This window comes from Phaeodactylibacter luteus, from assembly GCF_007993045.1.
Lineage (GTDB): Bacteria > Bacteroidota > Bacteroidia > Chitinophagales > Saprospiraceae > Phaeodactylibacter > Phaeodactylibacter luteus.
On the sequence record NZ_VOOR01000037.1, the window covers coordinates 1 to 52,076 of the forward strand.

Sequence of the window (52,076 nt, forward strand, 5' to 3'; positions counted from 1 at the left end):
TTTTTTCTTAAAACACAAATTTTTTTAAAATCTAAAGGTTATTTTTGTGATATGGATGTTTTGACTAAAGAGCAGCGGCGGAAGAATATGCAGGCTATAAAAAGCAAGAATACTGAAATTGAGTTAATTCTTGGCAAAGCTCTTTGGGCAAGAGGGCATCGGTATCGAAAGAATAATGATAAAATTTTTGGAAAACCTGATTTTACGATACGGAAATTTAAAATCGCAATATTCTGCGATGGCGACTTTTTTCATGGAAAAGACTGGGTTACTTCTAAGGAGCGGATAAAATCTAACGTGGACTTCTGGCATAAAAAAATTGAGTCAAACATTGAGAGAGATAAAGTTGTTTCGGCGACTTTGAGGAAAGAAGGCTGGACTGTCATCCGGTTTTGGGGAAGTGATATAAAAAAGAATTTGAACGATTGTCTTATGAAGGTAGACAGAGCTATTATGGAGGCTAAAAGTGTCAAATACTCAAGCCTAAAGCGCCATTTCAACTTAGATCCAAGAAAGCTAGACGGTGGTGAGGGGCTAGCCTATTTGACTCATTATTTACAGAATAAAGAGAATACTACAGGAGCGATTTTTGAGGAAGAGGCTGAACAATATTTGCTTGAGCTTGGGTTAGCTGAAGACTCGGAATTTCAGTACGAATTACCAATTAAGTATGATGTCCCCTTCCCTCCGCCTTTGCAGCCTAAGTTCAAATTTATTGATTTGTTTGCTGGAATTGGGGGCTTTAGGTTAGCATTTCAAAATCTTGGTGGCAAGTGTGTATTTACATCCGAGTGGAACAAATTTTCAAAGAAGACTTATGAAGCGAATTTCGGAGAGGTCCCTTTCGGAGATATTACAAAAATAGACGAAGATATAATTCCTGATCATGATGTACTATTAGCGGGTTTTCCTTGTCAACCATTTTCAATAGCGGGGGTGAGTAAGAAAAAAAGTTTAGGAAAGGAACATGGATTTAAAGATGAGACTCAAGGCACACTTTTTTTTGATATAGTCCGTATTCTTGATAAGAAGAGACCTAAAGCGTTTTTATTAGAAAATGTAAAGAATCTTGTATCTCACGATAAGGGTAAAACTTTTAAAGTAATAAAAGGTGCTCTTGAGGAGCTAGGGTATTCAATTCATTATAAGGTTTTGGATGGGAAGCATTTTGTTCCTCAGCATAGAGAGCGAATCTTTATCGCAGGCTTTGACAAAGCAATATATAATGGTGAAGAGGAATTTGGCTTTCCGGAACTGCCAGATCCAAGTTGCATAGTAGAAGAAATACTGGAACAAAGGGTTGACCCGAAATATACACTTTCTGATAAGTTGTGGAATTACCTTCAAAATTATGCAAAGAAGCATAAAGAGAAAGGAAATGGCTTTGGTTTCGGTTTAGTAGATTTTGAAGGTATTACTCGTACAATTAGTGCTAGGTATTATAAGGATGGATCAGAGATACTGATTCCTCAAGAGGGCAAGAACCCACGAAAGTTGACCCCAAGAGAGTGTGCAAGATTACAAGGTTACCCCGAGTCTTTCGTGATCCCTGTTTCTGATACACAAGCATATCGTCAGTTCGGGAATTCAGTTGTAATGCCCTTAGTTCGTGCCATAGGGAATAAACTAACAGAAGTCATACTTAATGAGCGAAATTCTACAAAGTGTAATTGATGTTGTAAGTAAAGCGGAATACGCTTTCTGCAAGTTTATATCTGCAAATGATGCAGGTAAAACAGGTGCTCACCAGGCAGGATTTTATATGCCTAAAAGTACTATCCCATTAATGTTTGACTCTCCTCAAAAGAGGGGTACTGTTGTTAAAAGGGAAATTGAGATTATATGGCAGGATGACTTTAAAACAGAGAGTGCTTTTACTTACTATGGAGCTAAAACAAGAAATGAATATAGATTAACTCGTTTTGGAAAAGGTTTTCCTTTCTTTGAAGATGAAAACGTTGGAGATTTATTGATTCTAGCTAAAGTTGGAGGCGATTTTTATAGAGGTTATGTCCTTTCAACAGACGATGAGATAGAAGATTTTTTCTCAGCTTTTAACATCTCCCCGACAGATACAAATAAGCTAATCAATACAAATAAACAAATAAGCGAAAGAGATTGGGTCCTATCTTGTTTCCAAAGCTATATATCAGGAATTACTTCAGGTGAGTTCCCTCCAACTAGGGAAATTGCTGATATGGCACGTATTTGCCTATCGAAGGGTAAATCTAGAGTCACAGGAGAAGTGATCACTAAACCTGATAAGATAATCTTAAAATGGTTAGAATATGAGTTCGAACTCTTTAAAGCCATAGAAAACAAGTTTTACTCTAAAATAATTGAGCGTCCTTTTTTATCAGTAGAGGAACTCGTTAAAACAGCTAATTCTATCCTAAATCGTAGGAAAAGTAGGGCTGGTAAGTCTTTAGAACACCACCTTGAGAAAATTTTTGTGGCTAGTAGTTTAGTTTTCGATGCTCAGGCAAGAATTGATGGAAATAAAAAACCAGACTTTTTATTTCCAAGCAAAGAAAAGTACGAAATGTCAGTGAAAGGAGATGATAGTTTAACTTTTCTGGCAGCAAAGACAACTTGCAAGGATAGGTGGCGACAAATTTTAAATGAAGCTGAAAAAATACCTTTAAAGCATTTGTTTACCATTCAGCAAGGAATATCAAAAAATCAATTAGCAGAAATGAAGAAGGCAAATGTTAAACTTGTCGTTCCTAAGCAGTATATCTCCTTTTTTCCAAAAGAGTACCAAAATGAGCTACTTAATCTAAAGCATTTTATTGGGCTTGTTAAGGGCAAGCAAGAATTATAAATACCCTAAGTAGATGAGATTTAGCAGGCATTTCCCCACCTTCCTTTCCCGTTTGCGGCAGGAGCAGGCAGCCCAACAGCGGTTGTTCAACCAAAATCGGCCATGATTTTGCTGGCGATGACTTGGGCGAGGCGCACAGGCACGGCATTGCCGATCATCTTATAGGCAGCGGCCAGGTTTTTGTAGTAGAATATGAAGTCATCGGGGAAGGTTTGGATGCGGGCGACTTCGCGCACGCTGAGGCGGCGGTAGAGGTGCTCGCTGCCCTTGGCGAAGCGGCGCGTCTCTTTGTCCACTGCTTCCATTTTTGGGGCCTGTGGGTGGAGAGGGGCATGCCTGCCGCTGGCCTGAATGGTGAAAGAGACCTCATCCCAGCTGCGCACGCGGTTGCGGGACATATAGAGGCTGGAGAAGCCGCCGGTGAAATATTCGTGGTTGGGCACCCGGCAAGCTCTGCCGTTGGTGTAGTTGCCATCCCGTGCGGGGATGGCAAGGTCCTGTAGGTCGCCTATGGCCGACTTTAGGCTCAGCTTCATATCGATAGGCTCCGGAAACTCGAACCGCTGCCCGAGGTCACGGCGGTAGCCAATGAAGAAGACCCGCTTGCGGTCTTGGGGCACGAGGTAGTCCCGGGCGTTGATGAGCTGAAAGGAGAGGTCGTATCCTGCCCCGGCATTTTTGAATAGCTTTTTGATGCTGTTGAGGGCTTCCGAGTTGCGGGGCAGCAGCATGCCGGCTACATTTTCTGCCAGGAAGAACTTCGGCTGCTTTTCTTCGAGTATGCGGATGAAATCGTAGAAGAGTTTGCCCCGGTTGTCGTTGATGCCCCGTAGTTTGCCGGCAGTGCTCCAGCTTTGGCAGGGCGGCCCGCCTATCATGCCGTCGCAGTCGGGGATCTCGGTGGGGTCAATGGCCGTGATGCTGCGTTTTTCCAGATGGGTGTGCGGGTGGTTTTTGGCATAAGTCTCCCAGATATCCCGGTCGTACTCATTGGCCCAGATAACATCGAAGCCAGCCCTTTGGAAGCCCAGGTCGAGCCCGCCTGCACCTGCGAAAAACGAAGCGATTCTCATGGTTGAAGTTGAAATGGAAGCCTGCCTGGCCAGAGCCAGCCTTTATTCAGCAAAGCAAGGTAAGGATTTTTCCGGTAAAGGGGGCGGTAAGGTAAGCGGTGCAGGCTTGTGCCCCCTGATCTGGGCGTAGGGCGGCACATGAGGGAGCGTACCTGCAAGGGGGGCAATAAAAAAGCCGGGCAGCCCGAACTGCCCGGCAGAACACACATATGCACAAAATTTGTTGTCAGGAATTTGGAGGTGCTAGTAGGCTTCGCCATTAAATTAATAGCGAAGCCTGCTAGGCTATTGGGCATACATTCGATTAGCAAATTTATGGGGCTGTGTACGTAGGCGCAAGAAAATAAAGCTGATATTTTTTTAACTTAAATATCTGGTTGCCATTTATTTACGAACTTTTGTGGTACTTGTGTTGAACAGCTGGGAGCTGCCCAATTGCCTGGATGGCTGCTTTTTTTCCTCCATATCTTTTATAGCCTGGCCTGCTCAGGCGGCTTGGGGGGCGTTTTCTGATGATCGGGCGAGGGGGCGGCCAACGGGCTAAAACGGCGGTGCCTTGAGCAAATTGTGCTGCAAGATAACATTTTATTAAAAATTTCATATAGGATTATTTTTAGTTTATATTTTTGACAATATGTATAAAACCCCTTAGCTTTGTCTCACTCAATGAAAACAACAGGAGGGGAGTACAGCTTGGGGAGAGCGTATCCTTTTCTGTGCCAATAATAATCAAGACGACGACAAAGGCAGTCTCTGCCTGCACCTTGAATTCCATTCACCACCGGGCCGCCGGTGCCCCATACGATGAGAATACGAAACGGCTGCTGTGGTTTTCTGCCCCAGCGAGCAAGCCCCGGGGCATCTTATTTATGCCAATAGCAAATCACAATCTTTACTCAGTTAGACTTGATGCGTCGGGTCAGTGTAGTGGGGGAAATGAGCATTTTTCAACCATACGCCGGCTTTTTCGGGAGCTTCGCCTGAGCTAAGTGACTGGAAAAGGCATAGGGGGTGAAGGGAAGCGCCACTATAACCCTGCACTGATCCTTGGCGCATCAAATCTATTCATAAGTCAGGGCGCATAATTAGCGCACAGCATGACCATAGCAGCCTGAGCTGTTTCGGTGGCAATGCTGTATGTGTCTTTTTTGCAGGGCTGGAGTTTTCTGCACCTTACAGCAGGTGTTGTATGCTTAATCAAAGCCGGCTGATGGTGCGGAGGGTTACCTGTTGCCCATCAGTAGGATATTGACCAAAAACCGTAAAAACAAACCAATGCGATTTATTATGATTGCAGCTGCCTTATTGGCAGCCTTGGGCTGCTATGCCCAATCCCCATTGAAGCCTGCCGATTTGGTGGCTCAGGCCTCAGTATCTACATCATTTATCCGGTACGAGCCTTTCCGGGCAGTCCGCACAAAAAGAGCGGAGGGCAGCGCAGCCGGGCTCAGGCCGGCTGATGTTCAATGGCTCGAAGCTGATATGGAGCGATTGTCTCAGCTGCAGATGGAGAAGCCGAGTGCCATCAGGCTGGCCCTCCCCGGGATAGCAGGCCGGTCAGGCATTGCGCTGCTGCTTGTCGAGGTGGCCCCCGCCTTGCCAGGGTTTGTGCCCCGCCGTGCCTCAGACGGCAGGCCGTTGCCCCGCAGCGCATCAGGTGCCCACTATCAGGGTACCGTGGAAGGTGTTCCGGGGTCATTGGCAGCGGTGAGTGTTGTCGAAGGCGAAATTATGGGGCTGATCAGCTGGCCGGGAGGTGGCAATTGGGTCTTAGGCCGCCGGCCAAATGCCCGGCAGGCTGCCGGTGGGGGCGGGCATGTGCTTTACAAGGATACAGGCCTGCTGCGGGAAATACCATTCTTGTGCGCCACCTCAGACGAAGGCGATGATTATGTGGCAGAACAGCTCGCGCCACAGTTAGAGGGCCGCACCGAAGCACCTTGTGTCGGGGTTTACTTAGAGGTCGACTACGATATTGTACAGGAGAAAGGAGGGGCTGAGCCCGCATTGGATTTCGTAACGGCGCTGTTCAATCAGGTAGCGGTCTTGTATGCCAATGAAGGGGTGCAGCTAAGGCTTTCCGAGGTGCTGCTCTGGGATGGCATCAGCCCTTACGGAGGCACCAATAGTTTTCATTTGCTTTCCCAATTTGTAGCGGAGCGCAGCAGTTTTAACGGCGACCTTGCCCACCTGCTGAGCTATCAGGCAAGCGGGGGCGTGGCCTATTTGTCGGGGCTTTGCCGGGCTACGGGCCCACAGCATGGTTTTTCCAGCATCAGCACTGGATTTGCTGAAGTGCCTGCTTATTCCTACTCTGTTATGGTCATAGCGCACGAGCTTGGGCATCAGCTGGGGTCAAGGCATACGCATGCCTGTGTATGGAATGGCGATAACACCGCCATAGACGATTGCGCAGGGGTGACAGAAGGCAGCTGCCCTTCTCCTGGCATCCCACAGGATGGGGGCACGATTATGAGCTATTGCCATATCCGTGAGGTGGGCATTGATTTCACCAAAGGCTTTGGGCCTCAGCCCGGAAATGTCATCCGTTATGAAATAGCAGAAGCAGCTTGTCTGCAAGCCTGTGCAGATACGGTTTTAGCCGGGCAGGATACTTGCGCGGGCTTGCCGTTGAGGCTGGAGCTGATGACCGACCAATATGCCTTGGAGACGCAGTGGGCTATACGGGATACGGCAGGCGAAGCCTTGTATCAGGGCGGCCCCTATGCGGGACAGCCTAACGAGCTGATTGTGGCGTCATTTTGCCTGCCGCAAGGCTGTTATACCTTCGAGGTGAGCGACAGCTACGGAGATGGCATCTGTTGTGATTTTGGGGAGGGCTACTACCTTTTGCAGGATACTTCGGGGGCTGTCCTGGCTACCGGCGGAGCTTTTGGGCAGGGGGATACTACCTTGTTCTGCCTGCCTCCGGCAGATACCGTTTCAACAGATACTTTGCGCTGTACAGCAGTTGATTTTTCAGCAGAAGGCTTGTTCTCTTTTGGCGGCCCTCAGGATCAAGGCCAGGCGGGGTTCTTTGCAGATGGGGAAGTCCTTTACCTTCATGGCAATGCCTGGAAAGCGATCCGCCTCCCTTACACGGTCACTCCGCAGACTGTGCTTGAGTTTGATTTTGGCTCTACCCAGGAAGGGGAGATCCACGGCATCGGCTTTGATGAGAACGAAACGATAACGGCTTCGCGCACCTTCCGCCTTTTCGGCGTGCAAAGCTGGGGCATTAGCGATTTTGCCAACTATGAAGGCGGGGCAACGTGGCAGCACTATACCATTCCGGTAGGGGCGTATTATACAGGCGGTTTCCAATATCTTTTCTTCACGGCAGACCATGACCGCTTTCCGCAAAACGGCAACAGCTACTTCCGCAATATCCGCATACATGAGGGCGGAGGCTGCGGCCAAAGCCTCGCAACGGGGGGGAGGCTGCCAACGGGGCCAAAGCAGGCAGAAGCCTCGAGGAAGGGCATTAGGGTGTTCCCAAACCCTGCTCAGGGGTGGGTTACTGTTGCGCTTGAAGGGGCAGCGGAAGGGGAGCGGCCTCAGGTATCCCTCTTCAGCGCATCCGGGCAGTTCTTGTACGGGGTACGCCCTCGGTGGTCTGAAGGGCAGTGGGAGGCAAGGGTAGATGCCGGGCCATTGCCGGGCGGGCTGTACTACATCCGGGCGCACACGGCTACCGGAAGCTGGGCAGCGCCCTTTGCCAAGGCCCCATAGCAAAGGGGCGCAAACCAAAATGTCGCAGGCGTCTATGCTTTTTGGGCTTTAGCCTGGCTGGCCTAGCGCTGCGAAGGGGTATGTAAGCCCGACAGGGCCGAGCGGATAGCGAGCCCCGGAGCATAGCGGCACCTGCCTATTGGCAGGGGCAGGCCCCAAAACCTGACGGTAGGGGCAGGGCAAAAAGCGGCAATCGGGTTTGCCCCATAGCAAAGTATTAGTTAATTGTGTGAAATGTGTGAGGCACTGCAGCTGGGAACGGCTGCAGTGTTTTTTATTGTAATTGTTACACTATCCCCAATAGAAAGTATGTTTAGGTGGGTTTTTATCAAAAAACATATCTTTATTTTGCTCTTTTTTGAATTATTGTTACTTTTGAGTGTCCTTCTGACGAAGGGTCAATACAAACTTCCCAAGTTATAAACAAGGGCGCCCAAAGCGCCTCTTTTTCGCCCGACAGCTTCCAGGTTTCCCGTCAAATTGCCCTTCCGGGCTATGCTGTTAAGTTCTAACTACGTACGTATTGCGCTAATTGCGAGTCCTCTTTAAATTATTTTTTCACTCTAGAACGACTGCCTTGTGCAGCCGCCTATTGTATTTGACTGGACGTTTTGCTTTCAACAGATGCATAGCGAACGGGAAAGCTTTGCACGGTTTGTAGCATGCGGGAGCAATCGGGGATGCTTGTTTATAACTTTATTCTTCCACCTAGAAATTCTTAGGATTAGTATGAAAAATCTGTTCACATCAATCTGTCTACTGCTAGCGGTAGGCCTGTTCGGCCAAGGGGCCGTACTCAAGCCGGCGGAGCTGGTTTCGGCAAGCAAAGCTAAGGGTGCGCCCTTTGCCACGGCTGCTGTTTTTGAGGTTTCAAATGCCAGGGTCAGCTTGGGCGATGAGGCCCCGAGCACCTATGAATTGTTACAGCTCAAAGAAGCTGACTACCAAGCGCTATTGCAGGAATCTCCGGACGAAATGACTTTCGCCCTTCCATCCTTTGGGCGTCAGGCGCTAGCGCTCGAACTGGTAAAAGTGGACCTGTTTGCTGAGGGGTTTCAGGTAACAGAAAGCCACACGGAGCAAGCTGCCGACGTAGATCTGGGCGTGCACTACCGCGGGGTCATCAAAGGCCTGCCCGGTTCAGTAGCTGCCATCAGTATTTTCCCGGATGCGGTTATGGGGCTGATGAGCTCTGCGGAAACTGGCAACCTTGTACTGGGGCAGCTTGAGGGCAGCCGGAACCAAGAGGCCTACATCCTCTACAACGACCAAGATATCCTGCAGCGGCAGTCCTATGATTGCGCTACGCCTGACGATGGCGAAACTTACACGCGGGAAGACCTTATGCCGCAGGTTACCACCCGTGCGCTCAGCGATTGTGTCCGCCTGTATTTTGAAGTCGACTACGATATCTTCCAGAACAAAGGGGGCACGCAGGGGGCTACCAATTACACGACCGGCATTTTCAATGAGATGGCTACGCTGTACGCCAATGAGAACATCAATACGGTGATCTCTGAAATTTTTGTCTGGACCTCCACCAGCCCTTACAGCAGCACTTCCAGCTCAGGTATGCTGTCTGATTTCCAGAACTACCGCAACAGCTGGAATGGCGACTTGGCACAGTTGCTGTCTTACCAGGCTAGCGGGGGCGTCGCAGCGGGCTTCTCGGGCCTGTGCAATTCCAACCGAGACAACAGCATGAGCTTCTCCTCCATTGGGTCTTCCTACGCTCAAGTGCCTACTTACTCCTTTACCGTAATGGTCGTTACGCATGAGTTTGGCCACTTGTTCGGTTCCCGCCATACCCATGCCTGCGTCTGGAATGGCAATAATACGGCCATTGACGGATGTGCAGGGTATGTAGAGGGGAACTGTTCCCGGCCGGGCAATCCTAGCAATGGTGGCACCATTATGAGCTACTGCCATGTGCAGAGCGTGGGCATCAATTTCAACCTTGGCTTTGGCCCTCAGCCTGGCAATGTCATCCGCAACCGCGTCAGCAATGCATCATGCCTGCAGGCGTGCGACGGCGGTGGCGGTGGCAATGGGTGTGAAGACAACGAGATTAACCTCACGATCAATCTCGATAACTATCCCGGTGAAACGACTTGGCAGATTACCAACAGCGGAGGCAGCACCGTGGCTTCTGGCGGGAGCTACAGCGGTGCAGGCTCTACGGTTTCAGAGAGCATTTGCCTACCTGATGGCTGCTATGATTTCACCATTTTCGACAGCTACGGAGATGGCATCTGCTGCGGCTATGGCAACGGCTCTTACAGCCTTACCGATGGCAGCACGGTTTTGGCCTCCGGTGGCAGTTTCGCTAGTAGCGAAACAACGAACTTTTGCATAGGGGGCACCCCTCCACCGCCGCCGGTCAATTACTGTGGCTCCGAAGGCAGCAACTCCAGCTATGAGTGGATCCAGCGTATACAGTTTGGCAGCATCAACAATACCTCCGGAAACGATGGCGGCTACGGCGACTACACGAGCTTGTCTACCGCTCTTACCCCGGGTGGTTCTGTATCCGTCACGTTGGTGCCTGGCTTCTCCAGTTCTACTTATACTGAATACTGGCGCTTGTGGATTGACTACAACCAGGACGGTGACTTTGACGATGCCGGCGAACAGATTGGGCAAGGCAGTGGCACAGGCACGCTTTCTGGCACACTCAGCGTTTCTTCCAGCGCATTGCCTGGCACCACACGCCTGCGGGTAGCAATGAAGTACAATGCCTACGGCACACCTTGTGAGACGTTCTCCTACGGAGAGGTAGAAGATTACACCGTGACCATTGGCTCTGCACTGCCTGGCGAAAACGAGGTGGCTGCAGAAGCGACTGGCCTCGAAGGTGGTGGCGAGCGCGCTGCTGGGTTCCAGTTGTTCCCGAACCCGGCTAACGGGCACCTCCATGTCAACTACCGCGCAGCAGAAGCCGGTACGGTCGATATCACCGTAGTCGATGTGATGGGGCGTGTCTTGGAGGCTCGTACCGAAGGCGCTGTGGTAGGCGAAAATGTATTCCATCTTGATACGGGCACATTCCCCGAGGGCACCTATATAATCCGTTTACAACAGCACGGGCAACAGTTCACAGAACGTGCAGTAATCAGCCATTAAAGCTCGCTGATCACAAGACTGGGCAGGTTATTGTAGGGGGGGAGCGCCTTTTAACTCTGTAATGCCCCCCTGGCTCATCAGGCCTGTAGTGCGCAGTAAGCACAGTTATCCCCCCCGGATGGTTCGCCTGTCCGGGGGGGGCTTTTTGTAAATGACAAGGTTTAGGCATTTTGCCGCTTATGCTTCAGATCTAAGAACCGAATCCTAGGAATGCTGTTTGAGGTTTAAAATTAACCTAGCATGAAGCAAATAAGCAAACTACTGGTTTTGGCAGCCCTCGCACTAGGGTATTGCCTGCCGAACATGAACGCACAAAGTGAGGAGATCAAGAACTTTCTCAAACTAGAGGATGGGCAATACTTTGCCGATCGGGACAGCGCCTACCTTGATCCTTATTATGGGCTGAAAAAGCTGATTTATGGCAACAAACGGTTTGCGGAGAACAAAAGCATCTCTCCGCGTCAGACCGACGCAGACCTGAAGAACAACGAATTGGGGCAGTCTCCGTTTGCTGTGATCATCGGGTGTGCCGACAGCCGTGTGCCCAACGAAATTATTTTTGACCAAGGCGTAGGCGACCTCTTCATTACCCGTACAGCTGGCCAGGTTATGGCAGAAGCTTCCTACGGCACCATTGAGTATGCTGTTGTAGCTCTAGACACCAGGCTCATCGTAGTTCTTGGGCATGAGTCTTGCGGTGCTGTCACTGCAGCGGTCAAGCGCCCGGAAAATCCTCCGGGGCATGTGGTCACCCTCATCAATGCGATCAAGCCTGCAGCCTTGCGCGCAGAGGAGATGACTGAGTCTAAAGATGAGATGTTGGATGCGGCGATCCGGGAGAACGTCATTGAGCAGGTCAACCTCCTCCGCGGGCTTGAGCCGGTCATGAGCCGCAAATACGAAAATGGTGAGATCTTGATCGTAGGGGCTGTTTACAATCTGCACACAGGCAAGGTGGAGTTCATCGATGACACCATCACCAGCCTGCCCGGCTATAAAAAATACATGGCAGCCCGTTAATTTCAGAACCTGGCCGTTGTGGTACTAAGCACCGTTGTTAAGTTGGCTTTATGACCGGCATGGTGCTCACCGCATTGAGCCTATTTTTTCACCCTTAGCAAATGCCCGCGGTTGGAGCGATAGCCTAGCAGCGGGCATTTGCTTTTTGGCAGCTAGCGGCAGCCGCTCCGCACATGCTTACAGCGGCTTTCCCATTTTGGGCTATAGCCCGGCCTGACGTTTAGAGTGTGTTGGGACTTTAGTAATCGGTCTGTCCCGCTAGACAGCGGGACACTTTTTCGCTTATACTCCGCCCCGAAACTTTGGCAAAGCTCCGGTTTTCGGGTCTCGTTTAATCAAAAAATGGCTTGAGGCACTAATTTTCAACTAGAAGGCCAAAACCCCAACACGCTCTCTTAGAGGCTATCAGTGGCACTGAATTCAGCAATGGCCGTTCGGCTATCGGTAAACCGGCGGCTAAAAAGGCAGCTGTTCTACATCTACGTTGCCCCCGGTAAGGATGATGCCCACCCGCTTCCCCTGGAAAGGCTCCGGATAACGGAGCAAAGCCGCTAAGGGCACCGCACAGGAAGGCTCTATGATGATTTTCATCCTTTCCCAAATCAGCCTCATGGCGCTCACAATCTCCTCCTCGCTCACCGTCAATATCTGTTTCAGTTCCGCCTGCATGATGCCAAAAGTCTTATCGCCGAGGTTGGTCCTCAGCCCGTCGGCAATGGTATCGATACGGGAGTTGGCTTGTATGCTACCTGCCTGTAGGGAGCGGAACGCATCATTTACGCGTTCCGGCTCTGCACCGTATACAGGGATGCCCGGGGCGAAATATTTTGCGCTAAGCGCAGTGCCACTGATGAGCCCCCCGCCTCCCACGGGAGCGATCAGGGCGCTCAGCCCTTCCACATCTTCCAAGAGCTCCTTGGCACAGGTCGCCTGCCCTGCTATGACGTTGTAATCGTTGTAGGGGTGGATAAAAGCCGCACCGGTTTTTTCGACTACTTCCTCTAGGGTAGATTCCCTGGCTTCCAGGGTGTTGGCACAGGTGTAGATATTCGCCCCGTACCCGGCAGTAGCCGCCCTTTTGATGACCGGCGCGCCTTCGGGCATGACGATATGAGCGGGCACGCCCAGCTGTTTTGCGCTAAGCGCTACAGCCTGTGCATGGTTGCCAGAAGAATGCGTGGCCAGCCCCCGCTTAAGTTGTTCTTTGCTGAGGCGCAGTGCAGCACTGCTTGCCCCCCGCATTTTGAAAGCGCCGATTTTCTGGAAGTTCTCACATTTGAAGTAGAGCGCCGCACCTGATAGGGCGTCAATAGCACGGCAGGTAAGGACGGGGGTGCGGTGAATGTGTGGCCCGATGGCCTCATGTGCCGTCTCAATATCAGCAGCCGAAGGGATGTTGGTCAGCCATTGCATATCTGTTCAGGGTTTGTCTTTGGAAGAAAGCCGGAAGGTACGAATGATAACCAGCAGGGCCAGCGTGAAGATAATGATAAAAGGCAGCCAGCTGCCAATCTGATACCCAATTTGGTAGCCAGCTGAGGTGGTGTCTACGGCTGCTTCTTGCGCAAAGAGGCCCGCCTGCCTGAAGAACATTGCAGCGGCTAAAGCCAACCCTTTGTTTTTCATTGTTGAGTGCTTTTTCTGAACGGCAACCCGCCAGGGCGCAATGATGCTGATACAGCGGCCGTCCCGGCTTCATTTTGCGTTCAATTGCTAAATGTCAGCTAAATATAGCCGACTTTAACGTAAATTGTGTAAAAACCCATGCGGGCCTGTGCCTGCGCAAAAATCCCGATTATGAAGATTCCTGCTTTTTCTCTTATGCTGCTTGGCTTGTTCGCCTTCTACCAAGGACGGGCGCAGCAGCCGCTCGAATATTGCAACAACCGCTTCGGGTTCTGTGTTGAATACCCCGTTGACCTTCACCTAGCCAAGGACCGCCCCATCAACGGCGATGGCATTACCCTCGAGGCAGATGCAGGGGAGATCGAGGTCGTTATCGCCGGCTCCCACAACGTTATGGAATGGACGCCCGAAAAGATTTTCAGCTTCGAGAAGGCAGAGTTTGAAGATACTTACAAAGCTCCTGCCCAAGAGCTCAAATTCCAGGCGGACAGCCAGGGTTTTGAGGCTATCTTATCTGCCGGGGGCGAGATAGAAGCCATCCGGATGTGGAGCCTGAACGGTGTATACGTCTTAGTCAGCATAAAGGGGCCAGAGGCTAAGACTGCACGGGTGGAATCCTTATGGAACAGCATGCGGGTGAAGTTCAGCAGCTAAAGCAGGCCTGAGGAGGCGCAAATCAGATTGCCGTTTTTTGGCTTGCCCCTACCGCAAGGATGGGGCTTACCCCTGACGTAAGGATGAGGGGCCTGCCCCTGCCTGATGGCAGGTGCCGCTATGCTCCGGGGCTCGCTATCCGCTCGGCCCTATCGGGCTTCACACCCCTTCGCAGCGCTAGGCCAATGCCAGGCTTATAAAGCCCGAAAAGCATAAATGCCTGCGACATTTTGGTATACGCCCGCCTAAGGGCACCAATTAATGACTAAGCCTGATGGATTTTCTAGTTACTGGAGACCGTAGTATTTTTTTCTATCTGCTGTTGTTTTTCCTGGCAGCAGGTGTCCTTCAAGCCTTGAGCCTTGGCGCCTTGTTCTTCCTCAAGCGCTCTGGCGACAGCCGGGCCAACGCTGCCTATGGCCTGCTTCTTATAGGATTTGGGCTGACACTCCTGCACAACATCCTCAACTTCATAGGCTTGTACGAGGCTTATCCCGGGCTCAAGTTCCTGCCGCTGTATTACACGCTGTCTTTTCCGGTATTATTGTTTTTCCACGCAAAGCTCAGTTTGTACCCTGCTTACAAACTGCGGTGGACGGATGCGAAGCACCTGCTTCTGCCTGTAGGGCAGCTGCTTTTCTTTACTCTTTTGTTCCTTCAGCCTGCCGATTACAAAGCCGGAGTATCAAGGGCTTTTTACAACCCTTTTTACGGTGCCTTGGAACAAGGGCTTTATTTGGTTTCCTTTTTTGCCTATCTGTACTTTGCCCACCGTTATGTCCGTGCAAGGCGCAGGGAAGCCCGAAGGCTGCATCAGCAGCAGGAGCTGCGCAAGGCCTTGTACCTGCGCACCTTATTGCGGGTATTGCTCGTACTGTTTACGATACATACCGTCTTTGTGCTTACAGATTTTGTGTATTACGAGTTCTTGGAGATCAATCTTCGTTCGGTAAAGCCTTACGTGGCGCTCGGTATGCTCTCTTTTGCAGTATTGGGCTATTGGATGGGCACCTACGGCTTCCAAGTGCTATTCTGGGGCCGCTATGTTTTTGGCGGGAAGCAGCAGGAGCAATAAACGCAAAAAGCCGGAAAAGTTGGCCCCAGCACAAAGAGGAAAGCCCTACGCTAACGGTAAGGCTTTCCTCTTTGTTTTCAGTACAACGGCTGCAGCTTACTGCCCGTTTTCATCCTTTTTCTTAAAGTCTCCTGCTTTCCAGGCATCGAAGAAGCGTTTCCAGGCTACAGGGTTGAAAATATTCATAGGAGGCTGCTGCCCAATGTAGTAGTACTCGCGGGATTGCTGCCGCAGGTAGCTGCCTGCGTTCTCAGGCCCATCCGGGATCACTTCATTCCGCATACGCGCAAGCGCATCATTAGCCAGGTTTTCCTGTGCCCGCTGCTGCAGCTCAGGGGTGACATCCATAGCCAGGAATTCCAGTTTGAAGTGCTCCCGGCTAGGCCAAGGGAAGACTACGGTTTCCGGGAGGTTGATGGCATCTTGTGTCATAAGCTGCACGATGGAATAGCGGGTGTCTTCTAAGTCCTCCGGTATCTGGTATTCTACGGTCTTGTAGCCGATGGCAGAAAAGACGATGACATCCCCTTTTTCTACTACGATGGAGAAAAAACCACGGAGGTCAGAATAGGTGCCCCGCCCTTTTTCTTTGACCAATATATTGGTATAGGGCACTGGGTAAAGCTGCTCATCAGTACCATCGAGCACCATGCCCGAAAACTGGACAAGGTTTTCGTTATCCTGCGACCAGGCCAGTGCAGAGGTGAGCAAAAAAGCCAGCGTGAAGAAAAGTGGGCGGATATTCATAAGAGTTTCGTGTGTTGCATGAATCAAAACGGGCAGGCGGCCCCGGGAAGCTAAAATAAGTGTTTCCAAATCAAAACCCACAGCTGAGCCGGTGCAGTTTCAAGTAAAGCGTTAGCCTGCGCCTCCTGCGCCAATACACCTAATAAGACCCGCCTTCCCCCTTAAAGGTTTGTTGATGCGCCCGTGAATCTTCATGGCCTGCTCACAATACGAGCCCAAGCGTCAGCTTCAGCACTTCCTCCATGCGGGTCACATAATGAAACTGCATGCCTGAGATATAGTCCTGATTGATCTCTTCCACGTGCTTGCGGTTTTCTGAACACATGATGACTTCCTTCATTCCAGCACGTTTAGCGGCCAAGACTTTTTCTTTAATGCCGCCTACCGGAAGGACTTTCCCGCGCAGGGTGATCTCACCGGTCATGGCCACGAAAGGCTTGACCGGCTTGCCGGTGAAAGCAGAAGCCAGGGCTGTGAGCATAGTGATGCCTGCAGAAGGCCCATCTTTGGGTATCGCCCCTTCCGGTACATGTAGGTGGATGTCCCGCTCAGCGAACAGCTTAGTATCTATGCCCATTTTTCCCGCATTGGCTTTAATGAAGCTTAGTGCCGTAACGGTAGACTCTTTCATGACATCGCCGAGATTGCCCGTGATGGTCATTTTGCCTTTGCCTTCGCTCAAGCTCGCTTCCACGAAAAGGATATCGCCCCCGGTCTGTGTCCAGGCGAGGCCAACGGTTACTCCCGGCACCTGAGGCTCCGCGTAGCGGTCTTTGCTGAACCGCTCCGGGCCGAGTATAGCTTCTAAATCACCAGCTTTCACACCCACCTCATAGGGCTCTTCCATAGCCACTTTTTTGGCAATGCTCCGCATCACCCCAGCGATCTGCCGGTTGAGGGAGCGCACGCCCGATTCCCGGGTATAATGTTCGATGAGGTGCTGAATCGTGCGTTTGCCCAGCCGGACCTGATCGCTCTTCAGCCCATGCTCTTTGCGCTGCTCAGGGATGAGGTGCTGCTTCGCAATCTCTATTTTCTCCTCCGTAGAATATCCGCTGACCTGTATGATCTCCATACGGTCCAGCAAAGCCGGCTGTATGGTGTTCAGGGAGTTGGCGGTGGCAATGAACATCACCTTGCTCAAATCATATTCCAGCTCGAGGTAATTATCGTAGAACGTGGCATTCTGCTCGGGGTCCAGCACTTCCAGCAGGGCGGAAGAAGGGTCGCCCCGGAAATCTTTGCCAACTTTGTCGATTTCATCCAGGATAAAAACCGGGTTAGAAGAGCCCGCCCGCTTCAGCGACTGTATGATCCGACCGGGCAGTGCGCCAATGTAGGTCTTTCGATGGCCACGGATCTCCGATTCATCGTGGAGCCCACCCAGAGACATCCTGATGAACTCCCGCTTGATGGCCCGGGCAATAGAGCGCCCCAGAGAGGTTTTGCCCACGCCCGGAGGGCCCACCAGGCATAGGATAGGCGCTTTCATATCCCCTTTTAGCTTCAGCACCGCCAAGTGCTCCAGAATCCGCTCCTTGACCTTTTCCAGCCCAAAGTGGTCTTTATCAAGAACGGCCCTCACCTTCTTGAGGTCAAAATTATCTTTAGTATAAGTATCCCATGGCAGCTCGGTGAGCAGTTCTAAATAGCTGAGCTGTATAGAAAACTCTGCCACTTGCGGGTTCATCCGCCGCAGGCGCGCCAGTTCCTTCTCGAAGGTTTTCCCAACAGCTTCTGGCCACTTCTTCTTTTTGGCCCGGGCTACCAGTTTATTGATCTCTTCTTCTTGTGGGTTTTGGCCCAGCTCCTCTTGTATCGTTTTCAACTGCTTATTGAGGAAGTAATCCCGTTGTTGCTTCTCAATATCGATACGGACCTTGCTCTCAATCTGGTCTTTGAGCTCCAGCAGCTGCAGCTCGCTATTGAGCTGCCTAAGTATGAGCTGCCCCTTGTCGAAGAGGTTGTCGTCTTCCAGTATTTCCTGCTTGAGCGGCACCTTTGCACTGAGGTTTGAAGCTATAAAATTGAGCAGGAATGAGGTGTTGTTGATGTTTTTCAGCATCACATTGGCCTCGGAAGGGATATTGGGAGAGAGCTCAATGATCTGCTGTGCCCGCTCCAGGATGGTGGAGGTCAGGGCCTCAAATTCTAGATCGTCTTCAATCTCATCATACTCCACAGGGGCCACCTCTGCCTCCATGTAAGGGTCTTCGCTCAGCATGGCCTTCAGCTCGCAGCGTTTGCGCCCTTGCAAAATGGCAGTAGTCGTGCCATCAGGCATACGGAGCAGTTTCAGGATGCGCGCAATAGTGCCCAAGTGGTACAGGTCATCCACCCCCGGGTCCTCCACATTACTGTCCATTTGCGACATGACGGCCACAAGCCGGTCGCCGGCATGTGATTTATTGATGGCTTTGATAGACTTATCCCTGCCCACGGTGATCGGAATGACAATCCCGGGGAATAGGACGGTGTTTTTCAATGCCAGCAGCGGCATACGGTTGGGGAAGGCCTCATTGGGGTTCTCCTCCTCTTCGTCAATGGAGAGCATTGGCATGAAATCCCCATCATCATCTAAGCGCTGCTGTGCAAACAAATCGTCAAACATAATTTTGGATATAGCTACAGCTGCCCATTTGTACAGGCAGCTGTCAGGTTATTTTGTAAGAGCTTCAAACCTCCTCTAGGTGCTGAAACGGCGGTGACAAGCTGGCAGAAAACATTTTACCCCCAGCCCTAAACAACAGGGCAAGGATTGTGCCATGCCTGTTTTTGCTCACCGGGCCTGCCTATGCGGCTGGAATGACAGACAAAACGGCAGGCAGAGTAAGTGCTAAGCTGCAATATCTTCTCCGGAAGGCTCCTCGCCGCCCTCCTCTGCTTCATCCTTTTCCACCCGCAGGTTGTCGATGATGAACTCCTGCCGGGCCGGTGTATTTTTGCCCATATAGTAGGCCAGTACATCATCTACGTTGGTATCCTCATTGAGGATAACGGGCTCGAGCCGTATGCCATCGCCGATGAAGTCCTTGAACTCGCCAGGCGAAATTTCCCCCAGCCCCTTGAAGCGGGTCACTTCCGGCTGCCCCCTCAGTTTTTTGATGGCCTGCTGCTTTTCCTCCTCACTATAGCAGTAAAAAGTTTTCTGCTTGTCGCGGACGCGGAAAAGCGGGGTGTCCAAGATAAACAGGTGCCCATTGCGCACCAGCTCAGGGAAAAACTGCAGGAAGAAGGTGAGCAGCAGCAAGCGGATGTGCATGCCATCTACATCCGCATCTGTGGCGATCACTACACGGTTGTAGCGCAGGTCGTCCAGCCCGTCTTCGATGTTGAGCGCATGCTGCAGCAGGTTGAACTCTTCATTTTCATAAACGACCTTCTTGGTCAGCCCGTAGCAGTTCAGTGGCTTGCCGCGAAGGCTGAACACCGCCTGAGTCTGTACATCCCTTGCTTTAGTGATGGAACCGCTGGCCGAATCCCCTTCTGTGATGAAGATCGTGGTGGCTTTGCGCAGCTCCTCCTCTACCTTCCGGGCGCTATCGCCAAAATGTAGGCGGCAGTCCCTTAGCTTTTTATTGTGCAGGTTAGCCTTTTTGGCCCGCTGATTGGCCAGTTTTTTGATGCCGGCAATCTCCTTGCGCTCGCGCTCCGATTGTTTGATCCGTTTCTCAAGGGCTTTGACGACCTCCGGGTTCTTGTGCAGGAAGTTGTCCAGTTTTTCCTTGACGAAGTTGACCACGAAGGTGCGGATGGTAGGCCCTTCCGGCCCCATATCCGAAGAGCCGAGCTTGGTCTTGGTCTGAGATTCAAAAACAGGCTCCTCCACTCGGATACTGACCGCAGCTACGACGGAGCTCAGGATGTCTCTGCGGTCATAATTTTTGTTGAAGTGCTCCTGCAGCGTTTTTACGATAGCCTCCCGCAGCGCATTGAGGTGGGTGCCGCCCTGAGTGGTGTTCTGCCCGTTGACAAAAGAGTAGTATTGCTCTCCGTAGTGGTTGCCATGGCTCATAGCGATCTCCAAGTCCTCCCCCTTCATGTGTATGATGGGGTAGCGTAGGGTCTCCTTCGCCATTTTGCGTTCCAGCAGATCGAGCAGCCCATTGCGGGAAATCAGCGTTTTGCCATTGAAGTTGATCTTCAGGCCCGCATTCAGGTAGGCGTAGTTCCAGAGCTGATTCTCGATATAGTCTGGCCGGAAGCGGAACTTTTTGAAAATCTCCGGGTCTGGCCGGAAAGTCACGGTAGTGCCGTTGGGCTCATCCGACTTCTTCAGCTTGTGGTCTTTGATGATTTCGCCCCGCTCGAAGTCAGCAATCTTCACCTTGCCCTCTCGCACAGAAGACACGCGGAAGGCTTCCGAAAGGGCGTTCACCGCTTTGGTGCCCACTCCGTTCAGGCCTACTGATTTTTTGAAAGCTTTGGAGTCGTACTTTCCGCCAGTGTTGATCTTGGATACACAATCCACTACCTTGCCCAAGGGGATGCCCCGCCCGTAGTCGCGCACGGTTACTGCACCTTCATCTACCGAAATATCGATATTGCGCCCGTGCCCCATCACATACTCATCGATGGAGTTGTCGAGCACCTCTTTGATGAGGATATAGATGCCGTCATCCGCTGCTGAGCCGTCGCCCAGCTTGCCGATGTACATACCAGGCCGCATACGGATGTGCTCTTTCCAGTCTAATGAACGAATGTTGTCTTCCGTGTAACTTACTTGCTCCATGAGGCTAAATTGTGGTCATATCGGGTAAAAACCGGTGTAAAAGGTCAGCAAAAATCGGATAAACTTGTTGGTAGTGGGGCGGAAAGTTTTGCACAACATCTTATTCAGCACCTATTTTATCCAATTTTTTGTGCAAAAATACAACTTTCTGCATTTTTTATCAACAAAATGTTGCTAAGCAAATCCTTTTGAAAGCCCATCAGACAGATCAGCACCCCGCTATGCAGCGCCTGCTGCGAGGCTTCAGGCAAGAGCACCGGCTAAAAACGGCTTGTGCGCTTGCCCTTCAGCTGTTGGGGCTAAGCTTTATCTACAGCTTTTTTCAGGATAGCGTATGGCTCAGCATCTTTGGGCTGCTGTGCACCGTCCTCGGGCTGCGCTTCTTTTTTGCCCTTCTACAAGAATGGCAGCTGCCCGGGCGCGAGCTCATCCTGCTCCTGCATTTCCACCCCGAAGAAATTGTGTGGGTATACAGTATCGTTACGGAGCGCCTCCCTTTTGGGCTGCAGATGTTCCACAACGGCACCCTGTTTTTCAAGACAATCGACGGAAGGGAGTTCTCCCTGATCTTGCCCAGGCAGGACCTGAAGCCTATTTCTGCTTACCTCAACAGCCTTCTCCCCCACGCCACTTTTGGCTACACCAAAGACCGGGAGCAGTGGTTTATGGCTAGCCCGCTGATGCTGTTGCGGGAAAAAGAGGAGGATTCTTAAATCAGACGGACAAACGGCCGCAATCCAGATTGCCGTTAGGAGGGGCCTGCCCCTGCCAGCGGGCAGGTGCCGCTATGCTCCGGGGCTCGCTATCCGCTCGGCCCTATCGGGCTTACATACCCCTCCGCAGCGCTAGGCCAATGCCAGCCTAAAGCCGAAAAAGCTAAACGCCCGCGGCATTTGAGCCCACGCCCAGCCCAACTCAACATTTGGCTTAATCCGCCTTTTTGCGAGGCTCCGGATGTCGGCATTGTGGTTGTCCCAGCGCCTTCGATGCTGCCGGTTACTGAAGGCGGATTGGGGCACCTGCCGAAAGGGCTTTGCATGGCTGTGGTTCATTGGGCGGCAGCACCGTATGCGCAAAGGTGGTGGAGCAGCCCCTTCAATAAAACAGCCCCGCAGCAACCGCTGCGGGGCCATCCTTGTCGTATCAGCAAATTAATCCATCAGGCTGCTCTAGGAAGCACAGCTCACGCACTCCTTGAACTTGTTAGCCATTTCTTGGGCTACACTGGAAGAGCGCTGATAATAGAGGCTTTTGACGCCCAGCTTCCAAGCTTCGATCATCAGGGCATTGACCTCTTTCACCGGCATCTGCGGCGGGATATTGAGGTTGAGCGACTGCGACTGATCGATGAATTTTTGCCGGGCCGCTGCCTGAATGATGATTTCGCGCGGGTTGATTTCCCGGAAGGTCTTGAACACCTCCTTCTCGTGCGCTGTCAGCCCATCCAGATGCTGCACAGAGCCATTTTTGAGGAGTATGGACTGCCAGATTTCTTCCTTGTCCAGCCCCTTTTCCTGCAGCAAGGCCGTCAGGAATTTATTCTTGCGCATGAAGTTGCCTTTAGAGAGGCCTACCTTATAGTAGTTGCTGCTGTAGGGCTCAATGCCCGGTGAGGTCTGCCCGAGTATGGCCGAGGAAGAAGTGGTGGGCGCTACCGCCATCAGGGTGGTGTTGCGCCGCCCATAGCCTTTGAGCACCTCCGGCTCCCCGTAGGCCTCTGCAAGTGCTGCGGAAGCTTTTTCCGCCTCCGAGCGGATATAGCGGAAGGCAGAACTGTTGAACTGCTTCGCTTCCATGCTCTCGAAAGGGATGTTGTTCTTCTGCAGGTAGGCATGATAGCCCATGACCCCAAGCCCAAGGGCACGGTGCCGCTTCGCAAAATTGTGGGTGCGCTCCATATAAGGCTGCCCGGCAGACTTTTGGATGAACTCCTCCATCACTGCATCCAAGAACCAAATGGCGTAGTGCACTGCGTCCGTCCCTTTCCACTCCTCGTACAGCTCCAGGTTCATGGAAGCCAGGCAGCAAACGAAGCTCTCGTCATCGCTCACTGGCAGGGCGATCTCGGAGCAGAGGTTGGAATTGTATACCCGCATCCCTTTGTCACGGTATACATCAGCGGCCTGATCATTGACGTTGTCAGCGAAGAGGATGTAGGGCAGCCCTTTTTCCTGACGGCTGTGCAGCACTTTCGCCCAGGTGGCCCGCTTCGCCTTGTCCCCTGCTACCATCTCCTCCATCCAGGCATTCGTGACCGAGACCCCAAAAAAGATGTTTTGGATGGCATTGCCAATGTCCTTTATTTTTAGGAACTCCTCTACATCAGGGTGCTCGATATCCAAGTAAGCAGCAAACGCCCCACGGCGCACATTGCCTTGGCTTACCGTATCGATCATTGCATCGAACATCTTCAGGAAAGAGACCGGGCCGGAAGATTTGCCGTTGTTGTTGATGGAAGCCCCCCTTTCTCGCAGGTGTCCAAAATATGCAGAGGTGCCGCCCCCGTTTTTGGTCATCATAATGCACTCAGAGAGGGTTTTGGTAATGCCGGCCATGCTGTCGGGCACGTAGCTGCCAAAACAGCTGATGGGCAGGCCACGGCTCGCGCCCATATTGGCCCAAACAGGTGAGGAGAGCGACATCCAGCCATTGGCAACCAGCTCTTCAAACTTGGGCTGAAGGTCTGGCCGCCCCAGGCGGTTGGCTGCGGCGGTGGTTACGCGGCGCACGGCTTCTTGTGGCCCTTCTCCTTCGAGCAGGTAGCCTCTTTCCAATACGGTGCGGCTTTCGGGGGTAACCCAGTGGTAAGGTGCTAAGGTGATGGTATCCATGGTCTTTGTCTTTTTGGGTATATGAAGGCCCGGGGCTGAGGGGCGGCGCCCAAGCCTTTATTGATCAGGATGGAATTAAAATGGTTTAGAACAGGTCGTCGGCAGTGAAGGACTGATTGTGCTTGGAGTACTCCACGGGGCGCTTGGCGAAAAAGTCGTCCAGGGTATTGGCGAAGACCTCCTCCTCAAACCAGTTCATACGGCGCAGCTGCTCCCGGCCTACCTCAAATATGGGCTCCAGCCCAATCTGCTCCAGGCTGCTGTTGACGCGGTGCTTCATAAAATTGAGCAGGTCTGCTTTGGACAAATGCGCCAGCTCCCCTTCTTCGAAAATCCAGTCCAAGATGCGCTCTTCCTGCGCTATGCTCGCCCGCGCGGTCTCGTAGATGACGGCCTCGTACTGCTGCGAGAGCCAGCCGGGGTTCTCCTCCACAATACGGTTGAAAATGTAGATGCCAGCGTTGGCGTGCAGCTGCTCGTCTTTGCTCGTCCAGGCGATTATATTGCTCGTGCTCTTCATCAGCCCCCTAAAGTGGGTAAAAGAGAGGACGGTAGCAAATTGGCTGAAGAGGGAGACGTTCTCCACCAGCATAGAGAACAGGATCAGGTTGAGCCCGAAGGCCTGCTCCGGGGAATCGAGCTGAGCGGCAGCCCGGCGGTCTCGCAAGAACGCGATCCGGTCTTTGAGCACGGAAGTTTGCAAAGCCTCTTCAAAAGCATTGTCCAGCCCTAGCACATTCAGCAATTGAGCGTAAGCTTCTGAATGGCGGAACTCGCACTCTGCAAAAGTACTGCCCAGGCCATTGAACTCCGGCTTGGGCAGGTGTTGGTAAAGGTTGCCCCAAAAAGACTTCACGTCTACCTCCACCTGAGCAATGGCCAAGAGGGTCCGTTTGACCGCTTCGCGCTCGCTATTGGACAACTCCACCTTGAAGTCTTGAATATCGCCGGTGAAATCTACTTCGGAGTGCACCCAGAAGGTCTGATTGATGGTATTGATGAATTCCAGTACCTCGGGGTATTCGAAAGGCTTGTAAGCAAGCCGGGGCTGGAAAATGCGGCTCATGATGCATATGTTTTGGGGCAGCCCCGGCAGTCATGAGCGAAGGGTGGCAGGCACAGCCCGTACCCTTGTTGGCCGGTTGTGCGCACCGCTTGCTCTAGCTCCCGAAAGCTTGCAGGTTAAGAAAAATGGCTTGGCCGGTCTTCTGGCTCGCCCCGGCCGTGCCCCCTTCCCGCCCGCAGCAGCGGGCAGTGGCTATTTGGCACGGCTTTGACAGCTGGCACTTGCCAGCATTGGGGCTTACAGCAGCGGGTACTGCCCGGGGTTCTCACCCGGTTCCCTGGGAAGGCATAAGCTGCCTCCCCGCCAAACGTCTTGAAAGATACAAGGGTGTAACCGTTCTTTCAAAAAGACGTTGTAGATAATTACCAACATTATGTGGATAACTACTGATGCCTTTTGCGGGGTGCGAATATAGCCGGCCTGCCTTCGGAACGGGTAAAATCGGCTTTAGTAAATATCCACACCTTGTGGAGAAAAGGTTGGAACCCTTGCAGAGGCTGTTTTGGCCTGCCCCAAAACGCCAAGGTGCTGCAGCCCACGCTCTGGAAGCAGGGGGGCTGCAACTTTCCACATTAGGGTGGCGGCACTTGTGCTGTTACCAGCGCAGGGCCTCCAGGATCTTCCCAAAAATGTCGCTGTTCTGGTAAATGCCTTGGAATTTGGCAGCACTAGGCCCGTAGGCATAGACGGGGATAAGGGAGGCCGAATGCCCGCCTGTGGAAAAAGTGGGGTTGATGTGCTCGTAAGTCCGCTGCATGCGCACTTCTGCAGCAGAAAGAGAAAGCCCTCCGGTCTCGTGGTCAGCTGTCACGACAACAAGGGTGTTGCCCTCCTGCTCTGCGAAGTCTAGTGCTGCGCCGATCGCCCGGTCAAAGTCTTTTACTTCTTCGATAATGTATTCCCCATCGTTGGCGTGCCCGCCCCAATCTATCTGTGAGCCTTCCACCATGAGGAAAAAGCCGTCTTTGTCTTGAGAGAGGTGCTCCAAGGCGAGCTGTGTCGCTTCGGCCAGGAAATCGCCCCGCCCTTCCTGCATTTTGGGCATACCGTCGTTGGCGAGCAGGTAGCCGTAGCGCTTTCCAGCCTGTAGGCTGCCCTTGGCAGGCAGGGCGGTCGTGTCCACAAGGTACCCTGCGGTTTTCAAGGAGTCCAGGTAGTTGAGGTCATCTTTTCGGCGGGCAAAGAATTTGATGCCGCCCCCCGCGAAGAAGTCGACAGGGGCATGTACGAGCTGTGCCGCGATTTCTTCCTGCATGCTGCGCTGCTCAACATGCGCAAAAAAAGAAGCCGGCGTAGCATGTGTGATGGAGGATGTGGCGATCACGCCTGTGGACTGCCCTCGCTCAGCGGCTATTTCCAACAGGGTTTTCCGGGCCTGTTGGCTGCTGTCCACCCCAATAGCCCCATTGTAGGTCTTTACCCCTGCAGAGAAGGCTGTCGCTCCGGCAGCAGAGTCGGTAATCTGTGCACCGCTGGGCTTAGGCCGGTGCAGCCCAAGATGCTGGAAACGCACGAAGTTGGGGGCCTCCTCCTGGTAGTAAAATGCAGTAGACATTTGTGCGAGCCCCATCCCGTCTCCAATCAGGAGGATGACGTTTTGTGGCTTTTTGCGGATAGCAATCTGCTGGTAGCTGTTGTTGCAGCCCTGTACCATAAGAACAACAGCAAGGAAGAAGAGTAGCTTTTTCATATCGTGCGATGCAGCTTTTCGCAAAGGTAAGGCTTTGGTAGGTTTTGACCATATATCTGGGCGTAAACCAGAACGTCGCAGTCGTTTATGCTTTTGGGGCTTTGGCCTGGCATTGGCCTAGCGCTGCGAAGGGGTGGCAAGCCCGATAGGGCCGAGCGGACAGCGAGCCCCGGAGCATAGCGGCACCTGCCCTCATGGCAGGGGCAGGCCCCTCATCCTTACGTTAGGGGCAGAAAAAAAAACGGCAATCTGGATTGCGCTCATTATATCTTTATACATTCAGCGCAGCTAAGTAACTATAAACATAAAAGACGATAACCGATGAGCCAAACCATTTTACAGCTCAAGATAACACTGATGGGCTCCCAAAAGCCTCCTATCTGGCGGCAGGTACAGATCCCTGCAGGCCTGAATTTTGTGCAGCTTCATGTAATCATTCAAGGTGCAATGGGCTGGGAAAATAGCCACCTGCATGCTTTTACAGACCGCTGGCGGAGTTTCAGTATTGGCATGCCGGACGGTTTTGATATGGATGATATGCAGGACGGCTGGGCGGTAAAGGTGGAGGATTACCTTAGCGCTAAAGGCGACACCCTGATTTATGAGTATGATTTCGGAGATAGCTGGGAACACAGGGTGGAGGTCCAAAAGGTTTTAGAGGCTGCTCCGGGCGAAACCTACCCCAAGCTGCTCAAGGGGAAAGGGGCTTGCCCGCCTGAAGACTGTGGCGGCATTGGGGGCTACTACTACATGATGGAAGCGGTCAATGACCCCGGGCACGAGGGCCATGATGATATGGTGGAATGGCTGGGCGTTGAAAAATGGGATGTCCATGCATTTGACGAAGCTTATGCCCGAGAGCGGATGCTCAATTACTACAATAGCGTAGGCGGCTCCTGATTTTAATAAGGTTGGCCCGCCAATTGCCGGATGGCTTTTTCGACCTGTTCGAAGGGGAAGCCCTGAGCCGTACGCTCCCATTTTGCACGGATTTCTGGCAGGCATAAGTTGCCAATGCTGCCTTCGTGCGTATGTTTCACCTCTCGTGGCGGGTCAAAAGTGCCGTTGGCGATCTGCTCGCCTACCAAGCGGTAGGCATCTCGGAAGGGCAGCCCTTCCAAGACAAGCTGATTGACGGCTTCCACGCTGAATAGGAACCGGTAGCGCTCGTCTTCCAGCAGGCGTTCAGCAGGCTTTGCTTTAGGCAGGGCATAGGTAAGGATTTGTAGGCACTCTTTGAGTTGTTGGAGAGCCGGGAAAATGGCCTCCTTCAGCAATTGGAAGTCGCGGTGATAGCCAGAGGGCAGCCCAGCTGTCAGTTGGCTGATTTGTACGGGCAGGGCCTGAAGGCTGTTGCACCGGGCGCGCAGCAGCTCGAACACATCCGGGTTTTTCTTGTGCGGCATAATGCTCGACCCGGTCGTCAGCTCATCGGGGAAGGAAAGAAAGGCAAAGTTCTGGCTGACATAAAGCACTACATCTGCGGCTAGCTTCCCTAGGGTTGCTGCTGTGCCGGCTATGCCATAACTGAGCTGTAGCTCCGATTTCCCCCGGCCCATTTGAGCGTGCACTACGTTATAGCTCAGGTCTTCAAAGCCCAACAGCCGTGTAGTCAGGGTGCGGTCGAGGGGGAAGGAAGCGCCATAGCCTGCCGCAGAGCCCAGCGGGTTGTGATTGAGGGTATGGTAAATGCTTTGCCAGAGCCGCAGATCGTCTACCAGGCTTTCCGCGTAAGCGCTGAACCATAGCCCAAAACTGGAAGGCATAGCGGCCTGGTAGTGGGTGTAGCCAGGCAGGAGGACGTCTTTGTAGGCTGCGGCCTGCCCCAGCAGGGCGTCGAACAAGGCTTTCATCAGCCTGCTGATTTCCGCTACCTCCGCGCGGAAGAACAGCCGCAGGTCTACTAGTACCTGATCGTTGCGGGAACGGCCAGCGTGGATTTTTTTGCCAGTGTCGCCGAGCTCCCGGGTCAAAAGGTATTCTACCTGAGAGTGGATGTCCTCCATGCCCGGCTCCACAGTCATGCCTTCCGTTACGGCTATCTGGTAGAGCTTCCGCAGAGCGGCCTGCAGCTGTTGCAGCTCTTCCGCGGCAAGCAGCCCTATGCTGCACAACATTTCTACATGGGCGAGGGAGCCAAGGATGTCCCAGGGGGCTAGGAAAGTGTCGAGCTCGCGGTCCTGCCCTACGGTAAAGGCTTCTATCTGCTGGTCGAGGCTGTAGCTTTTTTGCCAGAGTTTCATCGCTGATTTTTTGTTTTAGTGGTTGGAATAGGAGCCCGGTGCGCCCCTGTTTATTGGACAATGAACCGCTCCGTAGCCTGCTGTTGCCCATTGCTGAGCTGAAGCAGGTAAGCCCCGGCGGGCAGCCCCTGCAATGCAAAGAAATAACTATGGTCTTCAAATGCAGCCCGCTGTACCAGCTGGCCGTTCAAGTTGTAGGCTGCGAGCTCGAAAGGGCCTTCCCAGCTGTCAGGCGCGCGCAGGCTTAGCCATTGCGCGGCGGGGTTGGGGTATAAAACCCAGTGATCGACTTGTCCGGCATCTGCTGGCAGCCCGTCAATCCATTCTGCCAGTTTATCAAGGTAGGCTTCATCAATGATGGAGCGTGCCAAAGGGGGCATCTGATTGGTGGCAAGGCTAGCGTCTCTGATCCAGATTTCAGATGCGGCATGGTTTCCGGGCTGCACGATGAGCCGTCCTGCCCCGGAGTTGGCGCTGCGCACGGGCTGGCTCACCATGTTTTGGAGGTACAATGGGGTTTGGAAACGAAAGTCCAGGCTGATTTCCGGAATACCTCCAGGCCGGTGGCAGGGCGCACAGTTGGCATCGAGGTAGGAGCGTACCCGTAGGCCCAGGCTGGCCTCATCGTCTGTCAGTGCGTAAGATTTAGGATAATCGGCAGGAGAGGTAAAGGCATGGCCTAGCACCCCAATCTGGCTAAGGTAATCAAGCTGATTGAGGGTCTGCCCAGAAGCAGGGTAGTAGAGATCTCCATTGAGCTGATGGGTTTTTACCCCAAGCACAAAACCTGCGTTGGCGGTATGGCAGTCAAGGCACTGTGCCCGGCTTGGGAACTCCCAGGTCTGTGTGCCCGCAGGCGCCCCATTTTCCCAAAGGGCATAATCTGCTTGAGCGCCGCTTTGCAGCAGTACGGCATCTGTCCCTTCCTCATTCCATTTGTAGGTCAGTCCATAGCCCCTTCCTTCAGCGCCCAAGATGAAAAAACGGGTTTCGAGGGGGGCAAACGCCTGCGGGCTGCTCCCTACAGGCAGCTCAAAATGCTTGATGAATACGGTGCCTTCCGGGAAAGCCCAGTCGCCTTTGCGGCTGAACCCAATCTGTTCCTCGGGGGTGTCGTATTGCCCGTCGTTGGGTATAGCGGCCCACCGCTGTTTGCGGGCGCCATCTGACCATAAAGGGGCATTAACGGTGTAGGGGAGTATGCCATCTGAGACGCTGCGGGCTGTCAGATCGGTAAAAACGCCTAGGTCAGAAAGCAGCTGTGGCGGGTCTGCCACCGCCTCTTCTGCGGTGAGCCGTAGGATTTTGCCTGCATCGTCAAACTCGTTGCCCTGCACCGTGACGAGGATGTTCCCGTCGGGCTGAGGGAACAGGCCTGTGATGCCCGGGTTGTCCGGCAGGCTGAGCCCCAAGCTTTTGACGTTCGCTATAATCAGCTCTTCCGACGTCTCTCCACTGACAGGGTCGTATTCCAGTGCTTTGATAAACCCTTTGATGTAATCCGCAAAAAGGTATTTGCCGCCGAGGTTGGGGTAAAGTGCGCCCCGGTATATACCGCCACCGATGATACAGGGGCCAACTTCCCGGCTGTACTCAAAAAGGGGGGCTTTCTCCTGCCCAATGACTTCCTGCGGCCTGTTGTGGGTTTCTGAGGAGGCAGTGCCTTCCATAAAAGGCCATTGGAGATTATCGCCCCGCTCAATGATAGAGACTTCTTCCCGCAAGACCTGGCCGACATCGGCTACCCATATTTGCTTGGTGGGGAGGTCAAAGCTGGTAGAGTAGGGGCTGCGCAGCCCAATGGCAAAAAACTCTTCTAGTGCGCTGCTGTCCGGGCTCTGCCAAGGGTTGTCGTTGGGGATGGAATAGCCTTGGGAGAAAGTTGGGCCCCAGTCTGGGTCTTCCGGGCCCCATTCTGCTGGCTGCGGCTGCCGGCGTATGGGATGGCTGCGGTCCGGGTTGTTGTCTACATCAATACGGATCAGCCCGCCAAATAAGCCACGGTCTAAGCGTTGGTTGGAAGCATCTTTATATTGCTGATGGCCTTCGTCGCCCAGTGCCAGGTAGAGGAAGCCGTCATCGGGGTGGAAAAAGAGCCCGCCCCCATTGTGCCAGGTGCTGCGGTCGTACTGCTGAATGAGCACCTGTTCGCTGCCGGGGCTGAACCGCTGAGCCTGCCCGTCCCAGCGGAACCTCGATAGCCTGTTGTACCCTTTTTCGTTCCATGAGTTGGGGTTGGGTTTGTAGCGGTAGAAGACGAAGATCTCCTGATGTTCTGGGGCGGTGGGGTCTCCAAAACGGGGATGTAGGGCGATGCTTGTTGTACCGGCCTCCCCGGCTTTGAAGGCGCGGTCTTTGATGTCTAAGACCAGGGATTGCGTTTGGCTGCTCAGCGACACCCGCCAAACTTCCCCACGTTTGCTGAGCACTAGGAGGTCGTCCGTCCCAGGGAAGGGGATAATTTGAAGAGGAGAGGGGATAGCCAGCTCGGGCCATGCATCCTCTAGCCCCCATGCCCCGCTTGCTCCGGGCGCGCGTGTTGGGAATATGCCGTTCAAGTAAGGGCCTACCGGGCCCGGCGGGGCGGGAGGGGCTTGTACCAGGGACAAGGCGGAAAAGGTGAGGAGGAGCAAAAGGGAGAGAAAAGCGATTGGTTTTAGCATCGTACAGGTCTTAATTATGATGAAACAGCGAAAAGCCAGCCCTAGAGGCAGACTTTGTTTTCTGGGCAAAAGGTTGGGGCCTATTGGCCTAGTGGCTCAGGCCATAAATCCTTGACACCCCCAGTTTCGTTATTTTCCGCCTACTCTTCGTTAAAGAACCGCTCCTTTAGCTCTGGCTAAAGCCGCGAACCTTTGCCTTGATTAGCCGGAAAACAACTTCAACTTAAGTATCAGAGATTTATGACTTAAGGCACTAGCTTTTTGGCATACTTCTCTAGTAGGGCAATATATCCTTGGATGCCCTTTTCAATTTCTTCCAACCGGATAAACTCATCGGCCGTATGCGAGCGGGCGGAATCTCCGGGGCCAATTTTTACCGTGGCAAAAGGGCAGAGCGCCTGATCAGAGAGGGTGGGAGAGCCAAAAGTGCCCATGCCCATTTCCAGTCCAGCCTGTACCAAAGGGTGGCTTTCGGCTATGCCGCTCGGGTTGAGCCGCAGGGAGCGGGGGATAAGTATGGATTTGGTATGGATCTGTAGGTACTCCAAGACTTCTGCATTGGTGTAAAGCTCATTGGTGCGCACATCAATGACGTAGTGGCAGCGGTCGGGCACGACATTATGCTGGCTGCCCGCTTCGATCTGTGTCACGGTCGCTTTGACCGGGCCGAGCAGCCGGCTTACCCGCTCGAATCGGAGCTGCCGTATCCATTCGATATCCTGTAGCGCCAGGTAAATGGCATTCACCCCTTCGTCCCTTGCTGCATGCCCGGATACCCCTGTCACTTCGGCATCGATGACCATCAGGCCGCGTTCAGCGATAGCCAGCTGCATCTGTGTAGGCTCTCCGATAATGCCAAGGCTGATATCGGGCAGCGCTGTCAGTATACTGGCTATGCCATTGGGGCCTGATATTTCTTCTTCAGCGGTAGCTGCCAAAATGAGATTGAAGGGCAGCCCTTCTTTTTGGTGGAAGTGCAAAAAAGTGGCGATCAGGCTGACGAGGGGCCCGCCGGCGTCGTTGCTGCCCAGGCCGTAAAGCGTGCCACCTTCCATTTCTGGTGAGAAGGGGTCTCTTGTCCAGCCCTTGGCAGGCTTTACGGTATCGTGGTGGGAGTTGAGCAGCACATAGGGCTTTTCGGGGCTGTGCCCATGGCTGAACGCCCAAACGTTGTGCCCCTTCTGGTGCACCTCCACGCCCTGGCCGGTCAAAAACTCAGCGATCAGGGCCGCTGTCCTGCCTTCTTCCCGTGACAGGGAGGGTGTGGCAATGAGCGTCTTCAGCAGGGCAATGCTCTGTTCGGAGAGGGAAGGATGGTTCATGTGCGCGGGGTTGTTCCTGGGGTGAAAAGATAGGTAAAAAGCATGGGTCATAGCCGGATTGTCGTGCCCCCGCCATTGCGGAGCCCCTCAAGGTCGGCAATGAGGGCTTTGCGGGCACCTGCATTGACGGCCCGGAATGCATTATCTAATTTGGGCAGCATGCCGCCGGCAATAACCCCGGCCGCCCGGTAGCGGGCATAGCTGTCAGGGCGCAACTCCTGTATCAGGGAATCGGGGCGGCTGAGGTCTTCCATTACACCGGGCTGTTCGAAACAGTAAAGCAGGTCTACGTGATAATCTGCTGCCAGCCCGGCAGCCAAAACGGCGGCGATAGTATCCGCATTGGTGTTGAGCAGCTGCCCTTGCCCATCGTGGGTAATGGCGCAGCAGACCGGGGCGAGCCCGGCCCCGAGGAGGGCCTGCAAAGGGGCTTTTTGTACACTGATCACATCTCCGGCAAAGCCATAGTCTACTGTAGTGTGCTTGCGTTTTTCGGAAAGGATGATGTTGGCATCTGCCCCGCTCAGCCCTATAGCGTTGGTGCCCATGTGCTGCAGTTGGGCTACAAGGCGCTTGTTCTCTAGCCCGGCGTACACCATGGTCACCACTTCTAAGGTTGCCGCGTCTGTGAGCCGGCGCCCTTCGTGCATCTGCGGTGCAATGCCCAGCCTGCGGCTGATGTCGCTTGCTTTGCGCCCGCCCCCGTGTACCAGGATTTTCTGCCCGGGCATGCCCGTGAAAAATTGGAGGGCAGCGGACAGGGCGGCTTCGTCCTGCAGTACTGCTCCCCCTATCTTAAGGATGGTCAGTGAATGGCTCATCTCAGTGGTTTTGGGGTTGCAAAAGGGCTTCTATGGCAGCAGCGGCGGCCCAAGTCCGGTTGTGGCTCTGCTGCAGGTGGAGCGATCTCGGATGATCGATAACCGCATCGGCAATGACCACATTGCGCCGCACCGGGAGGCAATGCATAAAGCGCCCTTCCCGTGTGAGCGACATCTTCTCCGGGGTGATCATCCACTCCGGGCTGTTGATTTTCACCTGGCCATAATCGTGATAGGAAGACCAGTTCTTTACGTACACAAAATCGGCGCCGTCTAAAGCTTTGCGCTGATCGTGCTCCACCGCAGTGCCCTCGTGAAACTCCGGTGCCAGCTCATAGCCTTCCGGGTGGGCCACGGTCAGGTCCACGTCTGCTACTTTCATCCACTCTATAAAGGAGTTGGCCACAGCCTGTGGCAGGGGTCGTGGGTGAGGTGCCCAGCTTAGCACCACTTTTGGCCTGTGGGCCGGGCGGTGCTCGGTTATCGTCAGCCAATCAGCCAGGGATTGCAGCGGGTGGCGGATGGCGGATTCCAAGCTCACAACGGGCACAGTAGCATAGCGCATGAACTGCTTCAGGATGGCATCCTGGTAGTCGGCCGCCCGGTCTTTGAGGCCGGGGAAAGTACGCACCCCAATGATGTCGGCATATTGGCTGATGACAGCTGCTGCCTCTTTGACATGTTCGGCTTTATCGCCATTCATGATATTGCCTTCTTCAAATTCCAATTGCCAGCCTTGTCCAGCGTTGTGCACCATGACTTGCATGCCAAGCGAGAAGCCTGCTTTTTGGGTGCTCAGGCGGGTACGCAGGCTGGGGTTGAGAAAAAGTAGGACGAGCGTTTTGTGCCGCCCGATTTCCAGCAAGGCTTCCGGCGGGAGCTTTTTGAGGGCCAGTGCCCGCTCCATAAGGGCTTGGGGGTCGTCGACATCATGTACGGAAGTAAAATGCTTCATGCTGCGGATTTTATGTAGTGTTAAGGTGCCTGTAGGCTAAAATTGACTGGGCTTGAGCCGTAGCCCAGCCGCTTCGTCCAGCCCGAACATCAGGTTCATATTTTGTACGGCTTGGCCGGAAGCCCCTTTCAAAAGGTTGTCGATCATGCTGATGATCAGCAGGCGGCTGCCGTGCTTTTCCAAGTATAGGACCCCTTTATTGGTATTGACGACTTGTTTCAAGTCTGGGTTGGAAGGGGATAGGAAAACGAAGGGCGAGCCGGCGTAGAAGGCTTCGTAAAGGTCTCGGGCCTTGTCTGCCCCCAGATCGGTATAGAGATAGGCTGTAGCAAAGATCCCACGGCTGAAATTCCCTCTCAGGGGGAGGAAGTTCAGTTGATGGGCAAAGCCGGGCTGAAGTTGTGTGAGGCTTTGGCGGATTTCTGCGAGATGCTGATGGCTGAAAGCTTTGTAGACCGAGAGGTTGTTGTCGCGCCAGCTGAAGTGTGTGGTAGCGCCGGGTGCCTGCCCTGCCCCGGTTGCCCCTGTAACCGCGTGGATATGGACATCATCCTCCAGCAGCCCATGCCTGGCCAGAGGAAGGAGGGCCAGCTGTATGGCAGTGGCGAAACATCCGGGGTTGGCAATTCGGTTGGCTTCGCGTATGCGGCTGCGCTGAAGCTCAGGCAAGCCGTACACAAATTCGTGGCTGGGGCTTTCCGCCCGGAAATCGGTGCTCAGGTCAATGATGCGCACTTCTGGCGGTACCGGTGTAGCTTCTAAGAAAGCTGCGGATTTGCCGTGGCCCATGCAGAGGAAAAGGACATCGGCTTTACCGTAATCTCCCTGAGCGGTGAAGTGGAGGAAGGTTTCGCCTATGAGGCTGGTGTGGACCGAGGCGATAGGCTTGCCAGCCTGGCTATTGCTCTGGACAAAAGCGATGTCCACATCGGGATGGTTGATCAAGATGCGGAGCAGCTCCCCGGCTGTATACCCTGCCCCGCCTATGATGCCTGCATTAATCATCCTGTTCATTTTTTTGGCTTACGAAATGCTGGATTTTGAGCGCATTGGATAGGATCTTGGTGAAGCCTTTGACATCCTGGCCGCTCCAGGCCTTGTTCATTTCTCCGTACTGGCCGAAGCCGCTGTTCATGAGGTCGTAGCCAGACTCAATGCCCAGCAGCTCGAACCGGTAGGGGTGCAGGCGCAGGAATACCTTTCCGGTAACGGTGCTTTGGGTGTCCTCCAGGAAGCGCTCGATATTGCGCATGACAGGCTCAAGCAGCTGCCCTTCGTGCAGCAGCATGCCGTACCAGTTGGCCAGTTGTTCTTTCCAATACTGTTGCCATTTGGTCAGGGTGTGTTTTTCCAGGAGGTGGTGTGCTTTGATGATGAGGAGCGGGGCAGCGGCTTCAAACCCAACGCGGCCTTTGATCCCGATGATGGTATCTCCAACGTGGGTGTCGCGCCCAATAGCAAAGGGGGCGGCGATTTCCTGTAGGGCTTGTATGGCAGCTACCGGATGGCTGGCCTTGGCCCCGTTGATGCCCGTCAGCTCGCCTTTTTCGAAGTGGAGGGTTAGGTCTAGCGGGCCTTCAGCAGTGAGCTGACTGGGGTAGGCCTGTTCAGGCAGGGCCTGATGCGAAGTCAGGGTTTCGGCCCCACCTACGCTCGTGCCCCAAATGCCTTGGTTGATAGAATACTGGGCTTTTTCCCAGGGCCAGTTCACGCCGTGTTTTTCCAAGAACTCGATTTCCGCCTGCCGGGAAAGCTGCAGATCGCGTATGGGGGTAATGATTTCCAGGTCATTGCCCAGTATTTCGAAGACGAGGTCAAACCGCACCTGATCGTTGCCCGCACCGGTGCTGCCGTGGGCTACCGCCTGAGCACCGATTTCATTGGCATACTTTACGGTTTCCAAGGCTTGGAACATGCGCTCCGCGCTTACCGAGAGCGGATAGGTATTGTTGCGCAGTACGTTGCCGAAGATAAGGTATCGGATACACTGCTGATAGTAGGCAGGCAGGGCGTCTACCGCCCGGTAGGAAGCGGCGCCCAGGTCAAGCGCTTTTTGCTCCAGGGCTTTTAGCTCTTCAGGGCTAAAGCCTCCTGTGTTGACGGTCAGGGCGTGTACTTCGTACCCTTTCTCGAGGGAGAGGTGCTTGATGCAGAAAGAAGTATCGAGGCCCCCGCTGTATGCGAGGACGACTTGGCGTGGTTGGCTCATATTCGAAAGTTGAAAGTAGTTTATCGGTTGTTGATGACAAGGCTGCTGAGGTCGTGCGCCATCCGGGCCTCCTCTTCTGCTTTGGAAGGAGCGAGCATAGCCGTGCACAGGCACATACGGCGTTGGTTGCGCTCGAGGATATCATAATTGGGGCAAGACTGGCAGCCTTTCCAGAAGGCTTCGTCTTGGGTAAGCTCTGAAAAAGTGACGGGGCGGTAGCCCAAGTCCGAATTGATGCGCATGACCGGGAGGCTCGTCGTAATGCCGAAAAGGCGGGCATTGGGGTATTTGTTGCGGGAGAGCTCAAAAGCTTTGGCTTTGATGAGGCGGGCCAGGCCGTGCTGCCGGAAGTCCGGGAATACGATCAGCCCCGAGTTGGCCACGTAGCGCTCGTGGCTCCAAACCTCTATATAACAAAAGCCGGCCACCTTGCCGTCCTGCATAGCGATAATGGCATTGCCATTCCGGATTTTGGTGCGGATATAATCCGGTTCTCTTTTGGCGATACCGGTGCCCCTCGAGCGGGCAGACTCAGCGTAGTTGTCGCAGATTTCTTCTGCGAACGGCTCATGGGCAGCATCTGCAATTAGGATGTCAAATTTCATTCGTTTTGGTTGTGCTTGATGCAGGGTATTGGCCTGCGGATAAAACCATAGCGATCGGGCCCTCCGGACAGCGGCCGGGCCGGGCCGGGTAAAATATAATTGGCCTGTACTTTAGGTTCAGGGAGAGGCGTGCCTTTGGCTGGGCACGGATGGCAGGTGTAATCCTGCACGGATGGGTAATATGGAAATTGTCCGCCCCTAAGGGCGGCGCAGGAAGCGTCGGCGGATAGCAACCGGGGTATGCCGGTTGGCCAGAGTAGAGATATGTAATTCGCCGTGCTGCATGAAGATTTTGCTCTGTACAGCCCTTCACAGTAGGCGAAGTGGCTGAGCTTTAATTTTATTGAGCAGGCAATGTAGCAGCCTTTTTACTGAAAAGCAAACCCTAGTGATAGGAAATCAGGCAGATAGAGATGAAAAAAGCAGGAGATTACGATTTCTAAAGCTTGTGTGATCTTCTGCCTAGACTGTAGGCTGCGCTTATGTGATCTTTGCCACAAAAAGATATGGACCATCCAAAACCACTGATCACTCGTGACTATTTGGCGATTGAGCGCACCCACTTGGCCAATGAGCGTACATTCCTTGCCTATTTCCGTACCGCTTTGGTCTTTTTGAGCGGAGGTGTTGCCATATTACAAATGGAGGTGTTGCGTGAGATCCGGCCGCTGGGCTTTTTTTTATTGGCCGCTTCGCCTTTTATCTTGGGCATTGGCATTTTTCGTTTGTTGTACGTGAAGCGGCAGATCAAAAAGTACTACAAATATTCCAAGTAGCTTTGGGCATGGGCTTGCAGGGGCGGAGTAAAAGCCTTAGCTTCACCGGACCAAACTAAACTACTTTTTAGGAGAACGCCCGGCGTACATTGCGTACAGCCGGGCGCTTTGTTTTAGTATCAGCAAAATAGTGCGGGCGGTGCCTTTTATGATCAGCTGCGGTTAGGCAGTTATGATTTGGGCAGGTACTGCTTTTTGATTTCTCCGTTTTTGTCTTCCCATTCTTTTAGGCCGTACACAAAAGACCTGCCGTCGTGCTTCTTTTTGGACAAGATGTCGTTTTTGTTAGAAAGCTTGTTCAGGCTGCGGTTGAGCTTGGTCTTAATGACAGCGGTGCCCTCCTTGATGCTAGGGTCTGCAGAGCCGATTGCTGCGAGATCGCCGGTGGTCAGCGCCTGATTTTTTTCCCGTATGGCATTAATCACGAAGTTGTCCCATTCAGACAGGCGCACGCCCTCAATGGTTGTAGGCTCAGCGGCTGTTGTGGGCTCAGCAGCAGGCTGGGCTTCAGCAGCAGGCTGGGCCTTTGGGGCTGCCTTTGCTGATGCTGATTTGGCCGGCTTGGCAGCGGCAGCCTTAGTGGTTTTATTTTTACTGCCTTTTGGGCGCCCCCGGCCTTTTGATTTGGCAGCTGTATTGGTTTTTCTGCTTTTGGCTGCTGTCTTGGTGCTTCTTGCCGGCTTAGGCTTTTCTTCTGCAGCAGGCTGCTGCTCGGCAACGGGCTGTTTTTCAGCAGCGGGTTGTTCCTCTGCAGGTGACGGGGCGGAAGTTGTAGGGGGCAGCGCGTAGATCGTCGCTTCTTCTACAGCTAGTGCTTCTTCCAGGTTTGCGGCATATTCTTGCAGTTGTTTTACAACGGCTTCATTTTGCATGACCTGGAAATTCAATTTCCGCAATTCAGATTGGTACTTGTTAATTAGATCCCTTACCTCAAGTGGGCTCAAATGTGTCAACGCCATGTGTGGTTTTTTTATTTGTCACAAAACTAAATAAAATAATTTCACCTGGCACAATTGTTTGTTTTGTTTTTTTGATGAGGGGAGTAGATTCCTAACCTGTATTTACAAGATAGATACTTATCCATTCGGGGAGCTTGGGGCTGTAGAGCCGGAATGTCGCAAGCTTTGAGCTCGAGTAGGGGACCGGACTAGCGCTGCGGAGGGGTGGCAAGCCCGATAGGGCCGAGCGGATAGCGAGCCCCGCAGCATAGCGGCACCTGCCGTATGGCAGGGGCAGGCCCCCTTTCGTTGGGCAGGATATCAATCTCAACACGCTCTGAGTGTGTAGCTCAGTAAAGCTAGGCTAGCAGGCGAATCGGCTATTGCTGCACGGTGGCAATGTTTAAATGGGGTAGTGGATTGTGCAGGCTGTTCAGCCGGAGTGTTGCCTTTCATCGGAAAGTAGCGCGGGCTGGCCTGAAAATTTGGAAAGGCGGAAAGCGGGCACTTATCATGTCTGCTCAATTGCTGCGGAGGGGCTCAGAGCATTTTTGGAGCTCCTTCTTTTTGCAAATCAACGCGCTTTATGAACCTGGCTTCCGCACTAAAATTATTTAACCTGCAAAGCTCAAATTTAGCAGCTCCGCAGGGCCCTGCCGGACAGCAGGCGTGCATAGGTCCTTGATTTTTAAAACGAAACCGCTACAAATAAGCGCTCAGGCGCTTCTGCCAAAAGTAAACCACCCGGCTATGTCAACAATCAAGCAGTTTTTAATTTATTGTTCCGGCGCAGATGCCGATATCCTCAAGCAGTGCCCCTCCGACGAGCAGAAGTTTGTGGGCATAGGCGGTACTATTTTATTCACGGGGCTGCTGGCGTTTTGCTCAGCCACGTATGCTATCTACACCGTCTTTGATACCTACTGGGCTGCAGTGCCTTTTGGGCTGTTGTGGGGGCTCATGATTTTCAACCTAGACCGCTATATCGTATCGAGCATGAAGAAGCAGGGCGGTTTTTTCAAGGACTTTTTCATTGCTTTCCCCCGTTTGTTCATGGCGGTGCTGCTGGCTTTGGTCATATCGAAACCGTTAGAGCTGAAGATTTTTGAAAAGGAGATCAATGCTGAGCTGCTGGTGATGGAGCAGGAGGTGTATCAGGAGCAGGAGAGCCGTATACAAGCCCGTTATGCGGGGCAGATAGCAGGGCACACTTCTCGCAAGGCTGCTTTGCAGGCAGAGATCGAGGCGCAGGCCGCGCTTCGGGATACGCTTTCTCTTATGGCCATACAGGAGGCAGACGGCACAGGCGGCTCCGGTAAGCGCAACCTGGGCCCGATCTACCGGGCTAAGAAGGCCAATGCAGATGCAGCTCAGGCCAGTTTGGAGCAGTTGGAGGCACGCCTGCTGCCCCTTATCGGGGAGGAGCAGGCTGCTATCGGCAATCTGGATAGCCTGATGAAAGCGGATATCGCCGGGCTAGGCCGGGGCGCTTATGGCGGCATGGCAGCCCGTATGGACGCCCTGCACCGGCTGGGGCAGGGCAGCGAGGCGATTTATTGGGCTAGCCTGTTCATCATGCTGTTGTTTATTGCCGTGGAGACGGCCCCTATCTTTGCTAAGCTGATAGCAGCCCGCAGCCCATACGATTACCTTTTGCAGGAGCACGAACACCGCTTTGAGATGGAAAGCTTTGAAGCGGTGAGCTTGCGCAACAACGCCGTGCGCAATAAGGTCAAGTTTGATACCGAAACGAGTGTCTACCGTACGCAGCAGGAGATCGGGGTGGAAAAAGAGCTGACCAACATTTGGCTGCGCCGGCGCAAAGAAGCTATTGAACGGTCTCCGGCAGACTGGCGCCCGCCCTTTATCAAAAATGCCTAAGTGTGTTATCTTTGTGCTTGTAATGGCAAGGTATATAGGCACCCCGCTGCTTTTATGATGAATCACCCCACGCTACTATGAGTTTATTCCAAACTGCGGCAGCATTGCTGCTACAGCTGCGCGCTTACCTTTCTGTATTAACGCCCCAACAGTACCAAGGCAAATCCAAGGTCCTGTTGGGCAGCAGCATTGGGGAGCATACACGCCACTTGCTGGAGTTTTTCCAGTGCCTTTTGCTACAGGCGGCTGCCGAGCCAAGGCAGATAGACTATGCCGCCCGCGAAAGAGACCCCCGGCTAGAGGCAGACCCTGCTTTTGCTTTGGCCATGGCGGAACAACTGGCTCTGGCCCTGCAAGGGCTTTCGGGCAATCCCCCTTGCAGGGTCAGTGTTGCAGATGTGACGGGGGAAGAGGGAGCCCCCACCGTGCCTTCTTGTTTAGAGCGGGAAATACTGTACAATATCGAGCACACCATCCACCATTTAGCCATCATCCGTATTGGGCTCGGCGAAGCCGCCCCTGAGCTTGAGCTTCCAGAAGATTTTGGCGTTGCCCGGTCTACGTTGAGCTACAAGGCCCAAGAAAGGAGTCATCAAAATCCCGACAGGGTTGTTACCTTAGCAAAGTAAGGCTGAGGCTGGCAAGCTTTAGCTGTTAGACCAGTCGATAAGGTATGACAACAGAAGACTTTAAAGCGATAGCTGACACCATCCCACGTTTGCCCGGCGTATACCGTTTTTTTGATGCAGAAGATTGCATACTCTATGTGGGCAAAGCCAAGAACCTGCGCAACCGGGTCTCCTCTTATTTTGGGGAGCGCAGGGACCGTGCGCACCGCACCCGGGTCATGGTCAAACATGCCCGCCGAATTGAGTTCACTATCGTGGAAACGGAAGCGGATGCCCTCCTGCTTGAAAACACCCTCATCAAAAAATACCAGCCGCGCTATAATGTCATGTTGCGCGACGATAAAAGCTATTCCTACATTTGTATCAAGAAGGAGCGCTTCCCCCGGGTATTCATCACCCGCCGGGTCATACGCGATGGCTCTACTTACTTTGGCCCTTACACTAGCCGCTCCCGCCTGAAAGTCATCTTGGAGCTGATCAAGCGTCTTTTCCCTTTGCGCACCTGCAGTTACAATCTTTCTGCCGATAATATTGAGGCGGGCAAGTTCAAAGTTTGCCTGGAGTACCATATCAAAAACTGCCTGGGGCCCTGCGAAGGGCTCGAGAGCGAGGCGGAGTACAACGAGAAAATTGCACAGGTGCGCAATATATTGCGCGGCAACTTCGGGGCAGTGCGCAATCATTTCCGCGATGTCATGGGGGTATTGGCCGAAAACCTCGAATTTGAAAAAGCGCAGCGCATTAAGGAAAAACTGACCGCCTTTGAAGATTATCAGGCGAAGTCGACAGTGGTAAGCACTACGATACGGGATGTAGATGTCTTTTCTATCGCCTCAGAGGAGAAAGAAGCTTACGTTAATTACATCAAGGTGGTGAATGGGGCGATCATTCATGCGCACACTCAGGAGTTGATCAAAAACTTGGACGATGACGACGAGGCGGGGCTCTTGCAATACGCAATCCCAATTATCCGTGACCGCTTCAACAGCATCGCTACAGAGCTGGTGCTGCCTTACGAATTGCCCCTGGGCGATGATGCGCTGCAAGTGACGGTGCCTAAAATTGGCGATAAGCGCAAACTGCTCGACCTGTCTGAGAAGAACCTCAAATATTATATGCTGCAGCGGCAAAAGCAGCGGGCGACTGCCCGGAAAAAACAGACTTCTGCAGAGCGCATCCTCCGCACCCTGCAGGCCGATCTCAATATGGACGAGCTGCCCCTGCACATAGAGTGCTTCGACAACTCCAACATCCTGGGGCATTTTCCGGTCTCATCCTGTGTGGTTTTCAAAAATGCGAAGCCCAGCAAAAAAGATTACCGCCACTTCAATGTGAAGACGGTGGTCGGGCCAGATGATTTTGCCTCTATGGCAGAGGTGGTGCACCGCCGCTACCGCCGGCTGTTGGACGAGGGGGAGCCACTGCCGCAGCTCATCATCATCGATGGGGGCAAAGGGCAGCTCGGGGCAGCTGTCGAAAGCCTGCGGACATTGGGCCTGCTTGATCAGATCACCATCATTGGCATTGCAAAGCGGCTCGAGGAGATATTCCTGCCTGGCGACGCGGTGCCCCTGTATATTGACAAAAAATCCGAGTCGCTCAAGCTCATTCAGCAAGCCCGGGACGAGGCCCACCGGTTTGCCATCACTTTCCACCGCAACAAGCGTTCTCAGTTCTTCACAGCTACGGAGCTGACCAACATCCCCGGGGTAGGGGAGAAAACGGCCGAGAAGCTGCTGAGCCACTTTGGCTCCGTCAAAAAGGTGAAGGAAGCCCGGGCATCCGACTTGGCTGCTGTAGCTGGGCTGAGCGTAGCTAAAAAAGTAAAAATGTATTTTGCAGAAGCAGAAGCTGGCAGCAGCCCTTCTGCCAACGAATAGCAAACCACCCACCAACATGGCTGATATCATCATCATAGGCGCCGGGCTGTCTGGCCTTACGGCAGCAAATTACTTACACCAAAAGGGCCGTTCGGTACTCGTCTTAGAAGCCGCTGGCCGGCCTGGCGGGCGTGTGCAGACCACGGAGCAGGACGGTTTTCTGCTGGACCATGGCTTTCAGGTCCTGGCCACTGCTTACCCCGAAGCCCGTGCATTGCTGGACTATAGCGCGCTGGATTTGCGCCCGTTCAAGCCTGGCGCGCTTTTGTTGCAGCCCGATGGCTCGCGGGGGCGGATTGGCGATCCTATCCGGGACCCCGGCAGCCTTTTCCCTACCCTTTTCGCCAAGGCTGGCGGGCTGAGCAGCAAACTGGGCATCCTACGCTTGCGCAATCAGCTGGCCAGGCTTTCCGCCGAAGAAGTGTTTCAGCGGGAGGAGCGCCCCACGGCCGAAGTGCTGAGGGGGGAATACGGGTTTTCAGAAGAGCTGGCCGCCCGATTTTTCCGCCCGTTCTATGCCGGGATTTTTCTAGAGCCCGAGCTCAGGACAAGCCGCCGCATGTTTGATTTTGTTTTCAAAATGTTTGCGGAAGGCGCTGTGGCTGTGCCCAATGGCGGCATGGGGCAGATCCCTTTGCAGCTGGCGGGCCGTTTGCCGGAAGGCAGCATACGCTACAATAGCCGTGTAGCACACATCGAAGGGCAGCATGTCCATCTGGAGAGCGGTGCTGTCCTTTCTGCCGGGAAAATCATTTTGGCTACAGAAGCTACGGGTTTGGTCAAAGATTACGCCCCGGCGGTCAATACCCAATTTGTCAGCACCACGCATTTGCATTTCCGGGCTGCAGAGGCCCCGTTGCGCTCCCCCCTTATCGCGCTCAACACTCGGCCTACAGACCGGGTCAATAGCCTGGCCGTCATGGATCAGGTAGCGCCCGGGTACGCACCTGCCGGGCAGCACCTGTTGTCTGTTGCTATGGTGGGCCAACAGATGGGCACAGACGGGGAGCTGTTCGCGCAGGCACAACAAGAGCTGTCGCGTTGGTTTGGGCAGGCGGCAGCAGGCTGGCAGCCCCTGCACCTCCGCAGGGTAAAATATGCGCTCCCGGCTCAGGAGCACGTACAAGGGCAGGCCAGTTATAAAATACGCGATGGGCTCTATGTGATAGGAGACCACCTATTGCACGGCTCTATCAATGGGGCCATGCAGTCGGGCAGAGAGGTGGCCGAGCAGCTGTAAGGGCACCAACGAGATTGTCGTTTTTTGGGCCTGCCCCTGCCTGAGGGCAGGTGCCGCTATGCTACGGGGCTCGCTGTCCGCTCGGCCCCTCGCCCTACAGGCGTCGGGTCTGGCCTTCGGCCACCCCTTCGCAGCGCTAGGCCAATGCCAGGCTAAAGCCCGGAAAGCTTGAACGGCTGCAGCACTTTGATTGCCCCCCCGCTGTAATGCCCGTTCGTGCAACAGCAGGGGCAGTTGGTGCAATAGATTTGGCAGGGCAGCTGCTGGAGCTTTTTTTTGGGCAAAAAAGAAAGATGAAGAAGATGATGATGAGCCCACTCCGCTGGGGGCGCCTGCTGAGTGCCCTGCTATTGTTGTTCTGGCTGTTTACCCTGATGCTGCTTACACAGGACTGTGCTTTTGAGCCAGAAGACTGGGGAGCGATAGGAGCGGGCGAATACCGATGGCTGCGCTGCTTTTCCTACTTTTTCACCCTTCATCTGCCTTATGCTGGCATGGTCGCTTTCAGTTGGGCCTGGCTGTTGCCCCGATGGGCTGCCGGGGGCAGCCGGCGGAAGCTGTTGGGGCTGGCTGCAGGCTATATCCTTTTGGGCGGGCTATGCACTTCTTTCCACCCTTTTTACCAAGAGTTGTACAATGGCGGGCCGGGCTTCGCTTTTTCTGGCATCAGTTGGATGGAGAGCAGCTGGTATTTGTTGTGGGTGCTCTTGCTGAGCAGCCCGCTGTATTTGTCCTATCATTGGTTTGTACAGCGAGGCCGGATACAGGAGCTCGATAATGCCCGCCTGGAGCAGGAGCTTGCCTTGCTGCGGAGCCAGGTCAATCCGCATTTTTTCTTCAACACCTTGCACAGCCTCTACGCCCTTTCGCTAGAGCAGAGCCCCCGCACCCCTGAAGCGATCCTGAAACTGAGCAGCCTGATGCGCTACGCCCTCACTGAGGCCGATGCTGCGGCTGTTGCATTGGGGCGCGAGCTGGAAGTGGTAGAACAGTATCTGGAGCTGCAGCAAATGCGCCGGGTACAGCCGGCCAAGATTACTTTTGAAAAACAGGTGGCGGATGAAGGCGTCAGGGTGCCCCCTATGATGATGCTTGGGCTGGCCGAGAATGCTTTCCACCACGGTGCGGAGACCTTGCGAGAAGGGGCATGGATCAAGCTGTCTGTTCATGCCGATGCTTCCCGTATGGCCTTCCGCGTAGAGAACAACACAGGGGGGCGGGCGGCAGGCCCGCATCACGGCAAAGGGCTGGCCAATATTGAACGGCGGCTTTCGCTCCTCTACCCGGGGCGTAGCTCCCTACAGACCGCTCTCGAGGAGGGGGCCTTTTCTGCAGTGCTGGAGCTGCCCCTGGCCGCCCCCGCTGAATAGCATTTTGGGGCCAAGAAAACACCAATAACATGCCAATCCGCTATCTGATCATAGATGATGAGCCGCTCGCACACCGCGTGCTCCTGAAGTATGCTGCTTCTCTGCCTGTTTTGCAGTTGGCAGGGCAGTGCTACGATGCCGAGCAGGCCAGAGCGGTTTTAGGGCAAGAGCCATTGGACCTTGTGTTTTTGGACATCCGCATGCCTGGTCAGACTGGGCTGGATTTGCTTCGAGGTTTGGCATATCCCCCTCAGGTTATTTTGGCCACGGCCCACGCAGAATATGCCTTGGATGGCTTCGAGTGCAATGTGGCAGACTACCTGCTCAAGCCTTTCAGCGAAGCCCGGTTTCTGACAGCAGTCCAACGTGCGGCCGGGCAGCTTCAGGCACAGGAGCCTGCCTTTATCTTGCTGAAGGAAGGGAGGGGCTACCACAGACTGCCGCACAGTGCGGTTTTTTACCTGAAAGGGATGGGGGGCTATACCCGGGTATTCCACGAAGGCGGAGTGCTTACAGCCCAGGGCAACCTCAGGTCCATCCTTTCAGGCTGCCCCTCGGTTTTCTTACGGATCCATAAATCTTATGCTGTGCATACAGCCCATGTGACAAAAGTGGCTGGCAGCCGGCTGTGGGCAGGTGGCGAGGCCCTGCCCATAGGAGAAGCCTATAGGGAAATGGTTTATCGGGCTTTGGGCCTTGCCACCTGAGTGCTGTTGCTGCAATACGATCACATATTTTTCAGCCGGCCACCATCTACAGCAAGGGCAACCCCTGTGATATAGGCCGCTGCCGGAGTGGCCAGAAAGGCAATAGCAGCGCCAATCTCTTCGGGCTCAGCGAAACGCCCCAAGGGGATGCTGCTCTGCATGCCTGCTATGATTTCCAGCTTCGACTTCCCTGTAGTGGCCGATTTTTTGTCGATGATCTCCTGCAGGCGGTCGGTGTTGGTCGCGCCGGGCAGGATATTGTTCACCGTGATGTGGTCTGGGCCGAGCTCATTGGCCATAGTCTTGGCCCAGTTGGCCACTGCGCCGCGTACGGTATTGGATACGCCAAGCCCTGGCAAAGGAGCTTTTACAGAAGTGGAAATGACATTGATGATCCGGCCGTACTGTTCCCGCCTCATGCCAGGGATGACGGCTTTTGCCAAGAGGTGGTTGCAGATGAGGTGGGTGGTGTAAGCCTGTAAAAAGGCTTCTTCCTCGGCTTCGGTAATGGGCCCGCTTGGCGGCCCGCCCGTATTGTTGACAAGGATGTGTATGGGCTTGAGGGCGGTGAGCCCGCGGATTTTCCTCTTGAGATCTTTGGTATTGGTGAAATCCGCAGCAAGAAAATCGTGCTGCTGCCCGGCAGTGCGGGCCATTTGCTGGGTGATGGCCACCATTTTATCGGCAGAACGGGAAACGAGGGTGACATTAGCGCCAAGCTTTGCCAATTCAAACGCTGCGGCTTTGCCGATCCCTTTGCTGCTGCCGCAGACTAGCGCATTTTTTCCTTTGAGGTCTAAGTTCATGAAATGTGTTTTGTATCTTGAATTTGTCCTTTATGATTAGGGTTGAACGGACAGCGTTGCAGGGCTATTTTGCCGTATGGCAGCTGGCCTGCCGCCCAAGCGCAGGCTTGGTGTCCTTAGGTTTTGAAAATCAGTGTCTTACAAGCCTGGCTTTCTCGCTGAATTTTCATTTAGCCCGCTTAGAGCGTATTGGGACTTTAGTAATTGGTCTGTCCCGCTAGACAGCGGGACACTTTTTCGCTTATACTTCGCCCCGAAACTTTGGCTAAACTCCGGTTTTCGGGCCTCGTCTAATCAAAAAATGGCTAGTTTTAGACTAGAAGGCCAAAATCCCAACACGCTCTCTAAGCTCAAATGGGCGCAAACCAAAATGCCGCAGTCGTTGATGCTTTCCGGGCTCTAGTGCCTCAAGCTATAAATCCTTGCCACCCCAAGTTTCGTTCTTTTCCGCCTACTCTTCGTTAAAGAACCGCTCCTTTAGCTCGGGCTAAAGTCGCGAACCTTCGCCTTGATTAGCCGGAAAATAACTTCAACTTAAGTATCAGAGATTTATGGCTTAAGGCACTAGCCTGGCATTGGCCTAGCGCTGCGAAGGGGTGGCCGAAGGCCAGACCCGATGCCTGTAAGGCGAGGGGCCGAGCGGGCAGCGAGCCCCGTAGCATAGCGGCACCTGCCCTCAGGCAGGGGCAGGCCCCTATCCTTGCGGAGGGGGCAGGCAAAAAAGCGGCAATCTGGTTTGCGCCCGCTCAAATGCAGCGGCTCCGCCAAGGCCCTGCTGACACAGCAGGCGGCATAAATTCTGGATTTTATGACGGAACCGCTCCAAATTTAAATAAATTACGGAACCTGAGGGCTGTACAGTTGGGTATGGCCTGATGGAAAACACGCTAAATACGATGCCTTATGCCACTAGCCAAACCTTTTAATTTGCAAAAATGGGTGGACGATAACCGCCACCTGCTCAAGCCGCCTGTGGGCAACCAACAAGTCTTCAAAGGCAATGACGATTACATTGTGATGGTCGTTGGAGGGCCAAATGGGCGGAAGGATTACCACTGGGAGGAAGGCGAGGAGCTCTTTTACCAGCTGGAAGGGGACATTACCCTGAAGATCATTAACGAGGATGGCACCCCGGAGGATATCCAGATCCGTGAAGGGGAGATGTTCCTTTTGCCGCCCCGCATACCGCACTCTCCTCAGCGCCCCGCCAATACGGTTGGCATGGTGATAGAGCGCTACCGCCGTGAAGGGGAGGAAGATAAGCTGATGTGGTTTTGTGAAAGCTGCAACCACAAGCTGCACGAAGCTTCTTTTCCATTGAAGGATATTGTGGCACAGCTCAAGTCTGCGATAGAAGGCTTTATGAGCGACGAGGCGCTGCGCACTTGTGGTAATTGCGGCACGGTCATGGAGAAAGGGTAGCCTGGGCATAGGTGTCAATTGGCCGGACGGCCAGCAATGCTCAATTTGGCCTTTTACCCGATTGCGCTTTTTGCATTGTAGCCACAGCGTATAGGATGTGCCCCGTGTCTTTGCAAGGCAAAATCGTGAACACCGGCCTGATGCGCTCCAAGCGTTTTGCCCTGGCCTTGGGCTCGCGCAGCACTGCCCGTCAGAGTGGCGTGCCCCCAAGCCCTCTTGTCTTTTTCCCATCGGCGAAAGGCGTGCAGACACAGGGCAAAGGGCCGGTTCATTAAATTGAGCATTGCTGATTTTTAACCACTGAGCTTCCCAGGCCGAAGGCAGATTGGCCAAACGTGGCTACCGATCTTTTGCCAGGTACTGCGAACCGCTTTCCTATGGTTGACGGACCGCGGAGTACGAGGTCCGTACGCTAAGTGGTGTGAGAGGGATAAGGAGTGGTAATTTCGCCGCTCCTTACCCTACTCGATTGTGTGCCTGTTTCTTTTTTGGTTACTCTCCTACTCTTTCTAAAATTTGATTCTTGAGCCTTTCTGACATTTGGAAATCAACTTTTTCTAGTTTCTCGATTAAGGGCTTTACTCGGTTTATTACCCCTATTTCTTTTGCTCGTATCATGACTCCTAAAATCCCTGTTGTCTTGATTCCCAATTTTTTAGCTATTCCCCTTCCCTTTTCTCGTCAATTATCAATAAACTAGCTTCGTTTTCTAAAGCCAATGTTATTCCACTAGATTCACCTTTATCTAATTCAAGGTTCAGCAGCTTAAACTTCTGTATATCTTCTATTTTCTCGATCCTTATCCAACCTGGAGTTTCAAGTCCATATTCTTCTCCGATCTCTGGTGTTATTACGACTTCTTCATATACCTTTTTCAGCAGTTCTAATTCTCCAATATTTGTTAAGGCTATCAAACTGCTTGTATCTGAGATGATTATCTTCTAGTCCTGAAGAGCCGTGTGAATCGAGAGGTTCAAGCACGGTTCTGTGAGAGGGTGGGGAACTGCTTAGTCAGTTCCCTGCTCTACTCGACTTTCTTCTTCAAATTCTTTGGATTGATTAATTTCGGTTCATCTGCTCGACCTGCTTGTTCGTGTATTTCTCCTTCTCTGTTTTTAGCGAGGTGAGCCATTCGACATACATCTGTTCGGGCATCTGTCGGTAGCCAAGTTGGTAAATCTTCATGTAGAGGCTGTTCATCTCGTCCCAGAATTTCATGCCCTCTTCCAGCTTGGTCACTTCTTTCAGGTAGGTATATCCGTACTTCTTTTGCATGGCTTGCAGTTGTTTCAGGCGGGTCTCGGCTTTGAGCAGGAGGGCATTGACGAAATCGGGGAAATGTTGCAGGGCAAGGGCGCAGCACTTGATGACAAATGTCCCGTCATTATCGGGGTATTTGTGGTTGTACCCTTGCGCCAAGTCAATCACGCAAAGGGCAATGCTTTCCTTTTCTGTCAGCGTGTCAAGGTAAATTCCTTTCTGTACGCTTTCAAGTGAAATGTAACCCGATGCCATGAGCCATGCGTCTATAGGGAAAGTTCCACTTGTTAATTCTGTGTTATACATTCCGCACTTTTCCGCTCTATGCTTAATGTAAATATGATTTGGGGCAAGAGCCAAATGAGCATCTTCTCCTATTTCAGTAGCAAGGATTTTATATAGATATGGCAGGGAATGGCAATTCCCTTTTTTGGTTGTAAGCAATTTCGAGACAAACATTTTTTGCCAATCATCCGACCCAAAAACATCATCAAAATCATAAATATATGGAGTATGAAAAATAGTATCGCTATTGACAAGTAAAATAGTAGTGTCTTTAAGCACGGAAAACAAACTCGCATAATTTTTCACTTTGTCAAGGTCTTTTTTGTCATACTCTATCTGAATGGATTGGGCTTTTTTCTGTACCAGAAATTTCAGAATTGCAATTTGTACCCCAAAATCATCTATATCCAATTGTCCGTCAAGGAAAGCATTCTCAACCGTAATTACAGCATTTTTGAATGACGGCATTTGTTCGCCCGTAAGCATTGTTTCCAGTTCGACTTTGGCATTGTCATACCATATTGATTGTGAGTGTAAAGGGAAATTGAAAAACAGAAAGAGGATGAGAATATACCTGTTCATTTTTTATTTTTTTGGGCGACTGAAAAAACTTTATTTGCAACGAGGAACTGGGGAAGGGACAGTACAGCTACATAATTAACGTCAATGATTTTATTGTCTTTGAATTCTGTAATGAAAATGTACCAGCCCCCAGAGTGGATTAGCTCCTCAGCCTCCAAATCCGTTTTAAATTTTACGAACTGCTTTAAGAACTTTGGCTTTGTGTCCATGTCATGCCACTTCCAATCTTCCCCTTGCCATACCCCCTGATACCTGTTCCCCTTTATCCAGAACATGCCATAGTGCAGCATGGACGTTTCTCCCTGTAAATAATACTCTGCAAAATAAGTAGAGGCTTTTGGTGGTATATGCCCCAAATGATGTCTTGCTGTATCATATTTCAATAAGAATTTTTCAGCATCGGTTCGCTCTATACATTGTTCCAAGTTTTCGAAGGCAGACTTTGCCCACGATAAAGAATCATTAATAGTAGCTTTTTCGGCTTTAATTTTAGAAACCAATGCTTTTTTCCATTCCTCAACGTCTATTTCATGGTTTGAAGAATATCTTGAAATACCGCCCACATAACAGGAAGCGAATATGCTGGATAAAAAACAAACAGTCAGTAAATATTTCATTTCTTAGTTATTATTAGATGGTGGCAACACCCTCAAAGGTTCTCCCTGCTCTTGGCGGATAAAATTTTCTAAAAATCGTGTAACAAATTCTGTCCGTGAAATTGTATTTCCCTGATTTGAGTTAGGTTCTGACTCAATATGAGTTTGTGAAGTAATGTTAATCCCTTCCATATTTATAGCTGCATGAAATAATTCATGAGCCAATCCAATGTTTGATGGTCTCTGAGTGGCTCCCTCTACGTTCATACCTCCCTCCGTATCATTTGGGTTGAACCTTATCCATGAACTTGCACCTTCGCCAGCTGTACCGTCGGCTTGTAGATTTACATTCGGACTAAATGCAAGTGTTAGATTTCCTTGGTCTGAGCTTGCAGGGGCTTCAAGAAAGGCATGTTTATCATCACTTTGGATTAAACCCGCAATCAAAGAAGTTCCAAAACCAAGGTCTTTGCCACTATTTGCTGTCCCCCTTTCTGCTATTATTACTATGTCCCTTCCGCTATTATCTTTGCCCCAACCGAGCTTGTCGTTAGTTAAGCTCTGTAAATGGTTGAATACTGTTTGCTGGTATTCTCTGGTGTTATCGCCACCCAATTTTTCTCCTGTCAAGGGAATAACAATATTTCTCCCGTCTGGGTCAATAAATGCAATCGGGTTGTTTGCAACATAAGC

The 52,076-nt window shown here is 52.8% G+C and carries 41 protein-coding genes, 1 pseudogene and 1 riboswitch; of the genes and pseudogenes, 18 read left to right on the forward strand and 24 right to left on the reverse strand.

Annotated elements, in window-relative coordinates; translation table 11 throughout:
- Positions 1-51: 51 nt before the first annotated feature.
- The 3 genes and pseudogenes from FRY97_RS23355 to FRY97_RS15690 form a co-directional block, all read left to right on the forward strand.
- Positions 52-390 (forward strand): annotated as a pseudogene (locus FRY97_RS23355) (very short patch repair endonuclease); the annotation flags it as partial.
- A gap of 63 nt (positions 391-453) precedes the next feature.
- Positions 454-1,674: a DNA (cytosine-5-)-methyltransferase gene (dcm, locus tag FRY97_RS15685; RefSeq protein WP_211356889.1), complete on the forward strand. Its 1,221-nt coding sequence runs from the start codon at positions 454-456 to the stop codon at positions 1,672-1,674.
- Positions 1,646-2,824, forward strand: coding sequence for a type II restriction endonuclease (locus FRY97_RS15690; protein WP_147168509.1), 1,179 nt, complete (start codon positions 1,646-1,648; stop codon positions 2,822-2,824). Before dcm ends, FRY97_RS15690 begins: the two co-directional genes overlap by 29 nt.
- Positions 2,825-2,910: 86 nt before the next feature.
- On the opposite strand, the gene FRY97_RS15695 is transcribed toward FRY97_RS15690, so the two are convergent.
- Positions 2,911-3,897 carry a DNA cytosine methyltransferase gene (locus tag FRY97_RS15695; protein ID WP_147168510.1) on the reverse strand — a complete coding sequence of 329 codons (987 nt, stop codon included), beginning with the start codon at positions 3,895-3,897 and terminating at the stop codon, positions 2,911-2,913.
- 1,275 nt (positions 3,898-5,172) lie between these two features.
- On the opposite strand from FRY97_RS15695, the gene FRY97_RS15700 reads away from it, so the two are divergent.
- The 3 genes from FRY97_RS15700 (at position 5,173) to FRY97_RS15710 (ending at position 11,772) form a co-directional block, all read left to right on the forward strand.
- The gene (locus tag FRY97_RS15700; protein ID WP_147168511.1) at positions 5,173-7,629 is read left to right on the forward strand and encodes a M12 family metallo-peptidase; all 2,457 of its coding nucleotides are present in this window, start codon (positions 5,173-5,175) and stop codon (positions 7,627-7,629) included.
- Between the two features lie 729 nt (positions 7,630-8,358).
- On the forward strand, positions 8,359-10,752 hold the full coding sequence (locus tag FRY97_RS15705; protein WP_170254685.1) for a M12 family metallo-peptidase: 2,394 nt from the start codon (positions 8,359-8,361) through the stop codon (positions 10,750-10,752).
- A 240-nt stretch (positions 10,753-10,992) separates the two neighbouring features.
- Positions 10,993-11,772: a carbonic anhydrase gene (locus FRY97_RS15710; protein WP_211356886.1), complete on the forward strand. Its 780-nt coding sequence runs from the start codon at positions 10,993-10,995 to the stop codon at positions 11,770-11,772.
- 456 nt (positions 11,773-12,228) lie between these two features.
- Here FRY97_RS15710 and FRY97_RS15715 read toward each other — a convergent pair whose 3' ends face one another.
- Both FRY97_RS15715 and FRY97_RS15720 read right to left on the reverse strand, forming a co-directional pair.
- Positions 12,229-13,185 carry a threonine ammonia-lyase gene (locus tag FRY97_RS15715; RefSeq protein ID WP_147168513.1) on the reverse strand — a complete coding sequence of 319 codons (957 nt, stop codon included), beginning with the start codon at positions 13,183-13,185 and terminating at the stop codon, positions 12,229-12,231.
- A gap of 6 nt (positions 13,186-13,191) precedes the next feature.
- The gene (locus FRY97_RS15720; RefSeq protein WP_147168514.1) at positions 13,192-13,398 is read right to left on the reverse strand and encodes a hypothetical protein; all 207 of its coding nucleotides are present in this window, start codon (positions 13,396-13,398) and stop codon (positions 13,192-13,194) included.
- Between the two features lie 171 nt (positions 13,399-13,569).
- Between FRY97_RS15720 and FRY97_RS15725 the strand changes: the two genes are divergently transcribed.
- On the forward strand, positions 13,570-14,052 hold the full coding sequence (locus tag FRY97_RS15725) for a hypothetical protein (protein ID WP_147168515.1): 483 nt from the start codon (positions 13,570-13,572) through the stop codon (positions 14,050-14,052).
- A gap of 274 nt (positions 14,053-14,326) precedes the next feature.
- Positions 14,327-15,127, forward strand: a complete 801-nt coding sequence (locus tag FRY97_RS15730) for a hypothetical protein (protein ID WP_147168516.1) — start codon at positions 14,327-14,329, stop codon at positions 15,125-15,127.
- 96 nt (positions 15,128-15,223) lie between these two features.
- Here the strand turns inward: FRY97_RS15730 and FRY97_RS15735 are convergent, their stop codons facing one another.
- The 3 genes from FRY97_RS15735 to FRY97_RS15745 all read right to left on the reverse strand — a co-directional run bounded on the left by FRY97_RS15735 (position 15,224) and on the right by FRY97_RS15745 (position 20,606).
- Entirely contained in the window at positions 15,224-15,874 is a 651-nt protein-coding gene (locus FRY97_RS15735; RefSeq protein ID WP_147168517.1) for a carboxypeptidase-like regulatory domain-containing protein, read from the reverse strand.
- 202 nt (positions 15,875-16,076) lie between these two features.
- Positions 16,077-18,485 (reverse strand): endopeptidase La, encoded by a 2,409-nt coding sequence (gene lon / locus FRY97_RS15740; protein WP_147168518.1) that lies wholly within the window; start codon positions 18,483-18,485, stop codon positions 16,077-16,079.
- Positions 18,486-18,710: 225 nt separating this feature from the next.
- Positions 18,711-20,606, reverse strand: coding sequence for a DNA topoisomerase IV subunit B (locus FRY97_RS15745; RefSeq protein ID WP_147168519.1), 1,896 nt, complete (start codon positions 20,604-20,606; stop codon positions 18,711-18,713).
- Between the two features lie 188 nt (positions 20,607-20,794).
- Here FRY97_RS15745 and FRY97_RS15750 point away from each other — a divergent pair, with 188 nt between their 5' ends.
- A complete protein-coding gene (locus FRY97_RS15750) occupies positions 20,795-21,319 on the forward strand; it encodes a hypothetical protein (RefSeq protein ID WP_147168520.1) in 525 nt (174 codons plus the stop codon).
- A 456-nt stretch (positions 21,320-21,775) separates the two neighbouring features.
- Here the strand turns inward: FRY97_RS15750 and FRY97_RS15755 are convergent, their stop codons facing one another.
- From FRY97_RS15755 to FRY97_RS15765, 3 genes are all read right to left on the reverse strand, one after another.
- On the reverse strand, positions 21,776-23,437 hold the full coding sequence (locus FRY97_RS15755) for a ribonucleoside-diphosphate reductase subunit alpha (protein WP_147168521.1): 1,662 nt from the start codon (positions 23,435-23,437) through the stop codon (positions 21,776-21,778).
- An 85-nt stretch (positions 23,438-23,522) separates the two neighbouring features.
- Positions 23,523-24,503 (reverse strand): ribonucleotide-diphosphate reductase subunit beta, encoded by a 981-nt coding sequence (locus FRY97_RS15760; protein WP_147168522.1) that lies wholly within the window; start codon positions 24,501-24,503, stop codon positions 23,523-23,525.
- 115 nt (positions 24,504-24,618) lie between these two features.
- A riboswitch (cobalamin riboswitch) is annotated at positions 24,619-24,826 on the reverse strand.
- Between the two features lie 272 nt (positions 24,827-25,098).
- Positions 25,099-26,193, reverse strand: a complete 1,095-nt coding sequence (locus tag FRY97_RS15765) for an alkaline phosphatase (protein ID WP_147168523.1) — start codon at positions 26,191-26,193, stop codon at positions 25,099-25,101.
- 321 nt (positions 26,194-26,514) lie between these two features.
- Between FRY97_RS15765 and FRY97_RS15770 the strand changes: the two genes are divergently transcribed.
- Positions 26,515-27,093 carry a plasmid pRiA4b ORF-3 family protein gene (locus tag FRY97_RS15770; RefSeq protein ID WP_147168524.1) on the forward strand — a complete coding sequence of 193 codons (579 nt, stop codon included), beginning with the start codon at positions 26,515-26,517 and terminating at the stop codon, positions 27,091-27,093.
- Positions 27,094-27,095: 2 nt separating this feature from the next.
- Here FRY97_RS15770 and argH read toward each other — a convergent pair whose 3' ends face one another.
- The 8 genes from argH to FRY97_RS15810 all read right to left on the reverse strand — a co-directional run bounded on the left by argH (position 27,096) and on the right by FRY97_RS15810 (position 37,011).
- Positions 27,096-28,436, reverse strand: coding sequence for an argininosuccinate lyase (argH, locus tag FRY97_RS15775; RefSeq protein ID WP_147168525.1), 1,341 nt, complete (start codon positions 28,434-28,436; stop codon positions 27,096-27,098).
- A gap of 50 nt (positions 28,437-28,486) precedes the next feature.
- Positions 28,487-31,099, reverse strand: coding sequence for a PQQ-dependent sugar dehydrogenase (locus FRY97_RS15780; protein ID WP_147168526.1), 2,613 nt, complete (start codon positions 31,097-31,099; stop codon positions 28,487-28,489).
- Between the two features lie 245 nt (positions 31,100-31,344).
- On the reverse strand, positions 31,345-32,421 hold the full coding sequence (locus FRY97_RS15785) for a M20 family metallo-hydrolase (RefSeq protein ID WP_147168527.1): 1,077 nt from the start codon (positions 32,419-32,421) through the stop codon (positions 31,345-31,347).
- Between the two features lie 47 nt (positions 32,422-32,468).
- Complete coding sequence (gene argB, locus FRY97_RS15790; protein WP_147168528.1) at positions 32,469-33,242, reverse strand: acetylglutamate kinase; 774 nt, start codon at positions 33,240-33,242, stop codon at positions 32,469-32,471.
- A 1-nt stretch (position 33,243) separates the two neighbouring features.
- Positions 33,244-34,197, reverse strand: a complete 954-nt coding sequence (locus FRY97_RS15795) for an N-acetylornithine carbamoyltransferase (protein WP_147168529.1) — start codon at positions 34,195-34,197, stop codon at positions 33,244-33,246.
- A 36-nt stretch (positions 34,198-34,233) separates the two neighbouring features.
- Positions 34,234-35,202 carry an N-acetyl-gamma-glutamyl-phosphate reductase gene (argC, locus tag FRY97_RS15800; protein WP_147168547.1) on the reverse strand — a complete coding sequence of 323 codons (969 nt, stop codon included), beginning with the start codon at positions 35,200-35,202 and terminating at the stop codon, positions 34,234-34,236.
- Positions 35,195-36,406 (reverse strand): argininosuccinate synthase, encoded by a 1,212-nt coding sequence (locus FRY97_RS15805; protein WP_147168530.1) that lies wholly within the window; start codon positions 36,404-36,406, stop codon positions 35,195-35,197. The genes argC and FRY97_RS15805 overlap by 8 nt, the downstream gene beginning before the upstream one ends.
- A 20-nt stretch (positions 36,407-36,426) precedes the next feature.
- Positions 36,427-37,011, reverse strand: a complete 585-nt coding sequence (locus tag FRY97_RS15810) for a GNAT family N-acetyltransferase (protein ID WP_147168531.1) — start codon at positions 37,009-37,011, stop codon at positions 36,427-36,429.
- A 506-nt stretch (positions 37,012-37,517) separates the two neighbouring features.
- Between FRY97_RS15810 and FRY97_RS15815 the strand changes: the two genes are divergently transcribed.
- A complete protein-coding gene (locus FRY97_RS15815; protein WP_147168532.1) occupies positions 37,518-37,787 on the forward strand; it encodes a DUF202 domain-containing protein in 270 nt (89 codons plus the stop codon).
- A 170-nt stretch (positions 37,788-37,957) separates the two neighbouring features.
- On the opposite strand, the gene FRY97_RS15820 is transcribed toward FRY97_RS15815, so the two are convergent.
- Positions 37,958-38,746 (reverse strand): hypothetical protein, encoded by a 789-nt coding sequence (locus tag FRY97_RS15820; RefSeq protein WP_147168533.1) that lies wholly within the window; start codon positions 38,744-38,746, stop codon positions 37,958-37,960.
- A gap of 729 nt (positions 38,747-39,475) precedes the next feature.
- Here FRY97_RS15820 and FRY97_RS15825 point away from each other — a divergent pair.
- The 6 genes from FRY97_RS15825 (at position 39,476) to FRY97_RS15850 (ending at position 46,432) form a co-directional block, all read left to right on the forward strand.
- The gene (locus FRY97_RS15825; RefSeq protein WP_147168534.1) at positions 39,476-40,606 is read left to right on the forward strand and encodes a DUF4407 domain-containing protein; all 1,131 of its coding nucleotides are present in this window, start codon (positions 39,476-39,478) and stop codon (positions 40,604-40,606) included.
- A gap of 77 nt (positions 40,607-40,683) precedes the next feature.
- The gene (locus FRY97_RS15830) at positions 40,684-41,235 is read left to right on the forward strand and encodes a DinB family protein (RefSeq protein WP_147168535.1); all 552 of its coding nucleotides are present in this window, start codon (positions 40,684-40,686) and stop codon (positions 41,233-41,235) included.
- 44 nt (positions 41,236-41,279) lie between these two features.
- Positions 41,280-43,115 carry an excinuclease ABC subunit UvrC gene (gene uvrC / locus FRY97_RS15835; protein ID WP_147168536.1) on the forward strand — a complete coding sequence of 612 codons (1,836 nt, stop codon included), beginning with the start codon at positions 41,280-41,282 and terminating at the stop codon, positions 43,113-43,115.
- Positions 43,116-43,131: 16 nt separating this feature from the next.
- Complete coding sequence (locus FRY97_RS15840; RefSeq protein ID WP_147168537.1) at positions 43,132-44,355, forward strand: NAD(P)/FAD-dependent oxidoreductase; 1,224 nt, start codon at positions 43,132-43,134, stop codon at positions 44,353-44,355.
- A gap of 293 nt (positions 44,356-44,648) precedes the next feature.
- Positions 44,649-45,725: a sensor histidine kinase gene (locus tag FRY97_RS15845; protein ID WP_170254686.1), complete on the forward strand. Its 1,077-nt coding sequence runs from the start codon at positions 44,649-44,651 to the stop codon at positions 45,723-45,725.
- A 29-nt stretch (positions 45,726-45,754) separates the two neighbouring features.
- Complete coding sequence (locus tag FRY97_RS15850) at positions 45,755-46,432, forward strand: LytR/AlgR family response regulator transcription factor (RefSeq protein ID WP_147168539.1); 678 nt, start codon at positions 45,755-45,757, stop codon at positions 46,430-46,432.
- A 20-nt stretch (positions 46,433-46,452) separates the two neighbouring features.
- On the opposite strand, the gene FRY97_RS15855 is transcribed toward FRY97_RS15850, so the two are convergent.
- Complete coding sequence (locus FRY97_RS15855) at positions 46,453-47,238, reverse strand: SDR family oxidoreductase (protein ID WP_147168540.1); 786 nt, start codon at positions 47,236-47,238, stop codon at positions 46,453-46,455.
- 903 nt (positions 47,239-48,141) lie between these two features.
- Between FRY97_RS15855 and FRY97_RS15865 the strand changes: the two genes are divergently transcribed.
- Positions 48,142-48,660, forward strand: coding sequence for a 3-hydroxyanthranilate 3,4-dioxygenase (locus FRY97_RS15865; protein ID WP_147168542.1), 519 nt, complete (start codon positions 48,142-48,144; stop codon positions 48,658-48,660).
- 492 nt (positions 48,661-49,152) lie between these two features.
- Here FRY97_RS15865 and FRY97_RS23360 read toward each other — a convergent pair whose 3' ends face one another.
- The 5 genes from FRY97_RS23360 to FRY97_RS15885 form a co-directional block, all read right to left on the reverse strand.
- Positions 49,153-49,278: a DUF3368 domain-containing protein gene (locus tag FRY97_RS23360; protein ID WP_394349357.1), complete on the reverse strand. Its 126-nt coding sequence runs from the start codon at positions 49,276-49,278 to the stop codon at positions 49,153-49,155.
- 41 nt (positions 49,279-49,319) lie between these two features.
- A complete protein-coding gene (locus FRY97_RS22995; RefSeq protein WP_211356888.1) occupies positions 49,320-49,574 on the reverse strand; it encodes a hypothetical protein in 255 nt (84 codons plus the stop codon).
- A 145-nt stretch (positions 49,575-49,719) separates the two neighbouring features.
- Positions 49,720-50,787 (reverse strand): hypothetical protein, encoded by a 1,068-nt coding sequence (locus FRY97_RS15875; RefSeq protein ID WP_147168543.1) that lies wholly within the window; start codon positions 50,785-50,787, stop codon positions 49,720-49,722.
- A complete protein-coding gene (locus FRY97_RS15880) occupies positions 50,784-51,404 on the reverse strand; it encodes a hypothetical protein (RefSeq protein WP_147168544.1) in 621 nt (206 codons plus the stop codon). The genes FRY97_RS15875 and FRY97_RS15880 overlap by 4 nt, the downstream gene beginning before the upstream one ends.
- A gap of 3 nt (positions 51,405-51,407) precedes the next feature.
- On the reverse strand, positions 51,408-52,076 hold a 669-nt coding region (locus tag FRY97_RS15885), incomplete at its 5' end, for a M91 family zinc metallopeptidase (RefSeq protein WP_147168545.1).

Coding starts and splice junctions, on each gene's coding strand:
- dcm (WP_211356889.1), top strand. CDS start 454: ATGGAGGCTAAAAGTGTCAAATACTCAAGCCTAAAGCGCCATTTCAAC.
- FRY97_RS15690 (WP_147168509.1), top strand. CDS start 1,646: ATGAGCGAAATTCTACAAAGTGTAATTGATGTTGTAAGTAAAGCGGAA.
- FRY97_RS15695 (WP_147168510.1), bottom strand. CDS start 3,897: ATGAGAATCGCTTCGTTTTTCGCAGGTGCAGGCGGGCTCGACCTGGGC.
- FRY97_RS15700 (WP_147168511.1), top strand. CDS start 5,173: ATGCGATTTATTATGATTGCAGCTGCCTTATTGGCAGCCTTGGGCTGC.
- FRY97_RS15705 (WP_170254685.1), top strand. CDS start 8,359: ATGAAAAATCTGTTCACATCAATCTGTCTACTGCTAGCGGTAGGCCTG.
- FRY97_RS15710 (WP_211356886.1), top strand. CDS start 10,993: ATGAAGCAAATAAGCAAACTACTGGTTTTGGCAGCCCTCGCACTAGGG.
- FRY97_RS15715 (WP_147168513.1), bottom strand. CDS start 13,185: ATGCAATGGCTGACCAACATCCCTTCGGCTGCTGATATTGAGACGGCA.
- FRY97_RS15720 (WP_147168514.1), bottom strand. CDS start 13,398: ATGAAAAACAAAGGGTTGGCTTTAGCCGCTGCAATGTTCTTCAGGCAG.
- FRY97_RS15725 (WP_147168515.1), top strand. CDS start 13,570: ATGAAGATTCCTGCTTTTTCTCTTATGCTGCTTGGCTTGTTCGCCTTC.
- FRY97_RS15730 (WP_147168516.1), top strand. CDS start 14,327: ATGGATTTTCTAGTTACTGGAGACCGTAGTATTTTTTTCTATCTGCTG.
- FRY97_RS15735 (WP_147168517.1), bottom strand. CDS start 15,874: ATGAATATCCGCCCACTTTTCTTCACGCTGGCTTTTTTGCTCACCTCT.
- lon (WP_147168518.1), bottom strand. CDS start 18,485: ATGTTTGACGATTTGTTTGCACAGCAGCGCTTAGATGATGATGGGGAT.
- FRY97_RS15745 (WP_147168519.1), bottom strand. CDS start 20,606: ATGGAGCAAGTAAGTTACACGGAAGACAACATTCGTTCATTAGACTGG.
- FRY97_RS15755 (WP_147168521.1), bottom strand. CDS start 23,437: ATGGATACCATCACCTTAGCACCTTACCACTGGGTTACCCCCGAAAGC.
- FRY97_RS15760 (WP_147168522.1), bottom strand. CDS start 24,503: ATGAGCCGCATTTTCCAGCCCCGGCTTGCTTACAAGCCTTTCGAATAC.
- FRY97_RS15765 (WP_147168523.1), bottom strand. CDS start 26,193: ATGAAAAAGCTACTCTTCTTCCTTGCTGTTGTTCTTATGGTACAGGGC.
- FRY97_RS15770 (WP_147168524.1), top strand. CDS start 26,515: ATGAGCCAAACCATTTTACAGCTCAAGATAACACTGATGGGCTCCCAA.
- argH (WP_147168525.1), bottom strand. CDS start 28,436: ATGAAACTCTGGCAAAAAAGCTACAGCCTCGACCAGCAGATAGAAGCC.
- FRY97_RS15780 (WP_147168526.1), bottom strand. CDS start 31,099: ATGCTAAAACCAATCGCTTTTCTCTCCCTTTTGCTCCTCCTCACCTTT.
- FRY97_RS15785 (WP_147168527.1), bottom strand. CDS start 32,421: ATGAACCATCCTTCCCTCTCCGAACAGAGCATTGCCCTGCTGAAGACG.
- argB (WP_147168528.1), bottom strand. CDS start 33,242: ATGAGCCATTCACTGACCATCCTTAAGATAGGGGGAGCAGTACTGCAG.
- FRY97_RS15795 (WP_147168529.1), bottom strand. CDS start 34,197: ATGAAGCATTTTACTTCCGTACATGATGTCGACGACCCCCAAGCCCTT.
- argC (WP_147168547.1), bottom strand. CDS start 35,202: ATGATTAATGCAGGCATCATAGGCGGGGCAGGGTATACAGCCGGGGAG.
- FRY97_RS15805 (WP_147168530.1), bottom strand. CDS start 36,406: ATGAGCCAACCACGCCAAGTCGTCCTCGCATACAGCGGGGGCCTCGAT.
- FRY97_RS15810 (WP_147168531.1), bottom strand. CDS start 37,011: ATGAAATTTGACATCCTAATTGCAGATGCTGCCCATGAGCCGTTCGCA.
- FRY97_RS15815 (WP_147168532.1), top strand. CDS start 37,518: ATGGACCATCCAAAACCACTGATCACTCGTGACTATTTGGCGATTGAG.
- FRY97_RS15820 (WP_147168533.1), bottom strand. CDS start 38,746: ATGGCGTTGACACATTTGAGCCCACTTGAGGTAAGGGATCTAATTAAC.
- FRY97_RS15825 (WP_147168534.1), top strand. CDS start 39,476: ATGTCAACAATCAAGCAGTTTTTAATTTATTGTTCCGGCGCAGATGCC.
- FRY97_RS15830 (WP_147168535.1), top strand. CDS start 40,684: ATGAGTTTATTCCAAACTGCGGCAGCATTGCTGCTACAGCTGCGCGCT.
- uvrC (WP_147168536.1), top strand. CDS start 41,280: ATGACAACAGAAGACTTTAAAGCGATAGCTGACACCATCCCACGTTTG.
- FRY97_RS15840 (WP_147168537.1), top strand. CDS start 43,132: ATGGCTGATATCATCATCATAGGCGCCGGGCTGTCTGGCCTTACGGCA.
- FRY97_RS15845 (WP_170254686.1), top strand. CDS start 44,649: ATGAAGAAGATGATGATGAGCCCACTCCGCTGGGGGCGCCTGCTGAGT.
- FRY97_RS15850 (WP_147168539.1), top strand. CDS start 45,755: ATGCCAATCCGCTATCTGATCATAGATGATGAGCCGCTCGCACACCGC.
- FRY97_RS15855 (WP_147168540.1), bottom strand. CDS start 47,238: ATGAACTTAGACCTCAAAGGAAAAAATGCGCTAGTCTGCGGCAGCAGC.
- FRY97_RS15865 (WP_147168542.1), top strand. CDS start 48,142: ATGCCACTAGCCAAACCTTTTAATTTGCAAAAATGGGTGGACGATAAC.
- FRY97_RS23360 (WP_394349357.1), bottom strand. CDS start 49,278: ATGATACGAGCAAAAGAAATAGGGGTAATAAACCGAGTAAAGCCCTTA.
- FRY97_RS15875 (WP_147168543.1), bottom strand. CDS start 50,787: ATGAACAGGTATATTCTCATCCTCTTTCTGTTTTTCAATTTCCCTTTA.
- FRY97_RS15880 (WP_147168544.1), bottom strand. CDS start 51,404: ATGAAATATTTACTGACTGTTTGTTTTTTATCCAGCATATTCGCTTCC.